We start from the raw sequence: 43,335 nt of genomic DNA on the forward strand, positions 1-43,335 counted from the left end.
GACCTCGGCCGCAGCCGGCACCTCGGCACCCAGCGCCTCGCCGATGCGACGCGTCAGAGTGTTGAACTCCATGTCGCGCAGAAAACCGAGCAGCGCTGGTGGGTCCGGGTCATGCACGCCCAGCGCATCCGCCGGAACGAGGTCCGGCACGTCGTCCTTCAAGCGTACGAGCTGGCGCGAGATGCGTGCCTGCTCGGCGAACTCGATCAGCTTCTCGCGGCGCTTCGGCTGCTTGATCTCACCGGCGCGCGCCAACAGCGTGTCGAGATCGCCATACTCCTTGATCAGCTCCGCCGCCGTCTTGACGCCGATCCCCGGTACGCCAGGCACGTTGTCGGTCGAATCGCCGGCCAGCGACTGCACGTCGATGACCTTCTCGGGAGGCACGCCGAATTTCTCCATGACCTCCTCGCGCCCGATCTTCTTTCCCTTCATGGCGTCGAGCATCACGACGCCGGGCCGGACGAGCTGCATCAGGTCCTTGTCGGATGAGACGATGGTGACGTCGCCGCCGGCATCGACCACTTGGCGCGCGTAGGTGGCAATGAGGTCGTCGGCCTCGTACCCTTCCTGTTCCAGGCAGGCGACGTTGAACGCCTTCACCGCAGCGCGGATGAGCGGGAACTGCGGAATGAGCTCCTCGGGCGCCGGCGGGCGATGCGACTTGTAATCCTCATAGATTTCGTTGCGGAACGTCTTCTCCGAGGCGTCAAAAATGACGGCGAAGTGCGTCGGCGCCTCGGAGGCCTTCGATTCGCGCAGCAGCTTCCACAGCATGGCGCAGAATCCGTGCACAGCGCCGACGGGCAGGCTGTCGGAGGGGCGCGTCAAGGGCGGCAGCGCGTGGAAAGCGCGGAAGATATACCCCGAGCCATCGACGAGATAGACGTGGCTGCCCTTGGCGATGGGCGTCGGCTCACCGTCGGGCACGGTCGAGGTCGCGGCCTTTTTGGCTTTGGTCTTCGTTTCGCTCATGGATTGGGTCTGTTGCCGGGCTCTGGCGCCGGACTATAGGCGCTTGGTGCCGTCGGGTCAGCACGCCCGCCGCACTCATATGGGGACGGTGCGACGCCTATAGAACGTGCCCCGGGCCGGGCCGAGCGTCATTTGCCGGGGGCACACGAATGCGCTATCAAGCCGGCTCAAGCACCCATAGCTCAGCTGGATAGAGCGTTGCCCTCCGAAGGCAAAGGTCAGAGGTTCGAATCCTCTTGGGTGCGCCACCTCGGCGTCAATACCCGCCACTGCAAGCCCCCCGTGTAGTCAAGATTTATTGCGCATACAGATGCTCCGTTATTAGAGCATCAAGGCTATGCGCAAGCATCACGGCGCACTGCACGACCCTAGCGGGGACCTTTGCAGATACTTAACCCGCGCTCGCTTCTACTGCGAGAACTTGGGGCAGTCCGGGGGCGGCATCGTCTCCGCGAGCATGACGCCGACGATTTGCCCAGTCGCCAAGATGCGACATGCAGAATCCGACTTTGAAGCTCAACGAGCGGGCAAGCCGCGCCCTGTGGGCACGACTGAGCCTGGCCAAGCCCTGCGTCGCGCGCCGGCCTCTGGGTCGACGCGCTTGCCCAAGTGGAGTGCCCTGTATGCGTATGGACGATCAATCCAACCTCCTGGCGGAGACAACCGCGACCACCGGCGGCTCTGATGAGGCCGAGCAGCAACGGGAACTGCCGCGCAAAGCACGCAAGCAACGGCAGGCCACTCCCATCCTGCATTTCCTTTCGACGCAAGCATTCGCCAGCCCGTTCGATGTCAACATGGCGGTCGATGCCGGCTTCAAGGTCGTCATTCCGCACACCAATGCGGGTTTGGAGCACACTACCGGACTTGTGCAGGACGCTATCTTTTCTCGCCCCGTGGAGGCCGGCTGCCGAACCGGTCTGTTCATCGGCGGCAAGGATGCTCTGCTCGCGCTCGATATGCTGGCTGCTGCGCAAGCGGCACTGGTCCCGCCGTTCCAGCTCTCCACCTTCGCCGATCCGGGCGGCTCGTTCACCACCGCGGCTGCCATGGTGGCGCTGGTGGAAGATGTCTATCGCGATCGCACCGGTCGCACGCTGAAGGGAGCCGAAGTGGCAGTTTTCGGGGCCACCGGCGTCGTCGGCTTTGCCTCCTCGATCATCGCCGCACAGTGCGGGGCGAAGGTGACGATGGCCTCGCACATCGGCGTCGGGGCCCTCGAGCCCTTCGTGCGCGCCGGTCGCGACAGATTTGGCGTGGATCTGGAGCCCGTGGCCGCGGGCCGTGCCGCCGACAAAGGAGAGCTCGTCTCGCGGGCGGATATCGTGCTCTGCGCTGCGGCTGCCGGCGTTCGCGTCCTGACCGGAGAGGTGCTCACCAAGGCCCGGCGTCTCGCCGTCGCAGCCGATGTCAACGCCGTGCCGCCGTCGGGCATCGAAGGCGTGGAGCTGTTCGATCGCGGTCGCGTGCTCGACGGTTCGGACGTCTCCTCAGTCGGGCCGCTGGCGATTGGTGACGTGAAGTACAAGACACAGGCGGCACTATTCCGCAGCATGCTCGCTTCGCGTGAGACGGTCATGCTCGATTTCACGCATGCCTTCGCCAAAGCCCGCAAGCTCGTTCGCGGCCGGCCCGAAAAGACCTGAGGCCCCGGCTCCCCGACGCACGAAGATGCCCCTCCCGGTTGCCGAAACTCCCGGGCGGGGCTCTCCGTAAATCCTCCGAGATAGGTGCACGCAGGAGGAACGGGCAATGCTGACGGGCATGATGATGCGGCGGCAGCTCACGATGACGAGCATCATCGAGCATGCGTCGCGGGTGTTCCCCGATACCATGATCGTGTCGGCGACGGCCGAGGGAAGCCGCCACAGCTATTCTTATCGCGAGGCGAGCCGGCGCATCGGCCAGCTCGCCAACACTCTGGCGGCGCTCGGCGTGAGGCCGGGCGACCGCGTTGCGACGCTGGCCTGGAACGGCTTCAGGCATTTCGAGCTCTACTATGCGATCGCCGGGATCGGCGCCGTCTGCCATACGCTCAACCCGCGGCTTCCCGCCGAGCAGCTCGCCTGCATCGTCGAGCATGCCGCCGATCGCGTGCTGTTCTTCGACCCAACGCTCGCATCTCTTGTGTCGCAGTCGCGGGCGGCCTTTCCCGATGACCTGCGCCTCGTGGTCATGGCGGACGGGCTCGCGGGGTGCGAATCGCCGGAACTCGCCGATGTGATGATCTACGAGCAGTTGCTCGCCAACGCGGCGCCGGACTGTCCCTGGCCGGAGCTCGATGAAAGCGTTGCCGCCGGGCTCTGCTATACGTCGGGAACGACGGGAGCGCCCAAGGGCGTGCTCTACTCGCATCGCTCCAGCGTGCTGCACGCGCTGTCGGTGATCGCCGCGGGGACAGAGGGACTGCGACCCGGCAACGTCATCCTCCCCGTCGTCCCCCTCTTCCACGCCAATGCCTGGGGCCTGCCGCACGCCGCGCCGCTCGTCGGGGCCTCGCTCGTGTTGCCGGGCCCACGGCTCGATGGGCCAAGTCTATTCACGCTGATGGACCGCGAGCGCGTCACGTCGGCATGGGGCGTGCCAACGGTTTGGGTGGGGCTGATCGAGGAGATGCGCAGGCAGGGCCGCAAGCCCCAAGGCCTCGTCGAGGTCATCGTCGGGGGCTCGGCGGCGCCGGCAGCCATGATCGAGGGGTTCGAGCGCGAGTTCGGCGTCTGCGTCGTGCACGGCTGGGGCATGACGGAGACGAGCCCGGTGGGCACGCTTTGCACGCTGCCCGAGGGCCGCGGAACGCTAACCACCGGAGCGGAGATCAATAAGAAGCTTAGCCAGGGTCGGCCGCTGTTTGGCGTCGAGCTCAAGATCGTCGAGGACGGCGAGCGGCAGGCGCATGATGGCAAAGCCGCGGGGGAGCTCTATGTGCGCGGGCATAGCGTCACTGCCGGCTACTTCGAGAACCCCGCCGCAACGGCAACGGCCTTCGATGCCGAGGGGTGGTTCAAGACCGGCGACGTTGCGAGGATCGCGCCCGACGGCTTCCTGCAGATCGTTGATCGCTCCAAGGATCTGATCAAGTCGGGCGGCGAATGGATCAGCTCGATCGACGTCGAGAACGCGGCTTTGAGCCTTCCCGGCGTCGCCATGTGCGCCGTCATTGCGGTCGCGCACGACAAATGGGGCGAGCGGCCCCTGCTCGTGGTGGTGAAACGCGACGGAAGCGAGGTCACGCGCGAGGAGATCATCGCCGCACTTGCCTCCCGACTCAGCAAGTGGCAGGTGCCCGATGATGTGCTGTTCGTGGATTGCCTGCCCATGACGGCGACGGGCAAGGTGTCGAAGCTGAAGCTGCGCGAGCAGCTTGCCCCACAGGGCAATTAGTACAGCGGACTACAAATTAGCCTACGCAGGGAAAATTTGCCCGTCGGTTTGCCACCACTGCCAGGGTGAGCTGTGCCAGCGTGCGCGCCATCTCCAACCCCTGGGCAAGACAATAGAAATCCCATGCGCTTCTCGTCTTTGGCGTTCGTCGCTCTCTCCCTCACCGCCAGCGCCGCGGCAGCCGACTGCACCTCCGAGGTGAACGAGGCGTTTGCCAAGCTGCGCAAGTCGGCCGCCTTCCGCATGGAGACCAGGATCACCAACGCGCAAGGCACGCTGACGATGAGCAACGACTACGTGCTCCCCGATCGCATGCATCAGACGGTGTCGATGAGCGCCGGCGGCCCGGGCACGATGGAGATGATCCTCATCGGCGGCAAGGCGTGGAGCAATCAGGGCAACGCCGGCTGGGCCGAGGTGCCGGAAAAGTTCGCCACGACCATCGCCAAGCAGATGAAGGAGACGGTAGCCGAGCCGCCCAAGGACGAATCGCAGTTCGAGTGCCTGGGCGACGTGATATTCGAGGGCAAGGCCTACGCTGCCTATCGCGCCAAGCGAGGACCCACCAGGGCAGAAGGCGGCGCGGCCGCGCCGGCCGCCGACACCGCGAACGTGCAGACCGTCTACGTCGACAAGGCGCTCGGCATGCCCGTACGCAATATCGTGACGCCAGAATCCGACCCCAACAAGCGGCTGTTCGACGGCACGTTCAGCCTGCGCGACGGACTGAAGATCGAGCCGCCAAAGCTCTGACCATTGCCGGGAAGAAATCCCTGGTCAGGAATGCCGAGCAGCGCAGAAAGTCGGCTCCTGCTGGAGGACCAGAAAATGCGCATGCCCCAGTCCTATCTGCCGACGATATGCCTCGCCTGCATCCTCGCTCTCCCGCTCGCGCCGGCGCGCGCCGGCGACGATCCATGGCCGGACATCCATGCCGGCGTATTCGATAGCCGCGCCATTGCCGAGAACGACGGCGCCGTTACTCTGTACGCGCCCGAACAGGCGGAGGATGCGGCACTCGTGCCGCTCGCCGTGCACATTCCCCCGCACATCGCCAATACGGCGAAGTCGTTGACGCTGATCATCGACCGCAATCCGGCGCCGGTGGCGGCGACGTTCCGCTTCGGCGATGCCTTCAGTGCCCCGGCCGAGGTCGGCGAGCGCAGGCTCATGACGCGCGTGCGCGTCGACAATTTTTCCAACGTGCGGGCAGTGCTGGAGACCGCCGACGGCAAGCTGCACATGGCAACGAGGTTCGTCAGGGCGGCCGGCGGCTGCTCGGCTCCGGCCTCCAAGGATGCCGATGCGGCGCTCGCCAGCCTCGGCAAGATGCAGGTGAAGATAACGACCAGTCCCGCGCACGGCCCGCGCTGGCGGGAAGGCATCGTGATGATCCGCCATCCGAACTTCACCGGCATGCAGATGGATCTCGTCTCGCGCGGCTACACGCCCGCCCGTTATGTCGATCGCATCGAGGTTATGCGCTCGGGCAGCCTGGTGCTGCGCATGGAGGGCGGCATCTCCATCTCGGAGGATCCCAACCTTCGCTTCAACTACGACGGCGGCGATGGCGATGCCCTCGAAGTGAATGCCACCGACAGTGACGGAGCCAAATTCGCCGGTAAATCGCTGGCCAGCGGCTCATAGCCGGGGACCAGCGGGTCAGCGCCCCGCGCCGGCCTCGCTCACCATGGGGCAGGCCAGCGCCGCCTCCAGGGCCGCGGCAACCTCATCCACCGTATTCGTGGCCGCGTAGATGCCACCCGTTTCGTCGGCAATGCAGCGCGAGGCGAACACACCCTCCGATCCGATGGCGCTGGCGATGTGGTAGCTGATGACGTGCACGGTGGTGCGCGCCCCTTCTGCCTTGAGGGTCTTGGCCAGCGCACACGGCGCACCATCGCACGTCTCCTCGCCGTCGGTGAGCAGCACGATCGTCACCGGGCGGCTGCGAAAATCGAGGACTTCGGCCGCCAAGCGCACGGCGCGTGTGAGCGGCGTACGCCCGTCCGGCTTCAACGCATCGAGGCGCGCCATGATGCGTTCCGACGCGTTGATCAGGGGCCGAAACTCGAGGGCGACGTTGACGCACGCCGGCCGCGACCCGGGGCCATAGACGATCAGCCCAAGCCGCCGCTTTGGGGCTACGCGCGGCAGGACGCGCGCCAAGGCCGAGCGCACGGCATCGATGCGCCGCAGGCCGGTGTTGTCACCGGCGGCGGCGGCCATCGACTTGGAGGCGTCGAAGACGAGAATGGCGTCCTCGGTGCACGGCTGCTGCGCATGGGTCATTGCCGGAAACAGGAGGGAAAACGCCACTGCGAGCGCCAAGGACACACGTCTGGCGGCACACGGCATCAACGGCGACGCTCGGCAGACTGGGCCGGCGGAGCGGATGTCTTGCCCGGCGATCCGGCAATAACGACGAGTGCACGCGAGCCGCTGCCGGTCCTTATGCGCTTCAATTCGTTCCCGCTCTGCATGTCGAGCACGGACACATCGCCTGAGAACCAGTTGGCGACGTAGGCCTTTGCGCCGCGCGGCTCGACGACGATGCCCTCGGGGAAACGGCCGACCTTGTGCGAGGCGAGGACGCGTAGCTCGCGGCTGTCGAGCAAGGTCACCGATCCGGAGCTCTGGTTGGCAACGAGGAGCCGCGCCCCGTCGTTGCTCGTCGCCACACCGTACGGCATGGGGCCGACATGCACCGTCGCCACCGGCCGCAGCGTCTCGGTGCTGATCACCGAGATGTTCGCGCTCTGCACGTTGGCGACGTAGATGCGCGTCGCGTCCGGCGACACCGTGAGCGCGAACGGAGCGCGGCCCACGGGAAGCGTGGCGACGATGGCCAGCGTCGTTGCGTTGAGGATGGTGATCGAATCGCTCTCGCGGTTGGCAACAAAGATCAGCGCGCCGCGCGGGCTGGTCACGATGCCGGCCGGCGAGCGGCCGACCTCGACCTGGCGCAGGCGCGCACCCGTCTGCGGCTCGACGGCGGTGACGGTGTTGGTGTTCCAGTCGCTGACGAAGAGGGTATCGTCATGGCTCACAGCGATGCCGAACGGCATGCCGCCGACGTTAAGCGAGCGCACCACCTGGCGCTTGCTGGCGTCGATGACGGAGATCTCGCCGCGCTCCGGATGCGTGACGTAGAGCGCCTTGCCGCTGCGGTCGGCGGCGATGCTCGCCGGCGCAAAGGCGACGGGTATCGTCCCTACGACCTCGTCCGACGCCGTGTCGATGATGCTCACGGTCGCCGCGTCCTGATTGCAGACGAAGACGAGCGCCGTATCGCCGGCCGCCGGCGCGGGTGCCGCGAGGAGCGCTGCGGCGAGCCAGGCGATGAGGCGCGGCGCCCGCATGCTACTTCGCCTCCGCCTTGGCCTTGAGACCCTGGAGCCCTTCGGTGATGAAGGCCTTCATGGCTTTGATGGCGGCCGCGTCGTTCTTGTCCGGCGCCGGCTCATTGCCGGTGTCGGCACGATAGAAGCGCCCTACCCAGGTGACGAGGCTGCCGCCTCTGTCTCCGGTCTTCACCGTCAGCTCGGCCGTGTACGAGCTGACCGGCAGGACGTCGATCTTCTCCTTCGACAGACGATAGAGATAGGTCATCTCCTTATCGCTGTAGTAGTCGAGGCCCTCTTGCAGATCGCCGCCGGACTTGAGCGTGATCATGCGCGTGGCGCCGGAGGCGTTGCCGCCGCTGCCTTCGCTCTTGGTGACCGCCGGGCTCCAGTCGCTGATCTTGCCGAAGTCCTTGACGATGTCCCACACCTTCGCCGGCGGCGCGGCGATCTCGACGCTCTCCTCGACCTTTTGCGGCGTCGGCCCGTGTGCTGATGCGGGAAGCGTGAGCGCGCACAGGCACAGACAAAGCAAGAGAGTTCGCAGCGGCAACATTCACTTGGCTCCTTTGGGTGGAGGAAGGTTGAGAGAGGATCGGATGAGCGCTCTTCCTGCAGCGACGGCGCCGAGGCCATAGAGGAAGACCAGGAGGATGAGCGCGAGGCTGCCCGGAAGGGCCCTGATGTCCGAGGCAACCTTGAGCGGGCGGGCGTGTGCGGCGGCGACGAGCGGCTCAAGCAGGTCCTCACGCTGGCCGAAGTAGGCGTACGAAAGCCCGGTCACGCTCGCGAGCTGCTTCAGATATGCCTCGCGCACGACGGCCATATGCTCGCTGTTGTCGACGACGGCGTTGCCGAACGGGGCCCATTTCGGATGATAGCCGGGGCGCGTCGAGGCATCGGGCGGCGGCGCCCCAGAGCGGTTCTCCTGCGGCACCTCCTGCGCCGCATAGGTGCCGATCTCGCGCCCCTCCTCGTCGTACTTCAAGAGCGGCGTTGGCGTGCGACTGCCAATGCCGACGATAAGGCCGCCGACATCGCCGGGCTTGCCGTCGAACGGGGGAAGGCCACTGAAGGGCAGCGGCGGCAGCTCGTGCCCGTCGGTGATGAAAATAAGATCGGCGTCGAGGCTCTTGGCGACCTCTATGGCGCTGTAGAGACCCCTCGAAACGTAGCTGTCGCCCTCCCACGCCATCCGCCAGTCGAGCTGCGCGATCGCCTCGTCGATGGCCGCGAAATTCTCGCACACCTCGATGGGGTCAAAGAGCAGGAACGTGCGCCGCTCGGTGAAGAAACCGAGACCGAGGTGCGAGCCGCAGGGCAGCTTGGCCAGCATCTCGCGTAGCGCGGTCTTGGCCGCCCGCAAGCGACTGACGGTCTCAGCTCCGCTCGCCTCGTCGCGGGTGTTCATGCTCGTCGTGATGTCGATCACGGCGAGCACGTCGTAGGCGTCCCGCGTAAGATCGATGCGCGGGGCGAACAGAGCGATCAGCGCAAATGCCAGTGCGCCGGCCACGAGCCACGTGCGCATGTCGTTAAGGGTTACCCAGCTCATGGCAGCCCCTTCGGCACGCCCGGCAGGTCTGTCCACAGCTTCTCGGGCGTCTCGAGCGGCTTTTCCTCATCCTCGCCGACCGCCCGCGGCAAGTCGCGCACGAGGCGCATGGCTATATCGAGATTGTATTTCGCGTCCCAGTCGCCGGGGTCGAGACGCAGGACGGTGCGGTACTCCGACTTGGCCAGCGTGACGAGGGGAATGGCCTTGTCGAGGTTGCCCTTTTCGATGGCGGTGACGGCCGCACGCATGCGCGCATTGGCCATGTTGTAGAGCATGCGCACGAGCGTCGCGCGGTCGGCGCGTAGCGCAGCCTGATCGAGCAGCGGCTGCGCCTCCTCGATGCGTTCGCGCTTGAGCAGAAATGCCGCGCGCGCGTCGAGCAGCGCCGGCGGTGCGCTCGCAGCATCGACCGGCACGTCCGCGCCGACGCGCAGCCGATCGATCACGGCGTTGGTCTGCGACTTGGAGATATAGAGCAAGCCCGCGACTGCAAACGCGGTAGCACCTGCGACGAGCACTACCCACAGCGTGGCCGCCTTGAAGCTGCCGATGGGCGGAACCCAATTGGTCAGGTGCTTACGCATATCAGGCCGCCCGCTGCATCTGTCGCCCGGCTATCGCCGCCGCACCCATAGCGCGTGGCGCGCGTCTCACCGCGGCGTCAGCGCCCGCGTCGAGACGCACCTCCGCAAGCTTGGCGAGCAAGAGGAGCAGCAGCCCCGCAGCTGCGACGGCGTATGCCAGCCATGAAAGATCCTTTTCCGGGATGCGCTCCTGGTAGCGGATGGGATTGCGTTCGAGCTTGTCGATCTCGGTGATGGCGTCGGCCACCGCCTGCGGGTTCTCCGCCTCGAAGGCCCGGTAGGGCACCTTCAACGTTTGAAAGAACAAATTGAGATGCCGCTCGGGAAGCGCCTGCGGCGTATCGGGCACGTCCTCGCCGGGTGGATCGAAAATCCCCGGCGCTCCGGCGGTGCGCAGGTAGAGCCAGTAGAGATTGACCGGCCGCTTGGCGATCGCCGCGCGCAGCTTTTCCTGCACGCGCCGGTCGATCACCGCCGCCCCGTCCGAGACGAGCACGATGGCGCGTGAGGCCGCGGTCGGATCCGCCTCGTGCATCGATAGCGCCAGCAACAAGCCGAGGCCGACGTTGGTATAGGCGAGGCCCGGACGCGTGATCGCATCGACGGCGCCGAGCACGGCGTCCTTGTGACTGGTGATCGGCAGCACATGCATGGGCATGGTCGAGAAGGCGGCGACGCCGAAACGGTCATGCGGACGGCGCTCGATGAAGTCGCGCAGCAAGCGCCTAGCCGCCGCCGACTTCGAATCCTCATCCGCCCCCGGACGGCGTCCGGCGAAGGTGTCGTCCATACTGCTCGAACGGTCGAGCAGCAGCACGATGTGGGCGCCTTCACCGACGCGCTCCACCGTCTGGCCCTTGAGGTGCAGCCCGCCGATGCCGGCTAGCAGGGCTGCGATGCTCACCGCACCCAAAAGATGCAGTCCGATATCGACCGCGTGCGATAGGGCGTCCGGCTCGAGGGCCGCAAGCGCGGGATAGCCCTGGCGGCGCTGCACGGCGAACAAGAGCGGCAGCAGCGCCAGCGGCAGCAGGGCGAGCACCCATGGTGTCGACAGCCCGAGGTTCATGCCGCCCTCCGCTCGGCCGCGCCGAGGCGCGCGCTCAGCTCGGCGAGAGACGGGAGCGGCATTTCCGCCTGCGCTTGATCGACATCGTTGGCAAAGAAGGCCTGACGCGAAGAGGCAAAGAGGCGTGCGACGTCGGCGCCGTGGGGCGCGAACTCGGGGTGCTGGGCAAGGAAATCGTCGACGTCGTCCGCCAGCAGGCGTCGCCCGGCGGCCAGATCGAACGCACGGTGAAGCTTGAGCAGCGCCGTACGATAGCCGCCGGCGCCTTCGAGGCGCGCCGCGTTGGCCTTGAGAAAGCGAGCGGCATCGGTGAATGGGCGCGCAGGGCGCCACTGAAACGGCCACCAGGCGTTGTGCCAGGCGAGGGCGACGAGCGCGGCGAGCGCAAGCAGCCCCGATACCAGGAGCACCGTGCGCTCGGCCCCCGTCGGCAGCCGCTGCGGTAGGTCGTCGGGCTGCAGCTCAACGGCAGATCCGGTGCTCTGGCTGCTGGCGGTGAACAGCTGCCGAATTGGAGACGTGATGAAACCGAACTCGGGCACGGCGACTTCGCCGTCGCCTTGCGCACCTTTGATCTTCAGCTTGAAGCCGGGAATCGTCAGCTTGCGTGGATCGAGCGGGGCATAGAACGTCTGATACACGAGCGAAAGGCGATAGAGCGTGCCATCTCCCTCGGTCGCGGCGAGGTCTACCTGGCTCAACTCCAGCCAGTAGTTGAGCGGACCTGGACGCGGCAGCGAGGCCGCATCGAGCTCCTGGCCAGAGCCGAGCCGCAGGACCGCTTCTCGGCGCATGACATCGCCGAGAAAATAACCGAACGGCCGCGGCTCGATAACGTCGAGCGACGGCGTGCGGGCCAGCGCAACTCCCCCGGCGACGAGGCCGACGGCAAGGCCGAGCAGCAATCTCCCGATCATGCTGAGCCGCCCACGAGATGCGCGCCGAGCCGATCCCAGTCGATGCGGTCGCGGATTTCGAACGGCTGGCGGCCAAAGCGCGCCGCGATGGCATTGAGTTCGGCGCGGCGACGCCCGCTCCTCCTTTGCCATGCCTCCCACAGAGAAGGACGCATGACGACCAGACGCCGCCGGCCGACCTCTAAATCGGTGAGGGAGAAGATCCCCCACCGAGGTAGCTTTTCGATCTCGAGGCTGTCCGACAGCACGATTGGCACGATGTCGTGATGCGCGAGCGCGCCGAAGAGTTCCTCGGTCTCCTCGCGCGCAATGTAGAAATCGGAGATCAGGAAGACGAGCTTGCGACGCCCGCTGATCAAGGCGGCCGCATCGATGAGCCCGCGCGTGCCCCGCCCTCTCGGTACAAAGGTACGCAACCTGCGCAGCATCTCGATCTCGCTGCCGCGCGCACGCGCGGCGAGAAAGAGCAAATCCGGCTGCACGACCTCATCGCAGCCCATGAGACCGAAGGCGTCGCCCGCCCGCCGCGTCGCCGCGGCGAGCGCCGCACACAGATCAGCGGCGAGCCGCATCTTGTCGGCATGGCCGCGAAAGCCCATCGAGGCTGAGACATCGACCAGCGCGTAGACCGCCACCGACACCTTCTGCTCGAAGCGACGGACATGCAGCCCCTCGAACGGATCGTGGGCACTCAAGCGCAGATCGATGCGGCGCGGGTCGGGACTGCGCAGCAGCGGCACGACATCGCGGAAGAATCCACCAGAGCCCTCGAGCTTGCCGCGATGCGCGCCGATGCGGATGTCGGCGCTGCGCCATGGCAGGCGATACGGCACATCTGCCGGGAGCGTGCCGTCGGGGCGTACCTCGCTGCTCATGGTGCCGGCACTCGCTCGAACAGCTGGCGGATGAGCTCGCGCACGATGGGCTCGCGCCGCAGCTCGTATATGGGATCAAAGAAGATGCGGTGCGCCATCGTCTCGAAGAACACGGAGCGCAGGTCCTCAGGGACGACCATGCCGCGATTGTCCAGCCAGGCCGCGACGCGTGCGGCGCGCAACAGGTAGCTCATGCCGCGCGGGCTCGCCCCACCGGCGACGAGGCGCTGCATGTCGACGTCGGGAATGTCGATGCCAACCGACTGCGGATCGCGCACCGCCTGCCAGAGGTCGAGCGTGTAACGCTCGAGATCCGGACTCGTCTCTATGTCGTCCTGAATTGCCCCGGCGACGGCGGGAAGCTCGCGATGATCGAGGATCGCCTCGGGCATCGAGCGGATCAGCTTGTCGCTGTCATGAAAGCGCGGATCGAAGGCGAGCAATCTTCGGATATCGGCCTCGACCGGCGTTCCGATGGCGATCTCCATCAAGAAGCGATCGCGCGCGGCGGCCGGCAGCTCGAACGTCTCCTCGCGCTCGATCCTGTTGCGGTCGGCAAATACCAGAAGATAGGGAAACTGGTACTCGCGGTTGAAGGCGCTGATCGAGCGCTCCGCCATCAGGCGCAGTAGCAGGGAGTGGACCTGCGGGCGCGCGCGGTTGATCTCGTTGAAGAAGAAGACGGTGAGGTCGCTGCCGTAGCGAATGACCGGGCCGGGCTCGACGCGCGGGCGCCCGTCCTCACCGATGTAGGTGTGGTAGATCATGTCGGCGGGCATCAGATCGATGGTGCCCTCGACGCGCTCGTAGGCGCCGCCGAGCCCGCGCGCCGCAGCACGCAAGAGCGTCGTCTTGCCGACGCCGACATCGCCCTCGAGCAGCACGTGGCCGCGCGCGAAGATGGCGATGGTCAAGAGACGAATGACGCGCCGCTGACCAACCACGACCTTGGCGAGCTCGCCTTCGAAATCGAGAGCACGCTGACGCCAGTGCGGGAGGTCGACCCCGTGCAAATCCCTCACCGCTTGCACACCTTCGCGGGACAAGGGGTACTCCTGTGCACCGCAGCCAGCTCGCATGCCGGCCGCTGGATGTGGATTAGAAACGGTGTGGGGTGCGGCGGCAGCCGCACCCCGATTCCTCGGGAGGAAGCAGCTCTAGCGTGGCACTGCTCCGAGGAATGTACGCCGCCCGCTTATTCCGGGATCTTGTCGACGTCGTAGACCCACTTGCCGGACTTGACGAAGTATGCAGAGCGCTTGGCGTTGCGAGCCTCCATGGAGCGCTCGGAGTCACCCTGCTTGGCGAGCTCCGCCGGGTCGTGCTTGGGGTCGTACTTGGAGCCGGCGACCTTCTCTGGATAGCCCGGCTTCGGCTCCCAGCAGTTGCCGGGCGCCTTGCACTTGGTGCCGTCGTAGGCAAAGGCCGACGTGGCGGCGATGAGTGCCGCGGCAGCCGTGCCGATGAAGAGAAACTTCGTCATGACTCATTTCCTCCTGGCTTCATTCACTTTGTGGTGCGGCGGTGGTCCCGCCTTCTTTGCTCGCGCCCCTCCGGAAGCGAACATTTCGTCACTTCGCCATCGGACCACACTTGTCCGCCGGCGCTGCTGATGCCTGCTCAATCGTCCCGTGATCGCTTCCCTCGGGCAGCGTGTAAGGTTTGAAGCTTGCCTTCTGCTCCTTGGTGAGCCATGGGGCGTCCTCCACCGGCCCGGTGTAGAGATGGCGGATCCACGCCATGACCAGCAGCGTCTCGTTGAGCTGCAGATCGTTGTGCGGTCCCATCATCCCCTGCGCGCCGCCGAAGATGGTCTCGAACAAGCCCTTGTCGGTCTTGTTCTTCGGATAGGTCCAATAGTTGTCGTTGAGGCCGGGGCCGACCTTGCCTTCGGCAACGTGACCGTGACAGCCCGAGCATGAGGACAGGTAGAGGTACTCGCCACGCGGCAGGCAGGTCGCGTCCTCGTTGTACGGGTTGTGTCCCGTCTCCAAAAACTTCTTCACCGCTTCGGTATCGCGCCCCTCCTTGGGTGCCGTGTTGAGGTCGAGAATCTCGCCGGTGACCGTATTGCGAAACGGCTCATCGAGTGCGAGGGCAACGAGTGGAACGGAAACGATGGCCACACCCGCGAGTAGTCGTCGTGTAAACTTCTTCATCCAGCGCGCCCCTCCGGAGTCTTGGCAATCTCGTCGAGGGGAATGCCTTCTTCCTTCAAGATGGTTTCGATTTCTGGCCGCGCCTTCTCCAGCGCGGCATTTACTTCAGCCAGCAGTTGCGTGTCGTCCTTGCGCACGCCGATCGACTGATCGAAGTGGAACGGGACATGCTGCCCGTCGGCACGCGTGGTGTTGTCCGGAATTACGACCAGCTTCACCACCTCGCCGCGCTGCTTGGCATAGCGGGCGACCTCCGGCGCGAAGGCGACGGCGAGGTCGGCCTTGCCGGACGCCACGTCCTCCACGAGGCGCTGCGGCGGCACGCGCACGTACTGATTGCGCTTGCTCTTAAAGCCGATGAGCGACTTCATGTAGTTGAAGTTGGCGTTGAACAGCCCGAGCTTCTCGAGCATCACCTGCGCCGGGCTGTCCTGCGCCAGGCCGATGCGCTTGGCCTGCTTGAGGTCGGGACTGTCCCAGCTCGTGATGTCGAGCTCGGTATCCTTGCGCTCGACGAACACGTACGGCGCCCGGTAGTAGGGTTTCGACGTCAGGACGCGCTCATCGCCGGTATCGAGCCCGATGATGACGTCGCAGTTCTTCTTGTCGAGCTGATCGCGCACCAGGTAGATCGCCGGCTTGTCTGACCAGACGAAATCGGCTTTGCGGCCCATCGCCTTGGCGAGCACCTCGGCAATCTTGTTCTCGAATCCGTTGCCGTCGCGGTTGGAATAGGGTTGCTCGTTCTCGGCCGCACAGATGCGCAAGAGCGAGGGATCTGCGGCTTGCGCCGGCTTGTCCTCGGCCCAGCTCGGGGCAGCGAGGCTCGCCAGCATCACGGCGGTGGAGAGCAACAGCCCTGCCGCGTGATCGTATGTTGATCGTTTGCTCATGTTGACGCTTGCATTCCTGAAGCTGGACTGCCCCTGCGGACCAATTTCGGTTTGTGATCGTTCGGTCCACTAGCAATGCCGGTGATGGTCGCGGCTTGCGGAGACAGCATCCTTACCGTTGGAGGAGGTGACGGATCGGTCGCTGCGAGGCGGTCGTCCCGCCAGGACACGCTTGGCGTCCTGGCGGGAGCGAACGGCTCGGCTATCAGAGCTTCGGCAGCTGCGGCGGATACTCGTCGAGCATCACGTCGTCATAGGGTCCCTTGCCATCCAGCGAGAAGACCAGCATGCCACCGCCCATCTGCGTCCAGTTGGCGAGGTTCTTGAACGCGCCAACCGCACCAAGACCGGCAGTCGGATCGTTCAGGTCGAACACCAGACCCACGGCCGGCCAGCCGCCAACGCCGTAGTAGATGGCGATGTACTGGACGCCCTTGTGCGTGTAGGTCATCGGGTATCCGATGGCGCCCGACGGCATCTTGAACTTCCAGAGCAGCTCGCCGGTGTCGCTGTTGCGGGCTTTGATGTAGCCGTCGAGCGTACCGTAGAACACGAGGTCTCCAGCGGTCGCAAGCGTGCCGCCCCAAGCCGCAAAGCGCTCCATCACTTCCCACTTATACTGGCCGGTGATGGCGTTGTAGGCCTTGACCTGACCCAGGCCGAGGTAGTTCTGACGGTCGCCCTTCGGGCCGGGATACATCCACAGCGTCGCGCCGACGAAGAACTGACCGGCACGGTACGGAAGCATGAACGGTTCCCAGTCCATGCAGATGTGGTTGATCGCGAGATAGAAGAGCTGGCGGTTCGGATCGTAAGAGTCGTGCGCCTGGTCATGGTAGCCCATGGCCGACGGACACACGTTGGTCGCCTTGTGATCCATCCGCGTGCCGTACTCCGGGTTGCGGACGGGGATGCCCGTCTTGAGATCGACGTGCGTCCAGACGTTGACGGTATCGTCGATCTTGTTGGCGGAGATCAGATCGCCGTTGGTGCGGTCGAGCGTGTAGATGATGCCGTTGCGGTCAGGATGGGTGAGAAGCTTGCGCATCTTGCCCGACTTGTCCTTTTGCGTGGACAGCATCATGACGTTGACGCCGGCGTAGTCCCACTCGTCGTGCGGGGTCTTCTGGTAGCCAAAGCGCAGCTCGCCCGTGTCGACGTCGCGGCCCATGATGGTCATGGTCCACTTGTTGTCGCCAGGACGCATGGTCTCGTTCCACGGAGAAGGGTTGCCCGACCCGTAGTAGATCAGGTTCTCTTCCGGATCGAAGGCATACCAGCCCCAGTTGGTGCCGCCGCCGATCTTCCAGGCGTCGCCTTCCCAGGTCGCGGTGCCGAGGCCCTTCTGACCGTAGTGTGGGTTTGCCTCATTGAACTTGTCGCCGATGCCGACTTCATCATCGGGACCGGTCGCGTACTTGCGCCACTTCATCTCGCCCGTCTTGACGTCGTAGGCGGTGGTGTAGCCGCGCACGCCGAGCTCGGCGCCCGACGAGCCGACGATCACCAGGTCCTTGACGACGTAGGGAGCGATGGTGAGCGTCGAGCCGACCTTGATGTCGGAGTTCTCGAGCTTCCAGAACTCCTCGCCGGTCTCGGCATTCAACGCAACGACGTGACCGTCGAGCTGATTGTTGATGATGAGCGGCGGTGTCTTGCCATCGCCCGGCCAGTAGGCGAGGCCGCGGTTGACGAGATCGCAGCAGGCAACCGAGCGCGCGGCCGGGTCCTGCTTCGGCTTATACTGCCACTTGATCTTCCCGGGGTTGTTGAGGTCCAACGCGTAGACGTTGTTCGGGAAAGACGAATTGATGTACATCACGCCATTGACGACGCGCGGCGTGCCTTCGTGGCCGTGCAGCAACCCGGTCGAGAACGACCACGCAGCCTTCAGCTTCTTGACGTTGTCTTTGTTGACCTGCTTCAGCGGGCTGTAGTTGTTGGAGTCATAATTCTTACCGGTCATGACCCAGTTTTCGTCGCTCTTCGACAGCTCGATGAGCTTGTCGTTGGCGCTAGCGCTAGCGACGAAACCCACCAACGCCGCAAATGATGCGGACGCCAGCAGGCCTGACTTGAGGTGTGCTTTCATCAACAAACCCTCGCGTTTTCGCTCCCAGGAAAAGGCGGGCTCCTTGAGGATGCCGAAGCCGATCGTCCGCAAGACATTGCGGACGGCACGGGCATCTCCGCCTTCTTAGATGCAGCACGCAGGCCGTTGTTCGGACCCGCGACTGCACGGGTTGAGCAGCTGTCCGTTAGGAAGCCTGTCTCAGCCGTGAGCGAAGCTAGAACGCGTATGTTGTTGCGTCTTTAGGTCAACTTCCAAGAGTCGGACGGCACAGGTGGCAACGGTTCTGCAAGTTCTGACCTCGCAGTGCACTGCGAAGCGACGTTAAGATCAACGCCGGTCCCGGCGATTGGTCGCACACTGCGGCACTCCGGGAAAAACCCTGCCGCCGGCTTCCAAATGCTTCACCCCGCGATGGCCACACCGCAGCAGTCGAAGAGGCATCGATCCCCGTCCTTATGCTGCGTTTGCACATTGCTCGCGACGCTCGCGGTCTCGACCGGGTGCGGGGACGAGGCAGCCGACGACGCATCGTCGACGTCTTCCACCGTAGTCGAGACTGGGCCCTCCCCACACAGACTCGAATGGCTGAAACAGACGGATGCCATTGCACCCGAGCAATGGCTCGCCAGCCGCGAAGCGGGACGCGATCTCGACCTCTATGATCCCTCAGTAGGCGCGATGCGGCGCGCACTCGACGTCGCTGCGGCACGCTTTCGCGATCAGCCGCGCATGATCGCCAACCGCGCCGTGCAGCTCGAGGAGATGCTGAACGAGAAGAACATCGACGAGCGCGCACCGGCCATCATCGCAACGCTGTCCGAAATCCCGGGGCAGACGCGCTACGTCGAAAGCTTCGCTGCCCTGACGCAGCAATACTACAATCTGCGCATGGAAGGGCTCGACAGGGCGCAGGCCGTCGACGCCCTGAAGCGGCAGAACGATCCCAACCAATAGGATCCCAAGGCGCCAGTCCGGCGCCGCCGCCCTATTGGGCCTGCGGCGGGCAATCCGGGCCGATGTACTTGCCGTCGATCGTCACCCCCATGCTCGGGACGCCCTCCGGCGGATCGAACGTCATCTTCATCACGGCGTGGTAGCGGGCGTTGAAGTCGCCGCCGAATGCGGTGCTCATGATCTGCTTGCCGAATGCCTTCTTGCATACGACGTCGACGATCACCTCGCTTCCCGCCGGCGTCACCTTGGGTGCCGAGCAGTCCCCGCTGTCGGCCGGCAGCGCGATGTTATCGTCTGGCCCCACGCACGCGTGCGTCGTCGTCATGCCTGTGCCGGGGGCGACGGTCGTGATCTCCCAATGCCCGGGCTTGCGCTTGGGCAGCTCGGCTGCAGCGGCCTGAAAGAGGCAGCCTGAGGCGGCTAGAACAACGACTGAAACGATACGACGAGTTGGCATTCCCTGCTCCGTGCCTCGAGCCGATTTGGCGCCGCGGAGACTATCCACTCGTCGGCACTCTTGGAGAGGCGCGTTTGCCCAATCGACTTGACCAATCTTCCCGGTTGAGACGGGAGGAGGGCATCACAAGTCTCGGCCCACCATCAGGTCTTGGCGTAGCGCCCCGCGCGCCGGCACGACCACTTCATGATCTTCCAGCCGGGATGCTCGCCGGCCCAGCGCGCCATTTGTGGTGGCGCCTGCATCAGGCACTGCATCGGCGTGAGGTTCTCGCCGGGATAGACGAGGCCGACGTCGCGGCAGCTGGCGGGCTTGTCGACGAGGCAGGCAAGGAGAACTAGCTCGATCATGTTGACACCTTCATTGGATCAGCGGTCATCCAGGCGTCATCCCTTCTTCGCGTCTTGTTGGAGGCATTGGCCTCGGATCCAGGCAAGCTAACGTGCACTCTCGCAGCGGGGATAACTCATCCCTTGCCGGGCCTGCTCGCCAGGAAGCGGCGTGGGTTGGCTGTTGGAAAAGGCGGGGTGGCTCAGCGGCGGCGCGTCGATGGGCAGCGCCGCATGGCCATACACATGCGGCCCATCAGCTCTGGGCTGAGAAGCGGGAGCGACGAGGCAATGAGCGCAGCGCTCGACATTTGCAGCCCTTCGGCGACGAACTAAGTGATGACGCTATGTCGTCGGGCGCCCTCGCCAAACCAATTAGATCAGCAAACGATATTCCGCTCTCTGTAAAGCACTGCGCTTGAATATGGCTCTGGTGCCGCTTCGGAGCGCCACCGAATCGGTGCATCTGACGTCTGATCGTCTTCTTGGTTAGGCCGTCGCCTTGCGCACGATGCCGCCTTCGGCGGCGACCGACCTGAAGAAGACAAGCGAGGAGCCCTCGTTCGACTTCGCCCGATACATAGCGACGTCGGCGTGGCGCATGATCTTCTCCACCGTATCGCCATCCTCAGGGAAGAGCGCGGCGCCGATGGCGACGCCGATCGCATGCGTCGCTCCGCCGGCCCGAACGCTGTGGCCCAGTGCGCCTATGAAGCGGTCGCCGATAGCGCGCGCGTCTATCTCGTCCACGTCACGCGACAACACGGCAAACTCATCACCACCGAGGCGAGCAAACACATCGTTTCTACGGGCGGCATGGCGGAAGCGGGCGACGACCGCTTTCAGCACCTCGTCGCCGACCGCATGGCCGTAGCGATCGTTGACGCCCTTGAAGCCGTTGAGGTCGAGGAGGAAGACGGCGTGCGATCGTCCCTCCATCGGCGGCAGCTTGGTGGCCATGTCCAGCGCATCGAGAAGCACCCGACGATTGGGTAGGCTGGTCAGCGGATCCTGCATCGCCAGCACGCGCAGCGCGTGCATTTCCGACGCGAGAATGTCGGCGCCGGCGGCATCACTCCCCGCCTCCCTCAGGCGACGCGAGATGAACGTCCAAACGCAGGCGGCGCCGATGCCGCCGAGCATCACCGCCTCGGCGGGAGATATTTCCCGACTGGGATAGGCGAGAGACTCGATGAAGCCGAAGATGTCGTAGTGCTGCGCCATCAGCACGGCGAAGATCATGATGGCCGACAGGACGGCGAAGTCACGCAGGCTGGACCATGGATGCTCGGCAATGGCTTGAATAACGGTTTTCGGGCCGGCTGGCTTCACGACGCGACCTCAGAATTAGACGCGACCTTTCAACCCAAAGGGCGCCGCAGACTACGCGCGGCGCCCTTCAGGAAGCGTTAAGTGTGAAGGTTGGCGATGTGTTCGCGCGCGTGCCGGCAGTGCCCCTGCACGAAGTTCACTGCACGGATGCCGGCCGCCAGCCGGCGGCGACTGCCTCTGCCTCGCTGCAGAACCAGCGCTCACCCTTTGCCTCCTCGATCTTGACCTTGCCGTACCAGGGGCTCCACGGCATGTGGTAGATGTGCCCGTGCTCGGTCACATTGCCCTTGATGGCACACCCTTTCGGCGCCACCTGCTCGGCGCCAGCCCAGCGCTTCTCGCGATAGACCCACGCCGGCTCCGCTTCGCCCTGCCAGATGCCGACGCGGCGCGCGCGTGCCTCGGCCTCCTGCCGCACGTACGTTTGCGAGTACTTCACAAAAGCCCAGGCCAAGCCTTCGCGCACCAGCTCGGCATTGATGTCGCGCCCTTCGACGTAGCAGATGCCGAGCATGCGTCCGTACTTGTCGTTGCCGCGGCTCTCGCAGCTCACAGCGCGCTTGGCGATGAGATTGGCCAGCCGCTCGGCGGCCGCAGCACCGCAGTTCCACCTCCCGATGAGGCGACGGCCGCAGGTCTGCCCGGTCTCGGGGGCATCGATGCCCTCCAAGCGCACGTGGCGGCCTTCGATCTCGAGCGTGTCGCCGTCGATGACGCGCGCCCGGCCGCTGATGGCGCCGTTCTCCGCCACCGAGCGTGCCGTTGTCGCGCGCGGTGGCAGGAGAGAGAGCATGCCAAGCGCGACGACGCCGACCAGCGCGGACGCCACCGGACGGCGGTAGAGCCAATTCTTGCGGGATGCATCCATGCCGCGACTAATGACTGAGTCGCGTGGCTCAACCCCGGCTAAATCATGGAGCCGCTATACAACCGCACACTGGAACGCACAGCATTCGCTGCGATCACGACGCCGAGCATGACACAATAATCGCGGCGCATGCCTCGTGAGAGACCAGCCCGGGTAAGCTCCCCAGGCCGCGGTGAGGGAACTAGAGCGGAAACGACAAGAGCGCCGCGTTGGCCGCGACGCTCGTCATGCAAACCGATCCGCTGTTGATCAGCGGCGGCGGAAACTGCCGGCGCCGCCCGGGCGCTGCGGCGGCGGAGGTCCGCCAGCGCCGGCACGCACATCTTTATGACGGAAGTTGATGCGGCCCTTGGTTAGATCGTAGGGCGTCATCTCAATGGTGACGCGGTCGCCGGCGAGGATGCGAATGCGATTCTTCTTCATGCGGCCGGACGTGTAGGCGACAACCTCATGTCCGTTGTCGAGCTTGACGCGGCAACGTGCGTCGGGAAGCACCTCCGCCACCACGCCCTCGAACTCGAGCATCTCTTCCTTCGCCATCAGGTTCCTTGCTTAGCCGGCGCGGCGAGCACGCGATCCGCCCGGCGCCGATGCCCATAAATGGTAGGGGAGCAGACGCGCCTGCTCCCCTAGAGCGCAAATGTTCCGCGGCTCTTAGAGCGGACGCAGATTGACTGCTGCGACCTTGCCGTTACGGCCCGTCTCGGTCTCGTAAGCGATCTTCTGTCCCTCACGAAGCGTCGAGAGACCGGCGCGCTCAACGGCCGAGATGTGCACGAAAACGTCGTTGCCGCCTTCATCCGGCTGGATGAAGCCGTAACCCTTCTGGCCGTTGAACCACTTCACAGTGCCGTTTGCCATCAAGTGCCTCCAAAGCAATTAGGCAATCCCCTCCGACGAATGCCGAAGGACATCAAATCGCGCGATGGAGACGTCCAGTGTCGGCGCACTAAAGCACCGCCGTAGAGTAAACCAAGGCGTGTTCGATCGGCCCTATATGGACCGGCCTATGGCGAAAGGCAAGGCGACGATAAGGGGGGTTTAGGGGCCCGACGTCGACCGCCGACGATCGCCTATGTGACGGCAAAGACCCATGATTCTCTAGACTTGCCGGCACATCGCGGAGAGAAGGTCTCACGTCGATTGAAAGCCGCGGCGCCGCCAGATCGCGGCAAATTTACGGCGTGTTGGAGCGGCAAGCCGGTCGCTCCGAGAGCGCCTATGGCTGGGGCTCTTCGGGGCCCAGAACGACAGAGGGTGCCAGGCTGGACGGCCTGACACCCGGTCTTGTGCGACTGAGGCCTGCTTAGGCGACCCGAGCCGTCGGCCTAGTGGTACATCGTGGCATAGCCGCGGGAGTAATCGGCATTGCCGGCCCCGCCATAGTAACGAGGCGAATCTCCGCGCTCATACGACACCTCGCGGATATAGCGGCGTGAGCGACCGTAGGAGCGCGGCTCATAGTCGTAGGAGCGCGCGTCATCGCGGTCATAGCGCGGGCTGCTCTCGGCATAACGACGGCTGCTGCTGCTGCTGCTGCCGCTGCGGCTCGCATACTTGCGCCCGCCGGCCAGCGACACGAAGTGCTGACCGACGTCGACGTGGATATGGCTCATGTCGGCATAGGTCATGGTGCCGCCGGTCTTGTGGTTGGCGACGAGCCAATCGATGATCGCGCCTTTGCGGCTCCCCGCCTCGAAATCGACGGCATTACCACTGGCGTGGCGCGAGATACGCCCGGAGCCCGCGATGCGCGCGCCCGGGCGGCAGGTGGAGATGACCTTCACAGGTCCGAACCTCGCTTCGACCTTGTCGAGCACGGCGCGCACGGCGCTGGTGAGGCAACCGCGCGGAGCTCCTTTGGCGTCAGCGAGCTTTGGACCTCTGGATTCCGGTCGCCCGTAGTTCGGGGTCTTCATCTCTCCGTAATTGCGGCCATCGAAGCCGAAATACGGAGCAGCCTGTGCCGAAGTCGCCGTAACAACGAGCGCAACGCCGATCGCTGCGGTTGAGAGCCGCTTGATCATGATTACTCCTGGATATGTCGAGATTGTCGGGGCGGCTGATCGCACTGCGCCCCATTCCGAATTCGCAGTCCGCTCAGTGTCGACGGCCGCACACAGCCAGCTGCCGAATGAACGGATCTGCGCAGTCCCCGGTTGCCGACTCGCCTGTCCGCCGAGCGGCTTCGCAGTGGTCATCGCGTGCGATGACCGTGCCGGGTTGCGAGGCAGTCTGCCACGCGGTGTGGTGACAATGGGGCAAGGTTAATGCGCTGCGGCGATGCGCCGTACGCGTCCTGAAAAGCGATGAGGCGCCGGTCCTGCAACCGGCGCCTCAGCAAAAGATTTGCGTGTTGCAGATATGCTAGCGCAGGTACGGGCAGATGCGCTCTTCGCCGTAGCGGTTGATGTACGTGCCGGTGCGGCGATCGAAGGAGCGGAATTCGTACTCGCAGCGCTCGATATCGTCCTCGTGCGCGCGCCCCTCGCTGATCGCCGCAGCAATGAGCGTGCCGGCGATGATGCCGCCGATGATCGCGCCCGCACCCGGACCGTGGTGATGATGATGATGCCGACCGCGGCGGCCGACGAATGTTACGCTGCTGTCACCATTATTGATCGTCGTCTTGCCGAGCGGCGCGGCTGACGCCGGCGCGAGCGGCAGTGCCGGCAGCAAGAGCGAAGCGCACACGATCGAGGCGAGCGTCGATTTTGTTCGTTTCACGATGTGCTCCTTTCGAGTTCCCCCGCGCGAGCCGCGCGTTGCGCGCATGATCGCCCTCGGCCGTGGCAGGGTGGCGGCAGCAGCGCGGCGATGGCGTGTCGGGGCGCACCTGCCGGTGCGAGTTTCCGCCGCGGGACGATGCGCTCTGTCTTGCGGATTGAGGGCGGGAGCGGAGCGGCGATCAGTTCTCTTCCATCTTCAGGGCGGCGATGAAGGCCTCCTGCGGGATCTCCACCTGCCCGAACTGGCGCATCTTCTTCTTACCCTTCTTCTGCTTCTCGAGCAGCTTGCGCTTGCGGGTGATGTCGCCGCCGTAGCACTTGGCGATGACGTCCTTGCGCAGCGCGCGGATGGTCTCGCGCGCGATGATGCGCCCGCCGATCGCCGCCTGCACGGGGATCTGGAACAGGTGCTGCGGAATGAGGTCCTTGAGCTTCTCGCACATGACGCGCCCGCGCGCTTCCGCACGTGAGCGGTGCACGATGATCGACAGCGCGTCGACCGGCTCGGCGTTGACGAGGATCGACATCTTGACGAGATCGCCTTCCTCATAGCCGATCATCTGGTAGTCGAACGAGGCATAGCCCTTGCTGATCGACTTCAGCCGGTCGTAGAAATCGAACACCACCTCATTGAGCGGCAGCTCGTAGACGAGCATGGCGCGGTTGCCCGCGTACGTCAGGTCTTTCTGCCGCCCGCGCCGGTCCTGGCACAGCTTCAGGATGCCGCCGAGATACTCGTCGGGGACCATGATCGTCGCCCTGATCCACGGCTCCTCGATGCGCTCGATGCGCGCCGGGTCGGGCATGTCGGCCGGGTTGTGCATCTCGAGCATCGTCTTGTCGGTGAGGTAGATGTTGTAGACGACGCTCGGCGCGGTGGTGATCAGATCGAGGCCGAACTCGCGCTCCAGCCGCTCGGTGATGATCTCCAGATGCAAGAGGCCGAGGAAGCCGCAGCGGAAGCCGAGGCCGAGCGCCGCCGACGTCTCCATCTCGAACGAGAAGCTCGCGTCATTCAAACGCAACTTGCCCATGGCCTCGCGCAGATCGGCGAAGTCGCCGGCATCGACCGGGAACAGGCCGCAGAACACGACCGGCTGCGCCGGCTTGAAGCCGGGGAGCGGCTCCGTCGTCGGATGGCGCTGGTCGGTGACGGTGTCGCCGACGCGCGTGTCGGCAACCTCCTTGATGGCCGCGGTGAAGAAGCCGACCTCGCCAGGACCGAGTGAGTCCATCATCTCTTGCTTAGGGCGGAACACGCCGACGCGCTCCACCTGATAGCTGGCATCAGTCGACATCAGGGTGATCTTCTGCCCCTTGCGCAAATTCCCGTCGATGATGCGCACCAGCACGACGACGCCGAGGTAAGCGTCGTACCAGCTGTCGATGAGCAGCGCTTTCAGCGGCTTTGTGGCGTCGCCCTTGGGCGGCGGCAGACGCTCGACGATCGCTTCCAGAACGGCTTCGACGTTCAAGCCGGTCTTGGCCGATATCGGGATGGCGTCGGAGGCATCGAGCCCGATCACGTCCTCGATCTGCTGCTTGACGCGGTCGGGATCGGCGGCCGGCAGGTCGACCTTGTTGAGGACGGGGAGGATCTCGAGGTTGTTGTCGAGCGCCTGATAGACGTTGGCGAGGGTCTGCGCCTCCACGCCCTGCGACGCATCGACGACCAGGATGGCGCCTTCGCAGGCCGCGAGGCAGCGCGACACCTCGTAGGCGAAATCGACGTGGCCGGGCGTGTCCATCAGATTGAGCTGGTAGACCTTGCCGTCCTTGGCCTTGTAGTCGAGGCGCACGGTCTGCGCCTTGATGGTGATGCCGCGCTCGCGCTCGATATCCATCGAGTCGAGGATCTGGTCCTTCATCTCACGGTCGGCGACGTTCCCGCACAGCTGAATGAGCCGATCCGAGAGGGTCGACTTTCCATGGTCAATGTGGGCGATGATGGAGAAATTGCGGATGCGGGAGGTATCGGTCATGGCGCGCTAGATAGCACCCGCCCCAGCCCCTAGAAAGGGGCAGTGGCTTGAGTAACCGTGCGTTTTCCGCCCGGGGCCGAAAATACCGCACATGCGGCGATTACCGCCGTCTTGACGCGGCCACATGGCCCGGCATTGAGTACCCCGCCAACGACCGCAAAAACGCCGAAGGACGCGTAATGCACGTCATGAAATTCTGCGCGGCGATCGCCGCCGCCGCCATTCATTTCGGCGCCACCGACATCGCCACGGCGCAGATCGAACCCTCGCCCGCCTTCAGAGTCGAGCCGCCAAAGAAGAAGGCCGTGCGCAAGGCGCCCCCGCCCGCAGCCGCACCGGCTGCCGTGGCGCCCGCCGCTGTCGCTCCGGCCGATCCAGCGCAAGGGGCCACCCCCGCGACGACGCCAGCCGCACCCGCAGAAGCTGCTCCGGCTGCCACGCAGGCGGCCGCCGCCGCTATCTCGACCCACGGTACCAATCCGCAGAAGCGCCCGCCCTATCCGCCGCCAAAGGAGAACTGCCGCAACACCGAGAGCTTCGAATCTTGGAAGGCCCGCTTCCGCAAGGAGGCGGCGGCGCGCGGCGTCAGCCGTCAATCGATCGCCATCGTCGACGGGATTCCGCTCAGCACGCAGATCATCGGGCGCGATCGCAAGCAGGGCGCCATCTTCGTCATGAGCTTCCTCGATTTCCAGAACAAGCTGGCGACGCCCAATCGCGTGCAGTCGAGCAAGCGCAAGGTCGCCGAGCATCGCACGACGTTCGAGCGCGCGAAGGCGGAATTCGGCGTGCCCGCGTCGGTCATCACCGGCTTCTGGGCGCTGGAGAGCGACTTCGGCGCCGGCATGGGCAAGCTTCCCATCATGCCGTCCCTCGTCGCCCTCGCCTACGACTGCCGGCGCAGCGAGATGTTCACCGAGGAGCTGATCGCGGCGCTGCAAATCATCGACCGCGGCGACATGAGCCCCTCGGGCATGATCGGCTCGTGGGCGGGCGAGATCGGCCAGACACAATTCCTGCCCACGCGCTATCTCGACTACGCCATCGACTATGACGGCGACGGGCGCATCAACCTGTTCTCCAACGACGACGATGTGATCGGATCGACGGCGAACTATATGAAGAACCTCGGTTGGCGCGCCAACGAGCCGTGGCTCGAGGAGGTGCGGGTGACGAAGGATCTGCCGTGGGACCAGGCCGACCTCGCCATCAAGCTGCCGCGCAGCCAGTGGGCCGAATGGGGCATCGAGTATCCCGACGGCAGCTCCATCCCCGCCGACAATCTCACGGCGTCGCTGCTGCTACCCATGGGGCGCAACGGGCCGGCGTTCCTCGCCTATCCGAACTTCGGTATCTACACGGAGTGGAACAACTCACTGAGCTACGCGACCACCGCCGCCTATCTCGCCACCCGCATCGACGGCGCGCCGGCCATGTCGCGCGGCCGCGGGCAGACTAACGGGCTCGACGCACCGCAAACCAAGGAGTTGCAGCAGATCCTCGCTCGGCGCGGCTACGACGTGGGCAAGATCGACGGGCTCGCCGGTGCCAAGACGCGCGCCGCGGTCAAGGACATGCAGATGAAGCTCGGCTTCCCGGCCGATTCCTATGCCACGCCCGAGCTGCTCGCCGCCCTCCGCCGCAGCGGCTGACCTTGCGCTTAGCACTCCTCTGTCATCCCGGAAGCCGACGCGTAAGCGGAGGCTATCCGGGACCCAGCGCCATGAGCGGCGCAGCCTCATTAGATTGAGCTTCGCGCTTCTCTCCTGGGTCCCGGGTCTTCGCTCGGCATACCGCCTCGCTCGCCCGGGATGACAGAACGGCGGCACGCTTCAGTGCAGCTTGACGACGGGCTCGGTACGGCGCGTGAGCGACCGCGACAGCGTGTCGAGCGCCACCTTCCATGGCCCGTGTAGCGCCATCTCGTGCATCTTGTAGAGCGAGCGGTACATCAGGCGCGCGAACAAGCCCTCGATGAAGAAATTGCGACCGACGATGAAGCCCATGAGGTTGCCGACGGTCGAGTACTCGCCGAGCGAGACGAGCGAGCCGAAGTCGCGATAGTGGAACGGACGCAGCGGCTCGCTCTTCAGCTTGCGCTGGATCTCCGTGTAGAGATGCGAGGCTTCCTGGTGCGCGGCCTGCGCGCGCGGAGGAATGGGGGTGCTGGCGCCCTTCGGCACGAGGTACGCGCTGTCACCCAAGGCAAATATGTTGGGGTCGCGCGTCGTCTGCAGCGTGTCGGTGACGATCAGCTGATTTGAGCGGCTCACCTCGAGCCCATCGAGCTTGCCCAGGACATCCGGCCCTTTCACGCCCGCGGCCCAGACGACGAGCTCGGATGGGATGAAGGCGCCGTCGGCGAGCTTCACGCCCTCGGCGGTTACCGCCGTCACGCGCGATCCGGCTCGGATATCGACCTTCAACTTGCGCAGCGTCTCCGCCACCGCATTGGCGATGCGCTCGGGCAGCGCCGGAAGAATGCGCGGCGCAGCTTCGATAAGCGTGATCTTGATATCGTTCTCCGGATCGATCTTGTCGAGGCCGAAGGCGACGACGCCGCGCGCCGTTTGATGCAGCTCGGCGGCAAGCTCGGTGCCGGTGGCGCCGGCACCGATGATGGCGACGTCCAGCTGGCCGGGGCGGATCGGCCCCTCCTGCGCGTAGGCGCGCACGCAGGCGTTGATCAGGCGCCGGTTGAAGCGCTCGGCCTGCTCCGGCGTATCGAGCATGATGGCGTGTTCCTTGACGCCCGGCGTGCCGAAGTCGTTGCCGACGCAGCCGATGGCGATGACGAGGATGTCGTAGCGGAACGATCTGACCGGCGTGATCTCGCGCCCGTCCTCGTCGTAGGTGGCGGCGAGGTAGACGAGCTGCTTTTTGCGGTCGATGCCGGTCATCTCGCCGTAGCGGAACTTGAAGCCGTGCCAGTAGCCTTGCGCCTGGTATTCGATCTCGTGCTGCGCCGTATCCATGCTGCCGGCGGCGATTTCGTGCAGCAGCGGCTTCCAGACGTGCGTGCGCGAGCGCTCGATGAGCGAGATCTGCGCCGATTTCTTGCGCCACCAGCGGTCGCGGCCGAGCTTGTCGCCGAGGCGCGTCGCCAACTCCAGACCGCCGGCGCCGCCGCCGACGATGATGATGTGCGGCAGGTCGCTGTCACCGCCGCCGACCGGCATTACCTTGGTTGTCGCGGGAACGGTCGTCATCTCGGTCATCGCGGAGCGCCTCTTGGGATCAAAACCTACGGGCCGACGCGCTTATAGCACCGGCCAGCCCGCGGAGCGCTAGCGTCGGGCTTATCGATTCCATAGCGGGGCGCAGTGCGGCACGCCGCCGAGCGGCACGTGACGCTACGGCGCGGGCGCAGGAGGCGCCTCGGACGACGCCGCGGCGGGCGCTTCTGGCGTTGCCGGCCCCGTGGCGAAGGGAAGATCGGCGAACACGAACGTGTAGGCGAGCGCTGCCAAGATGCAGGCGATGAAGCCGAACATGAGTAGCTTGCGATTGTCCATCGGTGCCGATCCTCCGCGCACGAGTCGAGTATTGCCCGCGCGACCACGAAGCACGCAATGTGCTGAAAAACCACTAAGCGGCGCCGCTCAGGAGCGGATCTCGCCGCCCGTCGCCGCCTTCACCGCCGCCGCGACTTTCTGCGCCACCGCCTCGATCTCCTTGTCGGTCAGCGTCTCGGCCGTCGGTTGCAGCGTCACCTCGATGGCGAGCGACTTCTTGCCTTCCTTCTCAAGCGCGCCGCCCTCGAAGACGTCGAACACTGAGACCTCGCGAATCAGCGCCTTGTCGGCGCTGGCGGCGGCGCGCACCACATCGCCCGCGGGCACGCCACGATCGAGCACAAAGGCGAAGTCGCGGCGTACGGGCAAGAGGTCGTTGGCCTCGAGGCGCGGCTTGGCGCGGCTCTTGGCCTTCTGCGCCGGCAGTGCGTCGAGAAAGATCTCCAAGGCAGCGACGGGGGGCGCCACGTCGAGCTCCCTCAGCGTTGCCGGATGCAGCTCGCCGAAGTGGGCGAGGACGGTCTTGGGGCCGAGGCGCAGCGTGCCCGAGCGGCCGGGATGATACCAGGCCGGCGCATCGCGCGTGATCTGCGCCTTGGCGGGATCGAGGCCGAGCGCAATGAGCACCGCGAACACATCGGCCTTGGCGTCGAATACGTCGACCTCTCTTGCCACGCCGTCCCAGTAGCGCCCGCTGCCACCGACCTTGGCCGTGCCGGAACGCACGCCTGAGGCCGACAGGTACTGATCGTCCGCCTTCTCGCCGCGGTACGCTTGCCCGAGCTCGAACAGCGCCGCGTCAGAAAAGCCGCGATTGCGGTTGCGCTTCAGCGCCGCGAGTAGCCCAGGGAGCAAGCCGGGGCGCATCGACGACATCTCGACGGAGATGGGATTGGCGAGCTCCAGCGCCGCCGCGCCGCCACCGAACGCTTTTGCCTCTGCCGCCGGGACGAACGACCAGGTGATCGCCTCGACGAGTCCGCGGGCCGCCAGCGTGCGACGCGCGCGACGGGCGCGCTTCTGGCGCTCGGTAAGCACCGGGCGGGCGACGCCGGCGGGACGCGGCATCGGCGTCGCCGGCACGCGCTCCAGGCCAGCGATGCGCACCACCTCCTCGACAAGGTCAGCGACCCCGTGAATATCAGGCCGCCAGGTCGGCACCGCCACCTTCGCCGACTTGCCCTTGCCCGTCACCGTGCAGCCGAGCCTTTCGAGGACCGCCTTGATCTCGGCGTCCTTGATCTCGAGCCCGGTGAGCTTGCCGACGCGCGCATAGTCGAAGTCGATGACGCGCTTCTCGACGGGCGGCTTGCCGGCGACCTTCGCCTTCGACGGCTCTCCGTCGGCGAGCTGCAAGATCATGTCGGTGGCGAGATCGAGACCGGGAAGCACGGAAGCCGGATCGACGCCGCGCTCGAAGCGATAGCGCGCGTCCGTCACGAGGCCGGTCTTGCGCCCGGTCGCCGCGGTGCGGGCAGGATCGAAGTAGGCGCACTCGATCAGCACGTTGACTGTTGCGTCGGTGGAGCCGGAGGCTTCGCCGCCGATGACGCCGCCGAGACCGAGCGGGCCATTATCGTCGGCGATGACGCACATCGTCTCGTCGACCGCGTACTCCTTGCCGTCGAGCGCAAGGAGCTTCTCGCCCGCCTTGCCGAGGCGCGCGCGCACGGCGCCCTTCAGCTTGTCGGCGTCGTAGACGTGCAAGGGGCGCCCGCGGTCCTGGCTGATGTAGTTGGTCACGTCGACGAGCGCATTGATCGGCCGCAGCCCGACCGCTTTCAGACGCTGCTGCAGCCAGGCGGGCGACGGCCCGTTCTTGACCCCGCGCACATAGCGCCCGGCGAACACGGGGCAGGCGTCGGCCGTGTCCTTACTGAACTCGAGCTTGATGTTGACGGGTGAGTCGAACTCGCCTTCGACGCCTTCGATCTGCGGCTCGGGTTTCAATTTGCCGAGACCGGCGGCGGCGAGATCGCGCGCGATACCGCGCACGCCGGTGCAATCGGGGCGGTTGGGGGTCAACTTCACCTCGATGACCGGATCGGCGAGGCCCATGGCCTCGGCGTATTTCTCGCCGACGCTGGAAGCCATGTCGGGCGGCAGCTCGATGATGCCCTCGTGCGCGTCGGACAGCTCGAGCTCGCGCTCCGACACGAGCATGCCGTTGGAGACGATGCCGCGCACCGGCTTCTTCTCCAACGTGATGCCGCTGCCGGGGATGTAGGTGCCGAGCGGCGCGAATACCGCGACCATGCCGGCGCGCGCGTTCGGTGCCCCGCACACGACCTCCACGGGCGGCTTGCCCTTGGCGATCTCGACTTGCACGACGCGCAACCGGTCGGCGTTGGGGTGCTGCTTGGCTTCGAGAACGCGCGCGATGGTGAAGGCGGCGAGCTTCGCCGCCGGATTGTCGATCGACTCGACCTCGAGGCCGATGGCCGACAGCTTCGCCTCCAGTGCCTCGAGCGATGCGTCGGTGTCGAGATGGTCTTTCAGCCACGACAGCGTGAATTTCATCTGCGGCTCCCAAATCCCCTCTCCCCATCCTTCATGGGGAGAGGGTTAGGGTGAGGGGCAGATGCTCGCTCCACACAAGCGGCTGCCCCTCACCCCGCCCTCTCCCCCGCACGCGGGGAGAGGGAGAATGCATTCAACCCGACAGGCCGCCGGACAGCGTCGGCACGTCGAGCACCGAGAACCCGTAGTGGCGCAGCCAGCGCAAGTCGCCCGAGAAGAACGCGCGCAGGTCGGTGAGCCCGTACTTCAGCATGGCGATGCGATCGAGACCCATGCCGAAGGCGAAGCCCTGATACTTCTCCGGATCGAGGCCGCAATTCCTCAGCACGTTCGGATGCACCATGCCGCACCCGAGAATCTCCAGCCACTGCCCCGGTTTGCCGATCGCCTCGGCGCCGATGTCGACCTCCATCGACGGCTCGGTGAACGGGAAGTGCGAGGCGCGGAAGCGCATCTTCACCTCGTCCACCTCGAAAAAGGCCTTGCAGAACTCCTCCAGCACCCACTTCAAGTGCCCCATGTGGGTCTCTTCGTCGATGACGAGGGCCTCGATCTGATGGAACATCGGCGTGTGCGTCTGGTCGCTGTCGCAGCGGTAGACGCGTCCCGGCGCGATGACGCGGATCGGCGGCTTGCTCGCCAGCATGGTGCGGATCTGCACCGGGCTGGTATGCGTGCGCAGCAACAGACGGGATCCATCCTCTTTCGGCTGGAAGTAGAACGTGTCGTGCTCCTGCCGCGCCGGATGCTCGGGCGGAATGTTGAGCTTGGTGAAGTTGAGGTCGTCGGTTTCGATGTCAGGACCCTCGGCGACGGCAAAGCCCATGTCGGCGAAGATCTCGACGCACTCGTCGTAGACCTGGCTCACGGGGTGGATGCGGCCGTCGGCGACGGCGCCGAGACGTACCGGCAAAGTGACGTCGGCGCGCTCGCTGGCGAGGCGCTGCGATAGTGCCTCGCCTTCCAGCGCGACCTTGCGCGCTTCCAGCGCCTCAGAAACGCGCGTCTTGATCTCGTTGACCGACTGGCCGAAGCCCTTGCGCGCCTCGGGCGGCAGCGTGCCCAGCGTCTGCATCAGCTCGGCAATGCGGCCCTTCTTGCCGAGCACGGCAATGCGCACCTGCTCGATGGCGGCGAGATCGCCGGCACCTGCAATAGAGGCCAGCAGCTCGCGCTCGAGCCCCTTCAAATCTGAGCTTTGGGCGACAGAGGTCATGTGCGAGCGGAGCTCCACTCTCTGTCATCCTCGGCTTCATGCCGAGGATCCATATATCCGCTTGCTCCGGCGCAAGGGGCGAGATGGATCCTCGGGACAAGCCCGAGGATGACACCTAGGGCGGCACCTTAAGCAGCGGCCTTCTTGACGGCGGCGGCGGCCTGATCCGCCAGCGCCTTGAACCCAGCGGCATCCTTGACGGCGAGATCAGCCAGCACCTTGCGGTCGATCTCGATGCCCGCCTTGTTGAGGCCGTCGATAAATCGACCGTAGGTCAGCCCGTGCTCGCGCACGGCGGCATTGATGCGTTGGATCCACAGCGCCCGGAAGGTGCGCTTCTTACGCTTGCGGTCGCGATACTGGTACTGCATGGCCTTTTCGACGGCCTGCTTCGCGACGCGGATAGTGTTCTTGCGGCGGCCATAGTAGCCCTTGGCGGCCTTCAGGACTTTCTTGTGCTTGGCATGGGCGGTGACGCCGCGCTTGACGCGTGCCATGGAACTGCTCCTTCAAACGACGTTGTGCGGATGCTGGCGAGCCTTGGCTCTGCTCAGCGGGCGTAGGGCATGTACTTCTTGACGATCTTGGCGTCAGACTCGTTCAGCACCATGGTGCCGCGCGCCTGGCGAATGAACTTCGCGTGGCGCTTGATCATGCCGTGGCGCTTGCCCTGGGCGGCGGCTTTCACCTTGCCCGTTCCCGTCATCTTGAAGCGCTTTTTGGCGCCGCTCTTGGTCTTCATCTTGGGCATTTGGCTCGATCCTTTCTCCACGCGCGGCGGCCCTAATTCACGCAACCGGCGCTGGGCCGATGGGAAACGTCCCCCGATTGGGGAGGAGCCGCCTTGTTGAGGCTGTCAAAGCATAAAAGCCGCCACGGCATGCCCCGCCGGGCGGCTTCGGCGCCCTTATACGGGCGCGGCCAGCAAACGGCAAGCGGTCTGCGCGCCGATTTTTCGGCCGTTTACTGCTTCTGGCAGACCCGGAAACCGGTGGGATCGTCGTAGCAGTAATCGCGGGCGCAATTGCATTCCTCATCGCCCCCGCCGCCATCGGCCGCCGGCGGCTCCTTGCAGGCTTCCGCCCCGGGGTCGAGCTGACAGCGGAAGCGCACCACCGCAGGCGCAGCGGGCGTGGCCGGCTGGGGAGCGGCCACGGGAGGCGGGACGACGGGCGTCGGAAGCACCGGTGTCGGCAACGCGGGCGGCGTGAGCGTTGGCGCCATCGGAGGATGTGGGGGCGGCATCGGCTTTAGCCCGGCGCCGCCGCCTATGCCCCCGCCCGGCGGCCTGACGACCTGCGCGGCGACGTGTGGCGCAAGACCCGCCGTCACCATAACGAACAACGCGGCCACCGGCAGCAGCCGGTGACCGCGCGTATGCGAACGTCCGATGTCGTTCGGCACCCCTACCTCCCCCTGCGGGAACCGGCGCCGAGACGAGCCGGCTACCTCGGCGCCAGCACCATCACCATCTGCCGGCCTTCCAGGCGCGGCTCGGATTCGACCTTGGCGATCGGCTCCAGGTCGCCCTTCACTCGCTGCAGCACTTCCATGCCGAGCTGCTGGTGCGCCATCTCGCGGCCGCGGAAGCGCAAGGTGACCTTCACCTTGTCGCCCTCCTCGAAGAACCTTTTGATCGAGCGCATCTTCACGTCGTAGTCGTGATCGTCAATGGCGGGGCGCATCTTGATCTCTTTGATCTCGACGATCTTCTGATGCTTGCGCGCCTCGGCCGCCTTCTTCTGCGCTTGATATTTGTATTTGCCGAAGTCGAGGATCTTGCAGACGGGGGGGTCGGCTTCCGGTGAAACCTCCACAAGATCGAGGCCGGCCTTGACGGCCCGCTCGAGTGCGTCGGCGTGGCTTACGACACCAACGTTCTGCCCATTCTCGTCGATCAGTCGTACTTCCTTGACCCGAATGGCATCGTTGATCCGGGGCCCGGATGGCTCGCGCTCGGGCGCGGCTCGCATTGGTCGGCGGATGTTGTCTCTCCTCGTGTGGCTTCGCTGGTACGTTGATCTCTGCACTGAAAGCCGGCAGGCCCTTCCCTTGGCCAACCGGCGCAGACGTTCGTCGCAATGGGCGAAACATCGAAAAGAAACGCCCCTAAGTCAAGTCCGGGGCGTGCGTTGATTGGGCCACAACCCACGCAAATTGTTGTAGCAAAAGCCGCGTTTACCCGCGGCTGAGCCCCTTCTTCGCCAGCTCGTCGAGGTATTGGCCCCAGCGCTTGTCCTTCTCGCGCCCGAGCTGCTGCAGATACGTCCACGTAAAAAGGCCCGTGTCGTGCCCATCGTTAAAGGCGATGCGGATGGCGTAGTTGCCGACCGGGCGCAGCTCCCTGATCTTGACGTTGCGCTTGCCGCCGACCGTGACGCGCTGCTCCGGCGAGTGGCCCTGCACCTCCGCCGACGGACTCATGACGCGCAGCATCTCGGCCGGTAGCTCGTATTTCGGACCGCAGGCAAACTCGACGGTCAGCATGGTCCCACCGTCGCTCACCTCGAGGCGCGGCGGGCGCACGGCGATCTCCTTCGCCTGCTCAAGTTCTGCCCACGTGCGAGCGGCGATATCGCGGAAGATCTGTGCATGCGTACTGTCGGGAAGCGTTGCCGTGATCGGCTGGCCAGAGTCGGAGCGCATCCTCACGTCCATGTCGAGCGGCACCGCGCCAAGGAACGGCACTCCCAACCGCTGTGCCTCCGCCTCGGCGCCGCCATGACCGAAAATATCCGAACGCTCCCCGCACTTGGGGCAGATGAAGGTGCTCATGTTCTCGACGATGCCGAGCACCGGCACCCCAACCTTGCGGAACATAGCGAGGCCCTTGCGCGCGTCGATCAGCGCCAAATCCTGTGGCGTCGAGACGATGACGGCGCCCGACAGCGGCACCTGCTGCGCCATGGTGAGCTGCACGTCGCCGGTGCCCGGTGGCATGTCAATGATCAGCACGTCGAGGTCGCCGTCCTCGCCCCAGGCGACGTCGCGCAGCATCTGATTGAGCGCGCCGACGACCATCGGCCCGCGCCAGATGACCGGCGTCTCCTCGTCGACCATGAAGCCCATCGACATGGCCTTGAGGCCATGCCCCTGCATCGGCTTCAGCGTCTTGCCCTTCACCACCTGCGGCTGACCCTTGAGGCCCAGCAAGCGCGGCTGCGACGGCCCGTAGATATCCGCGTCGAGGATGCCGACTTTCTTGCCGGCGGCTTTGAGGCCGAGCGCCAGATTGACGGCTACCGTCGACTTGCCGACGCCGCCCTTTCCTGATGCGACGGCGATCAGCGACTTGACGCCGGGTACGGCGGCCAGCGGCTTCGGCCCGGTGCCAGCGTCGGTTGCCGGAGCCGCAGGCGCGCGGCCTCCGCCGTTGCCTGTCATACCCCTTGCCCGCGCCTGCGTAACGCGCGCGCTCTCTGGGGCACGCCCCGTTCCCTGTGGCGCTTCTGCGGTGAGCACCGCGCTCACCCCGGCGACGCCTGGCACCTTGGCGACGACGGTCTCGGCCGCCTTGCGCAACGGCTCCAGCTCCTCGGCGCGCGCCGCCGGAACGGTGATGGAGAAATAGACCCGGTCGTCCTTGACGAGAATCTCCGAGACGAGCCCCAGGTCGACGATGTTGCTTTCCAGGTCAGGACCCTTGATGCGGCGCAGCTCGGCAAGCACGGTGTCTTTGGTGGCGGACATGCAGGAGGCTCCAGGGGGCATTGGCGCGGCGATACTGCGCCATCTAAGCCATGGCCCGCTAGAATCAATCACCGGTCGATGGGGAACTCTAAGGCTCGGACGGCTTTGTCGTCAGCGCCGGCAGGCATATTCCGAACGACCACCTGCAGCCAGCGGTTGCGAGGCACATGGCCTGGGACAGCCGCCCGCGGCAATTGGGACCGACGGGCGATCCGAAGGGGCTGGTGAAGTACGGGCCATCCGTCCTCGACAGCAGCCCCTTGCCGAACCGCAGCTCCTCGCACCCGTTCGTGACCACCGACCAGTAGCACGCGAAGTGCTGCTCGCAGGTGGGTCGCGCGTAGCTGCCGCACAAGGAGAAGGCAGGGGGCGATGCTTGCGTCGGCGCATCGCCGAGGGGGAACGTAGGGGGCTTGTCGGCGCACTTGGACAAGGCGGAGCTCCACGAGCAGCTCGATGCGATCTCACACATCAACTTCGACAGCTGCGAGCACGGCCAAGTCCCGGTCGGCAGCGCGCCGGTCGACCCCTGCGGCTCGCCGGCGGCATAGCCTCGATCCGGCGGCCAAATCAGTCCCCTCACCTCGCGGAACATCAGGAAGGTGCCCCCGAGCGCTACGGCGGCTCCGAGCGCGAGTACGACTGGATTCTTCTTCATGCCCTCGAACAAGAACCCGGCTGTCATGATGCACAGCACGCCGGCGACGAGGACGAAGGCGACCTCCAGGAAGCTGGCAACCGACAGCCAGAGAAGCAGGTCGGAAAAATATATGGCGACCGAGCGCGTACCTTGGCGCAAGAGTTGGCCCAGCACGACATCCCCCATCAAGCGGCGCGCTGAAGAAAGCAAAAAAGAAGAAAATGAGTGAGGGTGCATCCTAATGCGGCGCCGACGCCTCGGCAAACCCGATGCAGCCCCCCGCGCCGATCACCCTGGAAGTCGCTGACTGGCCTCTATATACCGGTCCTGCGAGGCGACGGCAGAGCGGTGAAGCGCTGCCGGGACGACCCAAAGTCTGGGGAAACGCACCATGCAGGCGCTACTGGCGGTGAGCCGCTGGATCGATGCCACGACGCGCCTCATCGGCCAGTCCGTCGCCTGGCTCATCGTGGTCGCCGCCGTCATCAGCGCCGGCAACGCCATCATCCGCAAACTCTTCGACATGAGCTCGAATGCCTGGCTCGAGTTGCAGTGGTGGCTGTTCGCCGCCGTCTTCCTGCTGGCCGCGCCGTGGACGCTGGCGCAGAACGAGCACATACGCATCGACATCGTGAACGAGCGCCTCCCTCGCTGGATGCGCAACGCCATCGAGATCATCGGCCACGTTTTCTTCCTGCTGCCGACGGCGGCGCTCGTCGCCTATACGTCGTGGGACTTCTTCCTCACCTCCTATGAGCAGAACGAGCAGTCGTCCAACTACGGCGGCCTGCCGCAGTGGCCGGTGAAGTTCCTCATTCCGCTCGCCTTCGCCATCCTGTTCGCGCAGGGGTTGTCCGAGCTCATCAAGCGCATCGCCATAATGAATGGCGACCTGCCCGAGGACGGATGGGGCGCCGGCCATCCGGCCGCCGCCTCCGCACGGGCGGCCGGTCTTCTCGATGTGCCGGGCATCACCGATGAGCCGCCGGCTACACCCCCATCCGCCAGCAAGAGCTGATCGAGCGCGGAGGGGGACATGCTCGAGCTCATCGCACAGAATCTGGCGCCGATCATGTTCGCGGCGCTCGTGCTGTTCCTGCTGCTCGGCTACCCCGCCGCCTTCTCGCTGGCTGCCGTCGGCCTCATCTTTTTCGTCGTCGGCGTCGAGCTGGCGCCCTATTCGGGAGGCGCCATCAATCTTTCCTGGCCCCTGCTCGGCACGCTGCCCGAACGCATCTACGGCGTGATGACCAACGACACGCTGCTCGCCATTCCCTTCTTCGTCTTCATGGGGCTGATCCTCGAGCGCTCCGGCATGGCCGAGGATCTGTTGGAGACGGTAGGCCAGCTCTTCGGCACCGTGAACGGCGGCCTCGCCTATGCGGTCATCCTCGTCGGCGCACTGCTCGCGGCGACGACCGGCGTCGTCGCCGCCTCGGTCATCTCCATGGGCCTCATCTCGCTACCGATCATGCTGCGCTACGGGTACGACGCGCGCTTCGCCACCGGCACCATCGCCGCCTCGGGCACGCTGGCGCAGATCGTCCCGCCCTCGCTCGTGCTCATCGTCCTCGCCGACCAGCTCGGCCGCTCGGTCGGCGACATGTACACCGGTGCGCTGGTGCCGGGGCTGATGCTGGCCGGCTTCTACCTGCTGTTCGCGTTCGTCGTGTCGTCGATCTGGACGCAGGCCGCCCCCGGCCTGCCGCTGGATGCGATCATCCATCGCGAGCCGGACGGCTCGCGCGGCTACGCCTCGCTTATCGCGCTCGCCGCCATATGCGGCACCATCGCCTGGCTCATTATGCGCAGGACGACCTATGCCGGCGCCGATCTCGTCATCCTGACGCTGGCATTGTCCGTCAGCCTCGCCATCGTCGCGGCGGGGGCGAGTTGGACGATCAGGCAGGCGCACGGCCCAAGCCTGCTATCGGCGCTGGCCGAGCAGGTGGTGTTCGTCATGGTGCCGCCCCTGCTGCTCATCTTCCTCGTACTCGGCACCATCTTCATCGGCGTCGCCACGCCGACCGAGGGTGGTGCCATGGGGGCAGTGGGAGCTATGCTGCTGGCTCTCGCCAAGCGCCTCAGCACCGGCGATCGCGCGCGCTTCAGCCTCGACATCGTGCGCTCGGCGGCGCGCGCCACCGCCAAGCTGTCGGCGTTCGTGATGTTCATCCTCATCGGCGCGCGCATCTTCTCGCTCACCTTCTACGGCACCAACGGCCATCTGTGGGTCGAGCACCTGCTCGTGTCGCTGCCGGGCGGCGAGGTCGGCTTCCTCATCTTCGTCAACGTGCTGGTGTTCTTCCTCGCCTTCTTCCTCGACTTCTTCGAGCTTGCCTTCATCATCGTGCCGCTGTTGGCGCCCGCCGCCCAGGCCCTCGGCATCGATCTCATCTGGTTCGGCGTCATCCTCGCCGTGAACATGCAGACGAGCTTCATGCATCCGCCGTTCGGCTTCGCGCTGTTCTATCTGCGCTCGGTCGCCCCACGTCTGCCATACGCGGACAAGGTGACGGGACGGACGATGCCGGCGGTCACCACCGGGCAGATCTATTGGGGCGCCGTGCCGTTCGTCGTCATCCAGTGCGTGATGGTGGCGCTGCTCATCGCCTTCCCAGGGCTGGTGCGGCACGATGCGGTGCCGACGCCCGGCGCCCGGCCGCAGCCCGGCATCGCCGCGCCCACCGACGGCACCGTGCCGGCGTTCAAGAGCCAGGGCTTTGCGCTGCCGCCCTATCCGCCGACCATACCGGGCGCGCCGCCGCCGGACACCTCCGGCCCCGGCGCCCCGACGCTCGACATGTCGGTGCCGCCGGTCATCGTGAAGCCGTAGTCCTCCGCGCAGGAGACTCTGGCCGGAGACTGACACCATGAGCGATGCTTCGGAGACCTGTTCTACATCCCGGCGGGCGTTCCGCATCTACCGGTCAATCTCAGCGACAAGCCGATATCGGCCGTCATTGCGCGCACCGACCCCAACGAGCAGGAAAGCGTCGTGCTATTGCCGGAGCTCGAGGCCTACGCCCAGGAGGCGGGCAGAACCAGCGTAAACTCTAGTCCTCACCGGGACTTACGCTCGCTCGCGCCATAAATGCGCCACGCTGAAGGACGACTAGCCACCCCAAGAGCGAAGTCTTTCTGAGCGGGGAACGCATGCGCTCTTCTGCAATCGGCCGGTCCACGTTGGCGCAGCTCGTTGCCGCAGCGGCAGCGCTCGTCTGCACGGTAGCCGAAGCCGGCGAGCTGGTGGTGATGCCCTATGCGTGCAGGGTGGTCGGCGGCGCGCCCGTGCTGACGCCGGCGCAAGATCAGGGCTACAGGATCTTCGGGCGGCGCGAGGAGCGCGACTTCACCGAGTGCTCGCCGGTCAATCCGGACATGTGCCGGCGCTGGAAGGTCTACCGGTTCGACGTCGACTGCGCGGGTGAGCGCGTGCCGTGGGTCTCCATCGCCGCCGCCGCCGACACGCACAGCGGCGGGCGCAGCTGGGTCGAGAACGGACGCATGCATCTGGAAATGCCGCCCAGGTGGAGCATGTCGCCCGACGACCCGTGCGCACGGCGCCCTCGTTACGGTTGGCGCTACGGACCCTTGAGCCGGCATTGCGCCGAGCGTCGCGCCGCGGCACCGGCGGACGTCGAGATGCCGGCGGGCTTTGCGCCGATGCTCGAGCTCGATGCCTTCTTCGTCGCCGACCAGCAGCCGGCAACCGAGCGTGGCTGGGCCCCCGCCCCCGCGGTGGCCGAGCGAGCCGCACCGAAGACGACCCGCGTCGAGGCTGCCTCGCCGACGCGCGAAGCGGAGACGCCGATCAAGCCGCCCGCCGCGCCGCCGGTCGCCAAGAGCGCGCCTGCGCCCACACCATCGAGTCCTGCGAAGCCCGAACGCACACCCGCAAGCGCGCCGGCGGCGGAAGCGGCCACCGCAACCGGCACGCCGCTCGCGCCGACCATCATCAACGGAGCGAACGCGCCGGCAGCGAAGGCTGAGCCGCAGCAAATGGCGCGTGCTGCCCCAGCGACCACGTCGGCGCTACCGCACAGCAAGGATGTGCCCGCAGCGGTCGAGAAGAAAGACAAGCCCGTCATCGTCGCGGAAAACCACGCTCAGAGCGAGGCCATGACCTCCCGCAGTGAGACGCCACCGGCTCAGGAAGGTCAGAGCAAATCAATCACAGTCACCCTTGTCGATGGGCTGACGAAATCCGTGAGCCCGGCGCTCTTGGGCGTCGGCGGCGTGACCGTGCTCGGCCTCCTCGCGTTGCTGTTCGCCTATAGGCGTGATCAGGCGCCCGGCTTTACGCTCGCGCGCGACATCGCCGCCGTCTCGCTCGACGGCCGCGCGGGCGGCAGGGGACTGGTGCGCGCGGGCCGCTCGCTCGCCACTGCGGCGTCTCCAGGTGCAGAGCCCCCGTCACCGGCGCCGCAATGGGTTGGGCCGCCACCGAGCTGGGGCGAGGCCATCCCGCAAACGCGCGCCGAGGCGCTCGAGGTGCTGGGCATGGGCGTGGCGCCGGAAGTCAGCGAAACCGCCATCAAGAAGATCGTCGACGGCCTGCGCCTCAGCTGGCATCCCGACCATGCCAAGAGCGCGCAAGATCGCGAGCTGCGCGAGTTGCGCATGAAGCAGATCAACGCCGCGTGGGACATCATCACCGGCCGGCGGGCGGGGTAGCACGACTTGGTATCAGCCCAGCACGGCGGGTTTCGCGCTGCCGCCCACCGGTGCGTACCATGCGGACAGAGCCGCCCTCTTCACCGGCCCTTTGCGCTGCCGGACAGCATGTAAGTGTCATAGGTGTGCTCGGCGAGCTGGAACCACAAATAGTCCTCGCCGCGGATGGCCAAGACACACCACAACATCGGCCGGCGAATTGATCCGCCATCGCAACCTTATCCCCGCCCCTCGCGCGGCGCGTATCCTCCCCTCATCCCTGCCCGTCATGGGACGCATCAGCTGAGCGGCCGACGCGGGGCAAGGTCGGTGCCCGGTTGAGGCGGCGTTGCTTTCCGTTCGCAGCGTCGACGCGAGATTAGCTCTCTCACATGCCGGGGCAACGAACCGAGGCCGGGCGCCCCCAGCAATGGGACGCACGGACGCCCTTCGGCAGCGGCGCTCCCGCATTCAACTTCGGAGCGCAGCCGCTTTAGGTCCTGAGCGATGATAGCCCGGCCCGTGAAGCGCCGGGTGGGACCCTAAGGCCCGTTGCCGTCGTGAAGAGCACCCTCGGCTTTGCGAGCCACCGCACGCGGGCGCCGAAAGGCTGCCGGA

At 65.7% G+C, this 43,335-nt stretch carries 42 protein-coding genes, 1 tRNA gene and 1 pseudogene; 11 read left to right on the forward strand and 33 right to left on the reverse strand.

Annotated features, from left to right (window positions below; translation table 11 throughout):
- The coding region (locus F9K20_RS18455) for a 5'-3' exonuclease H3TH domain-containing protein (RefSeq protein ID WP_291005363.1) at positions 1-975 on the reverse strand (975 nt) is incomplete at its 3' end.
- 171 nt (positions 976-1,146) lie between these two features.
- On the opposite strand from F9K20_RS18455, the gene F9K20_RS18460 reads away from it, so the two are divergent.
- The 5 genes from F9K20_RS18460 to F9K20_RS18480 all read left to right on the forward strand — a co-directional run bounded on the left by F9K20_RS18460 (position 1,147) and on the right by F9K20_RS18480 (position 6,003).
- Positions 1,147-1,223: transfer RNA gene (locus tag F9K20_RS18460), tRNA-Arg, on the forward strand.
- A 375-nt stretch (positions 1,224-1,598) separates the two neighbouring features.
- Positions 1,599-2,621 (forward strand): methylene-tetrahydromethanopterin dehydrogenase N-terminal domain-containing protein, encoded by a 1,023-nt coding sequence (locus tag F9K20_RS18465; protein WP_291005366.1) that lies wholly within the window; start codon positions 1,599-1,601, stop codon positions 2,619-2,621.
- Between the two features lie 106 nt (positions 2,622-2,727).
- Positions 2,728-4,356 (forward strand): long-chain fatty acid--CoA ligase, encoded by a 1,629-nt coding sequence (locus F9K20_RS18470; RefSeq protein WP_291005369.1) that lies wholly within the window; start codon positions 2,728-2,730, stop codon positions 4,354-4,356.
- Between the two features lie 123 nt (positions 4,357-4,479).
- Positions 4,480-5,109, forward strand: a complete 630-nt coding sequence (locus F9K20_RS18475; RefSeq protein ID WP_291005371.1) for a hypothetical protein — start codon at positions 4,480-4,482, stop codon at positions 5,107-5,109.
- 75 nt (positions 5,110-5,184) lie between these two features.
- Positions 5,185-6,003 carry a quinoprotein dehydrogenase-associated SoxYZ-like carrier gene (locus F9K20_RS18480; protein ID WP_291005373.1) on the forward strand — a complete coding sequence of 273 codons (819 nt, stop codon included), beginning with the start codon at positions 5,185-5,187 and terminating at the stop codon, positions 6,001-6,003.
- 15 nt (positions 6,004-6,018) lie between these two features.
- Here F9K20_RS18480 and F9K20_RS18485 read toward each other — a convergent pair whose 3' ends face one another.
- The 13 genes from F9K20_RS18485 to F9K20_RS18545 form a co-directional block, all read right to left on the reverse strand.
- Positions 6,019-6,675: a VWA domain-containing protein gene (locus F9K20_RS18485; RefSeq protein WP_291005375.1), complete on the reverse strand. Its 657-nt coding sequence runs from the start codon at positions 6,673-6,675 to the stop codon at positions 6,019-6,021.
- A 38-nt stretch (positions 6,676-6,713) separates the two neighbouring features.
- Positions 6,714-7,718 carry a YncE family protein gene (locus F9K20_RS18490; RefSeq protein WP_291005377.1) on the reverse strand — a complete coding sequence of 335 codons (1,005 nt, stop codon included), beginning with the start codon at positions 7,716-7,718 and terminating at the stop codon, positions 6,714-6,716.
- A gap of 1 nt (position 7,719) precedes the next feature.
- On the reverse strand, positions 7,720-8,256 hold the full coding sequence (locus tag F9K20_RS18495; RefSeq protein WP_291005379.1) for an SRPBCC family protein: 537 nt from the start codon (positions 8,254-8,256) through the stop codon (positions 7,720-7,722).
- Positions 8,257-9,255, reverse strand: a complete 999-nt coding sequence (locus F9K20_RS18500) for a vWA domain-containing protein (protein WP_291005381.1) — start codon at positions 9,253-9,255, stop codon at positions 8,257-8,259. It lies immediately after the preceding gene.
- Positions 9,252-9,842 carry a hypothetical protein gene (locus F9K20_RS18505; RefSeq protein WP_291005383.1) on the reverse strand — a complete coding sequence of 197 codons (591 nt, stop codon included), beginning with the start codon at positions 9,840-9,842 and terminating at the stop codon, positions 9,252-9,254. The genes F9K20_RS18500 and F9K20_RS18505 overlap by 4 nt, the downstream gene beginning before the upstream one ends.
- A gap of 1 nt (position 9,843) precedes the next feature.
- On the reverse strand, positions 9,844-10,911 hold the full coding sequence (locus F9K20_RS18510; RefSeq protein ID WP_291005385.1) for a vWA domain-containing protein: 1,068 nt from the start codon (positions 10,909-10,911) through the stop codon (positions 9,844-9,846).
- The gene (locus F9K20_RS18515) at positions 10,908-11,828 is read right to left on the reverse strand and encodes a nonribosomal peptide synthetase MxaA (RefSeq protein ID WP_291005387.1); all 921 of its coding nucleotides are present in this window, start codon (positions 11,826-11,828) and stop codon (positions 10,908-10,910) included. The genes F9K20_RS18510 and F9K20_RS18515 overlap by 4 nt, the downstream gene beginning before the upstream one ends.
- On the reverse strand, positions 11,825-12,703 hold the full coding sequence (locus F9K20_RS18520) for a DUF58 domain-containing protein (protein ID WP_291005389.1): 879 nt from the start codon (positions 12,701-12,703) through the stop codon (positions 11,825-11,827). Before F9K20_RS18520 ends, F9K20_RS18515 begins: the two co-directional genes overlap by 4 nt.
- On the reverse strand, positions 12,700-13,749 hold the full coding sequence (locus F9K20_RS18525; RefSeq protein ID WP_291005390.1) for a MoxR family ATPase: 1,050 nt from the start codon (positions 13,747-13,749) through the stop codon (positions 12,700-12,702). Before F9K20_RS18525 ends, F9K20_RS18520 begins: the two co-directional genes overlap by 4 nt.
- Positions 13,750-13,898: 149 nt before the next feature.
- Positions 13,899-14,186, reverse strand: a complete 288-nt coding sequence (locus F9K20_RS18530; RefSeq protein ID WP_291005392.1) for a methanol dehydrogenase — start codon at positions 14,184-14,186, stop codon at positions 13,899-13,901.
- An 88-nt stretch (positions 14,187-14,274) separates the two neighbouring features.
- Positions 14,275-14,862, reverse strand: a complete 588-nt coding sequence (gene moxG, locus F9K20_RS18535) for a cytochrome c(L), periplasmic (protein ID WP_291005393.1) — start codon at positions 14,860-14,862, stop codon at positions 14,275-14,277.
- Positions 14,859-15,755, reverse strand: a complete 897-nt coding sequence (moxJ, locus tag F9K20_RS18540) for a methanol oxidation system protein MoxJ (protein WP_291005395.1) — start codon at positions 15,753-15,755, stop codon at positions 14,859-14,861. The genes moxG and moxJ overlap by 4 nt, the downstream gene beginning before the upstream one ends.
- 205 nt (positions 15,756-15,960) lie before the next feature.
- A complete protein-coding gene (locus F9K20_RS18545) occupies positions 15,961-17,847 on the reverse strand; it encodes a methanol/ethanol family PQQ-dependent dehydrogenase (RefSeq protein WP_291005396.1) in 1,887 nt (628 codons plus the stop codon).
- A 453-nt stretch (positions 17,848-18,300) separates the two neighbouring features.
- On the opposite strand from F9K20_RS18545, the gene F9K20_RS18550 reads away from it, so the two are divergent.
- Positions 18,301-18,783, forward strand: a complete 483-nt coding sequence (locus F9K20_RS18550; protein ID WP_291005398.1) for a hypothetical protein — start codon at positions 18,301-18,303, stop codon at positions 18,781-18,783.
- A 31-nt stretch (positions 18,784-18,814) separates the two neighbouring features.
- Here the strand turns inward: F9K20_RS18550 and F9K20_RS18555 are convergent, their stop codons facing one another.
- From F9K20_RS18555 to lepA, 9 genes are all read right to left on the reverse strand, one after another.
- Positions 18,815-19,240, reverse strand: a complete 426-nt coding sequence (locus F9K20_RS18555) for a DUF3617 family protein (protein WP_291005399.1) — start codon at positions 19,238-19,240, stop codon at positions 18,815-18,817.
- 143 nt (positions 19,241-19,383) lie between these two features.
- Positions 19,384-19,590, reverse strand: coding sequence for a hypothetical protein (locus F9K20_RS18560; protein WP_291005401.1), 207 nt, complete (start codon positions 19,588-19,590; stop codon positions 19,384-19,386).
- Between the two features lie 468 nt (positions 19,591-20,058).
- Positions 20,059-20,901 carry a GGDEF domain-containing protein gene (locus tag F9K20_RS18565; RefSeq protein WP_291005403.1) on the reverse strand — a complete coding sequence of 281 codons (843 nt, stop codon included), beginning with the start codon at positions 20,899-20,901 and terminating at the stop codon, positions 20,059-20,061.
- A 136-nt stretch (positions 20,902-21,037) separates the two neighbouring features.
- Positions 21,038-21,769 carry a thermonuclease family protein gene (locus F9K20_RS18570; RefSeq protein WP_291005405.1) on the reverse strand — a complete coding sequence of 244 codons (732 nt, stop codon included), beginning with the start codon at positions 21,767-21,769 and terminating at the stop codon, positions 21,038-21,040.
- A 249-nt stretch (positions 21,770-22,018) separates the two neighbouring features.
- The gene (infA, locus tag F9K20_RS18575) at positions 22,019-22,309 is read right to left on the reverse strand and encodes a translation initiation factor IF-1 (protein WP_291005408.1); all 291 of its coding nucleotides are present in this window, start codon (positions 22,307-22,309) and stop codon (positions 22,019-22,021) included.
- Positions 22,310-22,423: 114 nt separating this feature from the next.
- On the reverse strand, positions 22,424-22,630 hold the full coding sequence (locus F9K20_RS18580) for a cold-shock protein (RefSeq protein WP_068464790.1): 207 nt from the start codon (positions 22,628-22,630) through the stop codon (positions 22,424-22,426).
- Between the two features lie 467 nt (positions 22,631-23,097).
- Positions 23,098-23,796 carry a D-Ala-D-Ala carboxypeptidase family metallohydrolase gene (locus F9K20_RS18585; protein ID WP_291005414.1) on the reverse strand — a complete coding sequence of 233 codons (699 nt, stop codon included), beginning with the start codon at positions 23,794-23,796 and terminating at the stop codon, positions 23,098-23,100.
- 340 nt (positions 23,797-24,136) lie between these two features.
- On the reverse strand, positions 24,137-24,496 hold the full coding sequence (locus F9K20_RS18590) for a BA14K family protein (RefSeq protein WP_291005417.1): 360 nt from the start codon (positions 24,494-24,496) through the stop codon (positions 24,137-24,139).
- A 181-nt stretch (positions 24,497-24,677) separates the two neighbouring features.
- Entirely contained in the window at positions 24,678-26,480 is a 1,803-nt protein-coding gene (gene lepA, locus F9K20_RS18595; protein WP_291005419.1) for a translation elongation factor 4, read from the reverse strand.
- Between the two features lie 179 nt (positions 26,481-26,659).
- Between lepA and F9K20_RS18600 the strand changes: the two genes are divergently transcribed.
- Entirely contained in the window at positions 26,660-28,132 is a 1,473-nt protein-coding gene (locus F9K20_RS18600; RefSeq protein WP_291005422.1) for a lytic murein transglycosylase, read from the forward strand.
- Positions 28,133-28,312: 180 nt separating this feature from the next.
- On the opposite strand, the gene F9K20_RS18605 is transcribed toward F9K20_RS18600, so the two are convergent.
- From F9K20_RS18605 to F9K20_RS18650, 10 genes are all read right to left on the reverse strand, one after another.
- A complete protein-coding gene (locus F9K20_RS18605) occupies positions 28,313-29,659 on the reverse strand; it encodes an NAD(P)/FAD-dependent oxidoreductase (RefSeq protein ID WP_291005479.1) in 1,347 nt (448 codons plus the stop codon).
- 174 nt (positions 29,660-29,833) lie between these two features.
- Positions 29,834-29,995 carry a hypothetical protein gene (locus F9K20_RS18610; protein WP_291005425.1) on the reverse strand — a complete coding sequence of 54 codons (162 nt, stop codon included), beginning with the start codon at positions 29,993-29,995 and terminating at the stop codon, positions 29,834-29,836.
- Positions 29,996-30,082: 87 nt separating this feature from the next.
- The gene (pheT, locus tag F9K20_RS18615) at positions 30,083-32,515 is read right to left on the reverse strand and encodes a phenylalanine--tRNA ligase subunit beta (protein ID WP_291005428.1); all 2,433 of its coding nucleotides are present in this window, start codon (positions 32,513-32,515) and stop codon (positions 30,083-30,085) included.
- A gap of 133 nt (positions 32,516-32,648) precedes the next feature.
- Positions 32,649-33,731 carry a phenylalanine--tRNA ligase subunit alpha gene (gene pheS / locus F9K20_RS18620; RefSeq protein WP_291005431.1) on the reverse strand — a complete coding sequence of 361 codons (1,083 nt, stop codon included), beginning with the start codon at positions 33,729-33,731 and terminating at the stop codon, positions 32,649-32,651.
- Positions 33,732-33,859: 128 nt separating this feature from the next.
- On the reverse strand, positions 33,860-34,228 hold the full coding sequence (gene rplT / locus F9K20_RS18625) for a 50S ribosomal protein L20 (RefSeq protein ID WP_291005433.1): 369 nt from the start codon (positions 34,226-34,228) through the stop codon (positions 33,860-33,862).
- Between the two features lie 53 nt (positions 34,229-34,281).
- The gene (rpmI, locus tag F9K20_RS18630; RefSeq protein ID WP_291005435.1) at positions 34,282-34,482 is read right to left on the reverse strand and encodes a 50S ribosomal protein L35; all 201 of its coding nucleotides are present in this window, start codon (positions 34,480-34,482) and stop codon (positions 34,282-34,284) included.
- Positions 34,483-34,694: 212 nt separating this feature from the next.
- Complete coding sequence (locus F9K20_RS18635; RefSeq protein WP_291005459.1) at positions 34,695-35,135, reverse strand: hypothetical protein; 441 nt, start codon at positions 35,133-35,135, stop codon at positions 34,695-34,697.
- A 41-nt stretch (positions 35,136-35,176) separates the two neighbouring features.
- Complete coding sequence (infC, locus tag F9K20_RS18640) at positions 35,177-35,716, reverse strand: translation initiation factor IF-3 (RefSeq protein WP_291005482.1); 540 nt, start codon at positions 35,714-35,716, stop codon at positions 35,177-35,179.
- Positions 35,717-35,909: 193 nt separating this feature from the next.
- Complete coding sequence (locus F9K20_RS18645) at positions 35,910-37,421, reverse strand: P-loop NTPase (protein ID WP_291005463.1); 1,512 nt, start codon at positions 37,419-37,421, stop codon at positions 35,910-35,912.
- Positions 37,422-37,509: 88 nt separating this feature from the next.
- Entirely contained in the window at positions 37,510-38,235 is a 726-nt protein-coding gene (locus F9K20_RS18650; protein WP_291005466.1) for a hypothetical protein, read from the reverse strand.
- A gap of 217 nt (positions 38,236-38,452) precedes the next feature.
- Between F9K20_RS18650 and F9K20_RS18655 the strand changes: the two genes are divergently transcribed.
- The 4 genes and pseudogenes from F9K20_RS18655 to F9K20_RS18670 all read left to right on the forward strand — a co-directional run bounded on the left by F9K20_RS18655 (position 38,453) and on the right by F9K20_RS18670 (position 42,738).
- Positions 38,453-39,079 (forward strand): TRAP transporter small permease subunit, encoded by a 627-nt coding sequence (locus F9K20_RS18655; protein WP_291005468.1) that lies wholly within the window; start codon positions 38,453-38,455, stop codon positions 39,077-39,079.
- Between the two features lie 18 nt (positions 39,080-39,097).
- On the forward strand, positions 39,098-40,897 hold the full coding sequence (locus tag F9K20_RS18660) for a TRAP transporter large permease subunit (RefSeq protein WP_291005473.1): 1,800 nt from the start codon (positions 39,098-39,100) through the stop codon (positions 40,895-40,897).
- A 51-nt stretch (positions 40,898-40,948) separates the two neighbouring features.
- Positions 40,949-41,155 (forward strand): annotated as a pseudogene (locus tag F9K20_RS18665) (hypothetical protein); the annotation flags it as partial.
- 62 nt (positions 41,156-41,217) lie between these two features.
- A complete protein-coding gene (locus F9K20_RS18670; protein ID WP_291005476.1) occupies positions 41,218-42,738 on the forward strand; it encodes a hypothetical protein in 1,521 nt (506 codons plus the stop codon).
- The last annotated feature ends 597 nt before the right edge of the window (positions 42,739-43,335 follow it).

Origin of the sequence: Hyphomicrobium sp. (genome assembly GCF_009026145.1) — a bacterium.
GTDB lineage: Bacteria > Pseudomonadota > Alphaproteobacteria > Rhizobiales > Hyphomicrobiaceae > Hyphomicrobium_A.

Excerpts from the sequence above, each read along its gene's own strand:
- F9K20_RS18465 (WP_291005366.1), top strand. The coding sequence starts at position 1,599 with ATGCGTATGGACGATCAATCCAACCTCCTGGCGGAGACAACCGCGACC.
- F9K20_RS18470 (WP_291005369.1), top strand. The coding sequence starts at position 2,728 with ATGCTGACGGGCATGATGATGCGGCGGCAGCTCACGATGACGAGCATC.
- F9K20_RS18475 (WP_291005371.1), top strand. The coding sequence starts at position 4,480 with ATGCGCTTCTCGTCTTTGGCGTTCGTCGCTCTCTCCCTCACCGCCAGC.
- F9K20_RS18480 (WP_291005373.1), top strand. The coding sequence starts at position 5,185 with ATGCGCATGCCCCAGTCCTATCTGCCGACGATATGCCTCGCCTGCATC.
- F9K20_RS18490 (WP_291005377.1), bottom strand. The coding sequence starts at position 7,718 with ATGCGGGCGCCGCGCCTCATCGCCTGGCTCGCCGCAGCGCTCCTCGCG.
- F9K20_RS18495 (WP_291005379.1), bottom strand. The coding sequence starts at position 8,256 with ATGTTGCCGCTGCGAACTCTCTTGCTTTGTCTGTGCCTGTGCGCGCTC.
- F9K20_RS18500 (WP_291005381.1), bottom strand. The coding sequence starts at position 9,255 with ATGAGCTGGGTAACCCTTAACGACATGCGCACGTGGCTCGTGGCCGGC.
- F9K20_RS18505 (WP_291005383.1), bottom strand. The coding sequence starts at position 9,842 with ATGCGTAAGCACCTGACCAATTGGGTTCCGCCCATCGGCAGCTTCAAG.
- F9K20_RS18510 (WP_291005385.1), bottom strand. The coding sequence starts at position 10,911 with ATGAACCTCGGGCTGTCGACACCATGGGTGCTCGCCCTGCTGCCGCTG.
- F9K20_RS18515 (WP_291005387.1), bottom strand. The coding sequence starts at position 11,828 with ATGATCGGGAGATTGCTGCTCGGCCTTGCCGTCGGCCTCGTCGCCGGG.
- F9K20_RS18520 (WP_291005389.1), bottom strand. The coding sequence starts at position 12,703 with ATGAGCAGCGAGGTACGCCCCGACGGCACGCTCCCGGCAGATGTGCCG.
- F9K20_RS18530 (WP_291005392.1), bottom strand. The coding sequence starts at position 14,186 with ATGACGAAGTTTCTCTTCATCGGCACGGCTGCCGCGGCACTCATCGCC.
- moxG (WP_291005393.1), bottom strand. The coding sequence starts at position 14,862 with ATGAAGAAGTTTACACGACGACTACTCGCGGGTGTGGCCATCGTTTCC.
- moxJ (WP_291005395.1), bottom strand. The coding sequence starts at position 15,755 with ATGAGCAAACGATCAACATACGATCACGCGGCAGGGCTGTTGCTCTCC.
- F9K20_RS18545 (WP_291005396.1), bottom strand. The coding sequence starts at position 17,847 with ATGAAAGCACACCTCAAGTCAGGCCTGCTGGCGTCCGCATCATTTGCG.
- F9K20_RS18555 (WP_291005399.1), bottom strand. The coding sequence starts at position 19,240 with ATGCCAACTCGTCGTATCGTTTCAGTCGTTGTTCTAGCCGCCTCAGGC.
- F9K20_RS18560 (WP_291005401.1), bottom strand. The coding sequence starts at position 19,590 with ATGATCGAGCTAGTTCTCCTTGCCTGCCTCGTCGACAAGCCCGCCAGC.
- F9K20_RS18570 (WP_291005405.1), bottom strand. The coding sequence starts at position 21,769 with ATGGATGCATCCCGCAAGAATTGGCTCTACCGCCGTCCGGTGGCGTCC.
- infA (WP_291005408.1), bottom strand. The coding sequence starts at position 22,309 with ATGGCGAAGGAAGAGATGCTCGAGTTCGAGGGCGTGGTGGCGGAGGTG.
- F9K20_RS18580 (WP_068464790.1), bottom strand. The coding sequence starts at position 22,630 with ATGGCAAACGGCACTGTGAAGTGGTTCAACGGCCAGAAGGGTTACGGC.
- F9K20_RS18585 (WP_291005414.1), bottom strand. The coding sequence starts at position 23,796 with ATGATCAAGCGGCTCTCAACCGCAGCGATCGGCGTTGCGCTCGTTGTT.
- lepA (WP_291005419.1), bottom strand. The coding sequence starts at position 26,480 with ATGACCGATACCTCCCGCATCCGCAATTTCTCCATCATCGCCCACATT.
- F9K20_RS18600 (WP_291005422.1), top strand. The coding sequence starts at position 26,660 with ATGCACGTCATGAAATTCTGCGCGGCGATCGCCGCCGCCGCCATTCAT.
- F9K20_RS18605 (WP_291005479.1), bottom strand. The coding sequence starts at position 29,659 with ATGCCGGTCGGCGGCGGTGACAGCGACCTGCCGCACATCATCATCGTC.
- F9K20_RS18610 (WP_291005425.1), bottom strand. The coding sequence starts at position 29,995 with ATGGACAATCGCAAGCTACTCATGTTCGGCTTCATCGCCTGCATCTTG.
- pheT (WP_291005428.1), bottom strand. The coding sequence starts at position 32,515 with ATGAAATTCACGCTGTCGTGGCTGAAAGACCATCTCGACACCGACGCA.
- pheS (WP_291005431.1), bottom strand. The coding sequence starts at position 33,731 with ATGACCTCTGTCGCCCAAAGCTCAGATTTGAAGGGGCTCGAGCGCGAG.
- rplT (WP_291005433.1), bottom strand. The coding sequence starts at position 34,228 with ATGGCACGCGTCAAGCGCGGCGTCACCGCCCATGCCAAGCACAAGAAA.
- rpmI (WP_291005435.1), bottom strand. The coding sequence starts at position 34,482 with ATGCCCAAGATGAAGACCAAGAGCGGCGCCAAAAAGCGCTTCAAGATG.
- F9K20_RS18645 (WP_291005463.1), bottom strand. The coding sequence starts at position 37,421 with ATGTCCGCCACCAAAGACACCGTGCTTGCCGAGCTGCGCCGCATCAAG.
- F9K20_RS18655 (WP_291005468.1), top strand. The coding sequence starts at position 38,453 with ATGCAGGCGCTACTGGCGGTGAGCCGCTGGATCGATGCCACGACGCGC.
- F9K20_RS18660 (WP_291005473.1), top strand. The coding sequence starts at position 39,098 with ATGCTCGAGCTCATCGCACAGAATCTGGCGCCGATCATGTTCGCGGCG.
- F9K20_RS18670 (WP_291005476.1), top strand. The coding sequence starts at position 41,218 with ATGCGCTCTTCTGCAATCGGCCGGTCCACGTTGGCGCAGCTCGTTGCC.